The 57671-nt window shown below is 55.9% G+C and carries 58 protein-coding genes and 3 pseudogenes (1 of these 61 running past the window's edge); 47 read left to right on the top strand and 14 right to left on the bottom strand.

Features of this window, described 5'->3' with window-relative positions:
* The 37 genes and pseudogenes from QQZ17_RS13940 to excA all read left to right on the top strand — a co-directional run.
* Window positions 1-418: the 3' portion of a GspE/PulE family protein gene (locus QQZ17_RS13940; RefSeq protein ID WP_152400139.1), read on the top strand. Its footprint begins 1148 nt before the window's first position; only the last 418 of its 1566 coding nucleotides appear in the window; its start codon lies off the left edge, out of view; it ends in the stop codon at window positions 416-418.
* 30 nt (window positions 419-448) lie between these two features.
* Window positions 449-1546 carry a type II secretion system F family protein gene (locus QQZ17_RS13935; RefSeq protein ID WP_152400137.1) on the top strand — a complete coding sequence of 366 codons (1098 nt, stop codon included), beginning with the start codon at window positions 449-451 and terminating at the stop codon, window positions 1544-1546.
* 21 nt (window positions 1547-1567) lie between these two features.
* On the top strand, window positions 1568-2170 hold the full coding sequence (locus QQZ17_RS13930) for a type 4 pilus major pilin (protein WP_152400135.1): 603 nt from the start codon (window positions 1568-1570) through the stop codon (window positions 2168-2170).
* A 9-nt stretch (window positions 2171-2179) separates the two neighbouring features.
* Complete coding sequence (locus QQZ17_RS13925; RefSeq protein WP_110820829.1) at window positions 2180-2710, top strand: lytic transglycosylase domain-containing protein; 531 nt, start codon at window positions 2180-2182, stop codon at window positions 2708-2710.
* A 3-nt stretch (window positions 2711-2713) separates the two neighbouring features.
* Entirely contained in the window at window positions 2714-3379 is a 666-nt protein-coding gene (locus tag QQZ17_RS13920; RefSeq protein ID WP_152400133.1) for a prepilin peptidase, read from the top strand.
* Window positions 3376-4749, top strand: a complete 1374-nt coding sequence (gene pilV / locus QQZ17_RS13915; protein ID WP_182115634.1) for a shufflon system plasmid conjugative transfer pilus tip adhesin PilV — start codon at window positions 3376-3378, stop codon at window positions 4747-4749. Before QQZ17_RS13920 ends, pilV begins: the two co-directional genes overlap by 4 nt.
* 1173 nt (window positions 4750-5922) lie before the next feature.
* The gene (locus QQZ17_RS13910; RefSeq protein WP_152400131.1) at window positions 5923-7083 is read left to right on the top strand and encodes a tyrosine-type recombinase/integrase; all 1161 of its coding nucleotides are present in this window, start codon (window positions 5923-5925) and stop codon (window positions 7081-7083) included.
* Between the two features lie 25 nt (window positions 7084-7108).
* A complete protein-coding gene (locus QQZ17_RS13905) occupies window positions 7109-7657 on the top strand; it encodes a hypothetical protein (RefSeq protein ID WP_152400129.1) in 549 nt (182 codons plus the stop codon).
* 80 nt (window positions 7658-7737) lie between these two features.
* Window positions 7738-8586, top strand: a complete 849-nt coding sequence (locus tag QQZ17_RS13900; protein ID WP_152400127.1) for a hypothetical protein — start codon at window positions 7738-7740, stop codon at window positions 8584-8586.
* 98 nt (window positions 8587-8684) lie between these two features.
* A complete protein-coding gene (locus tag QQZ17_RS13895; RefSeq protein ID WP_152400125.1) occupies window positions 8685-9875 on the top strand; it encodes a conjugal transfer protein TraF in 1191 nt (396 codons plus the stop codon).
* Window positions 9876-9929: 54 nt separating this feature from the next.
* Window positions 9930-10577: a hypothetical protein gene (locus QQZ17_RS13890; protein ID WP_152400123.1), complete on the top strand. Its 648-nt coding sequence runs from the start codon at window positions 9930-9932 to the stop codon at window positions 10575-10577.
* Window positions 10574-10831, top strand: coding sequence for a hypothetical protein (locus tag QQZ17_RS13885; RefSeq protein ID WP_152400120.1), 258 nt, complete (start codon window positions 10574-10576; stop codon window positions 10829-10831). Before QQZ17_RS13890 ends, QQZ17_RS13885 begins: the two co-directional genes overlap by 4 nt.
* Window positions 10832-11035: 204 nt before the next feature.
* Complete coding sequence (locus QQZ17_RS13880; RefSeq protein WP_152400118.1) at window positions 11036-11503, top strand: DotD/TraH family lipoprotein; 468 nt, start codon at window positions 11036-11038, stop codon at window positions 11501-11503.
* The gene (locus QQZ17_RS13875; protein WP_152400116.1) at window positions 11500-12345 is read left to right on the top strand and encodes a type IV secretory system conjugative DNA transfer family protein; all 846 of its coding nucleotides are present in this window, start codon (window positions 11500-11502) and stop codon (window positions 12343-12345) included. Before QQZ17_RS13880 ends, QQZ17_RS13875 begins: the two co-directional genes overlap by 4 nt.
* Window positions 12329-13480: a plasmid transfer ATPase TraJ gene (traJ, locus tag QQZ17_RS13870; RefSeq protein WP_152400182.1), complete on the top strand. Its 1152-nt coding sequence runs from the start codon at window positions 12329-12331 to the stop codon at window positions 13478-13480. The genes QQZ17_RS13875 and traJ overlap by 17 nt, the downstream gene beginning before the upstream one ends.
* Window positions 13477-13764, top strand: coding sequence for an IcmT/TraK family protein (gene icmT / locus QQZ17_RS13865; RefSeq protein ID WP_048242190.1), 288 nt, complete (start codon window positions 13477-13479; stop codon window positions 13762-13764). Before traJ ends, icmT begins: the two co-directional genes overlap by 4 nt.
* 34 nt (window positions 13765-13798) lie before the next feature.
* On the top strand, window positions 13799-14245 hold the full coding sequence (locus QQZ17_RS13860) for a hypothetical protein (protein WP_048242192.1): 447 nt from the start codon (window positions 13799-13801) through the stop codon (window positions 14243-14245).
* Window positions 14246-14248: 3 nt separating this feature from the next.
* Window positions 14249-14774 (top strand): annotated as a pseudogene (locus tag QQZ17_RS13855) (macro domain-containing protein).
* A gap of 190 nt (window positions 14775-14964) precedes the next feature.
* Window positions 14965-18243: pseudogene (locus tag QQZ17_RS26325) on the top strand (LPD7 domain-containing protein); the annotation flags it as partial.
* Window positions 18244-19541: 1298 nt separating this feature from the next.
* A complete protein-coding gene (locus QQZ17_RS13840; protein WP_048242199.1) occupies window positions 19542-19895 on the top strand; it encodes a hypothetical protein in 354 nt (117 codons plus the stop codon).
* A gap of 131 nt (window positions 19896-20026) precedes the next feature.
* A complete protein-coding gene (locus tag QQZ17_RS13835) occupies window positions 20027-20599 on the top strand; it encodes a DotI/IcmL family type IV secretion protein (RefSeq protein WP_371306222.1) in 573 nt (190 codons plus the stop codon).
* A gap of 10 nt (window positions 20600-20609) precedes the next feature.
* Window positions 20610-21611 (top strand): DotH/IcmK family type IV secretion protein, encoded by a 1002-nt coding sequence (locus QQZ17_RS13830; RefSeq protein ID WP_048242202.1) that lies wholly within the window; start codon window positions 20610-20612, stop codon window positions 21609-21611.
* A 2-nt stretch (window positions 21612-21613) separates the two neighbouring features.
* Window positions 21614-22921 (top strand): conjugal transfer protein TraO, encoded by a 1308-nt coding sequence (traO, locus tag QQZ17_RS13825; RefSeq protein WP_048242204.1) that lies wholly within the window; start codon window positions 21614-21616, stop codon window positions 22919-22921.
* Entirely contained in the window at window positions 22918-23682 is a 765-nt protein-coding gene (gene traP / locus QQZ17_RS13820) for a conjugal transfer protein TraP (RefSeq protein WP_048242206.1), read from the top strand. The genes traO and traP overlap by 4 nt, the downstream gene beginning before the upstream one ends.
* On the top strand, window positions 23682-24209 hold the full coding sequence (traQ, locus tag QQZ17_RS13815; protein ID WP_048242208.1) for a conjugal transfer protein TraQ: 528 nt from the start codon (window positions 23682-23684) through the stop codon (window positions 24207-24209). The genes traP and traQ overlap by 1 nt, the downstream gene beginning before the upstream one ends.
* A 33-nt stretch (window positions 24210-24242) precedes the next feature.
* Entirely contained in the window at window positions 24243-24647 is a 405-nt protein-coding gene (locus QQZ17_RS13810; RefSeq protein WP_048242210.1) for a DUF6750 family protein, read from the top strand.
* Window positions 24648-24695: 48 nt separating this feature from the next.
* Entirely contained in the window at window positions 24696-24890 is a 195-nt protein-coding gene (locus QQZ17_RS13805; RefSeq protein ID WP_048242212.1) for a hypothetical protein, read from the top strand.
* Window positions 24877-25695: a hypothetical protein gene (locus QQZ17_RS13800; RefSeq protein WP_048242213.1), complete on the top strand. Its 819-nt coding sequence runs from the start codon at window positions 24877-24879 to the stop codon at window positions 25693-25695. Before QQZ17_RS13805 ends, QQZ17_RS13800 begins: the two co-directional genes overlap by 14 nt.
* Window positions 25696-25863: 168 nt before the next feature.
* Complete coding sequence (locus QQZ17_RS13795) at window positions 25864-28917, top strand: conjugal transfer protein (RefSeq protein WP_048242215.1); 3054 nt, start codon at window positions 25864-25866, stop codon at window positions 28915-28917.
* Window positions 28914-29486: a hypothetical protein gene (locus tag QQZ17_RS13790; protein WP_053071110.1), complete on the top strand. Its 573-nt coding sequence runs from the start codon at window positions 28914-28916 to the stop codon at window positions 29484-29486. Before QQZ17_RS13795 ends, QQZ17_RS13790 begins: the two co-directional genes overlap by 4 nt.
* Window positions 29487-29500: 14 nt before the next feature.
* Entirely contained in the window at window positions 29501-30703 is a 1203-nt protein-coding gene (traW, locus tag QQZ17_RS13785) for a conjugal transfer protein TraW (protein WP_048242217.1), read from the top strand.
* Window positions 30700-31239, top strand: coding sequence for a conjugal transfer protein TraX (gene traX / locus QQZ17_RS13780; RefSeq protein ID WP_048242219.1), 540 nt, complete (start codon window positions 30700-30702; stop codon window positions 31237-31239). Before traW ends, traX begins: the two co-directional genes overlap by 4 nt.
* An 83-nt stretch (window positions 31240-31322) precedes the next feature.
* A complete protein-coding gene (locus tag QQZ17_RS13775) occupies window positions 31323-31802 on the top strand; it encodes an ATP-binding protein (protein WP_048242221.1) in 480 nt (159 codons plus the stop codon).
* A 67-nt stretch (window positions 31803-31869) separates the two neighbouring features.
* Window positions 31870-32760 (top strand): Rpn family recombination-promoting nuclease/putative transposase, encoded by an 891-nt coding sequence (locus QQZ17_RS13770; RefSeq protein ID WP_048242223.1) that lies wholly within the window; start codon window positions 31870-31872, stop codon window positions 32758-32760.
* A 54-nt stretch (window positions 32761-32814) separates the two neighbouring features.
* A pseudogene (locus tag QQZ17_RS13765) lies at window positions 32815-32937 on the top strand (Rpn family recombination-promoting nuclease/putative transposase); the annotation flags it as partial.
* A 107-nt stretch (window positions 32938-33044) separates the two neighbouring features.
* On the top strand, window positions 33045-35201 hold the full coding sequence (locus tag QQZ17_RS13760; RefSeq protein WP_048242225.1) for a DotA/TraY family protein: 2157 nt from the start codon (window positions 33045-33047) through the stop codon (window positions 35199-35201).
* A 59-nt stretch (window positions 35202-35260) separates the two neighbouring features.
* On the top strand, window positions 35261-35878 hold the full coding sequence (gene excA / locus QQZ17_RS13755) for a plasmid IncI1-type surface exclusion protein ExcA (protein ID WP_152400179.1): 618 nt from the start codon (window positions 35261-35263) through the stop codon (window positions 35876-35878).
* A gap of 298 nt (window positions 35879-36176) precedes the next feature.
* Here excA and QQZ17_RS26430 read toward each other — a convergent pair whose 3' ends face one another.
* Window positions 36177-36302 carry a DUF5431 family protein gene (locus QQZ17_RS26430; RefSeq protein ID WP_182115629.1) on the bottom strand — a complete coding sequence of 42 codons (126 nt, stop codon included), beginning with the start codon at window positions 36300-36302 and terminating at the stop codon, window positions 36177-36179.
* Between the two features lie 256 nt (window positions 36303-36558).
* Here QQZ17_RS26430 and QQZ17_RS13750 point away from each other — a divergent pair, with 256 nt between their 5' ends.
* The 5 genes from QQZ17_RS13750 to QQZ17_RS13730 all read left to right on the top strand — a co-directional run bounded on the left by QQZ17_RS13750 (window position 36559) and on the right by QQZ17_RS13730 (window position 42331).
* The gene (locus QQZ17_RS13750; protein WP_048242230.1) at window positions 36559-37773 is read left to right on the top strand and encodes a secretion/conjugation apparatus DotM-related subunit; all 1215 of its coding nucleotides are present in this window, start codon (window positions 36559-36561) and stop codon (window positions 37771-37773) included.
* Window positions 37774-37911: 138 nt separating this feature from the next.
* Window positions 37912-39060: a hypothetical protein gene (locus tag QQZ17_RS13745; protein WP_053071111.1), complete on the top strand. Its 1149-nt coding sequence runs from the start codon at window positions 37912-37914 to the stop codon at window positions 39058-39060.
* Window positions 39061-39063: 3 nt separating this feature from the next.
* Window positions 39064-41352 (top strand): F-type conjugative transfer protein TrbC, encoded by a 2289-nt coding sequence (gene trbC, locus QQZ17_RS13740; protein WP_048242233.1) that lies wholly within the window; start codon window positions 39064-39066, stop codon window positions 41350-41352.
* On the top strand, window positions 41349-41972 hold the full coding sequence (locus QQZ17_RS13735) for a hypothetical protein (RefSeq protein ID WP_048242235.1): 624 nt from the start codon (window positions 41349-41351) through the stop codon (window positions 41970-41972). The genes trbC and QQZ17_RS13735 overlap by 4 nt, the downstream gene beginning before the upstream one ends.
* 71 nt (window positions 41973-42043) lie before the next feature.
* Complete coding sequence (locus QQZ17_RS13730; protein WP_048242237.1) at window positions 42044-42331, top strand: hypothetical protein; 288 nt, start codon at window positions 42044-42046, stop codon at window positions 42329-42331.
* A 137-nt stretch (window positions 42332-42468) separates the two neighbouring features.
* Here the strand turns inward: QQZ17_RS13730 and QQZ17_RS13725 are convergent, their stop codons facing one another.
* Window positions 42469-42759: a hypothetical protein gene (locus tag QQZ17_RS13725; protein ID WP_048242238.1), complete on the bottom strand. Its 291-nt coding sequence runs from the start codon at window positions 42757-42759 to the stop codon at window positions 42469-42471.
* A gap of 193 nt (window positions 42760-42952) precedes the next feature.
* Between QQZ17_RS13725 and QQZ17_RS13720 the strand changes: the two genes are divergently transcribed.
* The 4 genes from QQZ17_RS13720 to QQZ17_RS13705 all read left to right on the top strand — a co-directional run bounded on the left by QQZ17_RS13720 (window position 42953) and on the right by QQZ17_RS13705 (window position 45296).
* Window positions 42953-43927, top strand: coding sequence for a hypothetical protein (locus tag QQZ17_RS13720; protein ID WP_152400177.1), 975 nt, complete (start codon window positions 42953-42955; stop codon window positions 43925-43927).
* A gap of 51 nt (window positions 43928-43978) precedes the next feature.
* Window positions 43979-44314 (top strand): hypothetical protein, encoded by a 336-nt coding sequence (locus tag QQZ17_RS13715; protein ID WP_048242242.1) that lies wholly within the window; start codon window positions 43979-43981, stop codon window positions 44312-44314.
* Window positions 44315-44464: 150 nt separating this feature from the next.
* Window positions 44465-44767 (top strand): hypothetical protein, encoded by a 303-nt coding sequence (locus tag QQZ17_RS13710; protein ID WP_048242243.1) that lies wholly within the window; start codon window positions 44465-44467, stop codon window positions 44765-44767.
* Window positions 44768-44804: 37 nt separating this feature from the next.
* A complete protein-coding gene (locus QQZ17_RS13705; protein ID WP_152400174.1) occupies window positions 44805-45296 on the top strand; it encodes an nSTAND3 domain-containing NTPase in 492 nt (163 codons plus the stop codon).
* Between the two features lie 211 nt (window positions 45297-45507).
* Here QQZ17_RS13705 and QQZ17_RS13700 read toward each other — a convergent pair whose 3' ends face one another.
* From QQZ17_RS13700 to mobA, 4 genes are all read right to left on the bottom strand, one after another.
* Complete coding sequence (locus QQZ17_RS13700) at window positions 45508-46038, bottom strand: type II toxin-antitoxin system YafO family toxin (RefSeq protein ID WP_048242244.1); 531 nt, start codon at window positions 46036-46038, stop codon at window positions 45508-45510.
* A gap of 6 nt (window positions 46039-46044) precedes the next feature.
* A complete protein-coding gene (locus tag QQZ17_RS13695; RefSeq protein ID WP_172740680.1) occupies window positions 46045-46185 on the bottom strand; it encodes a hypothetical protein in 141 nt (46 codons plus the stop codon).
* Window positions 46186-46354: 169 nt separating this feature from the next.
* The gene (locus QQZ17_RS13690; protein WP_048242245.1) at window positions 46355-49054 is read right to left on the bottom strand and encodes a relaxase/mobilization nuclease domain-containing protein; all 2700 of its coding nucleotides are present in this window, start codon (window positions 49052-49054) and stop codon (window positions 46355-46357) included.
* Between the two features lie 21 nt (window positions 49055-49075).
* The gene (gene mobA, locus QQZ17_RS13685) at window positions 49076-49411 is read right to left on the bottom strand and encodes a plasmid mobilization protein MobA (RefSeq protein ID WP_048242246.1); all 336 of its coding nucleotides are present in this window, start codon (window positions 49409-49411) and stop codon (window positions 49076-49078) included.
* A 230-nt stretch (window positions 49412-49641) separates the two neighbouring features.
* Between mobA and QQZ17_RS13680 the strand changes: the two genes are divergently transcribed.
* On the top strand, window positions 49642-49950 hold the full coding sequence (locus QQZ17_RS13680; RefSeq protein WP_048242247.1) for a hypothetical protein: 309 nt from the start codon (window positions 49642-49644) through the stop codon (window positions 49948-49950).
* Between the two features lie 91 nt (window positions 49951-50041).
* Here the strand turns inward: QQZ17_RS13680 and QQZ17_RS13675 are convergent, their stop codons facing one another.
* From QQZ17_RS13675 to QQZ17_RS13635, 8 genes are all read right to left on the bottom strand, one after another.
* A complete protein-coding gene (locus QQZ17_RS13675; protein WP_053071112.1) occupies window positions 50042-50608 on the bottom strand; it encodes a DUF5983 family protein in 567 nt (188 codons plus the stop codon).
* A gap of 81 nt (window positions 50609-50689) precedes the next feature.
* Window positions 50690-50932, bottom strand: coding sequence for a hypothetical protein (locus QQZ17_RS13670; protein ID WP_048242248.1), 243 nt, complete (start codon window positions 50930-50932; stop codon window positions 50690-50692).
* A 1484-nt stretch (window positions 50933-52416) separates the two neighbouring features.
* Window positions 52417-52743 carry a theronine dehydrogenase gene (locus tag QQZ17_RS13660; RefSeq protein WP_048242250.1) on the bottom strand — a complete coding sequence of 109 codons (327 nt, stop codon included), beginning with the start codon at window positions 52741-52743 and terminating at the stop codon, window positions 52417-52419.
* Window positions 52740-53468 carry a plasmid SOS inhibition protein A gene (locus QQZ17_RS13655; RefSeq protein ID WP_048242252.1) on the bottom strand — a complete coding sequence of 243 codons (729 nt, stop codon included), beginning with the start codon at window positions 53466-53468 and terminating at the stop codon, window positions 52740-52742. The genes QQZ17_RS13660 and QQZ17_RS13655 overlap by 4 nt, the downstream gene beginning before the upstream one ends.
* Window positions 53465-53899, bottom strand: coding sequence for a conjugation system SOS inhibitor PsiB (gene psiB / locus QQZ17_RS13650; protein ID WP_152400188.1), 435 nt, complete (start codon window positions 53897-53899; stop codon window positions 53465-53467). The genes QQZ17_RS13655 and psiB overlap by 4 nt, the downstream gene beginning before the upstream one ends.
* Window positions 53900-53939: 40 nt before the next feature.
* A complete protein-coding gene (locus QQZ17_RS13645) occupies window positions 53940-55988 on the bottom strand; it encodes a ParB/RepB/Spo0J family partition protein (RefSeq protein ID WP_048242256.1) in 2049 nt (682 codons plus the stop codon).
* A 74-nt stretch (window positions 55989-56062) separates the two neighbouring features.
* Window positions 56063-56305, bottom strand: a complete 243-nt coding sequence (locus QQZ17_RS13640; RefSeq protein WP_048242258.1) for a DUF905 domain-containing protein — start codon at window positions 56303-56305, stop codon at window positions 56063-56065.
* A gap of 54 nt (window positions 56306-56359) precedes the next feature.
* Window positions 56360-56902, bottom strand: a complete 543-nt coding sequence (locus QQZ17_RS13635) for a single-stranded DNA-binding protein (protein WP_048242259.1) — start codon at window positions 56900-56902, stop codon at window positions 56360-56362.
* Window positions 56903-57671 lie beyond the last annotated feature (769 nt).

Here is a 57671-nt window from a genome sequence, read left to right as displayed (position 1 = left end):
GGTTCCCTGGGAGAAGAAGATGGCCAGCCTGACCGTCGAAGAGCGTGACATGCTGGAAAGGTACTGCAACGTGGAGGGGGTATGCCGTACCGAAAACCTCTTCTTCCACAATCCGGACGGGTGTGAAGCATGCCGACATGATGTGGTGATCAACGGACAGGTTCGCGCCGTGGTGGGACACGGGCTTAAGGGACGAACCGTCATCGGTGAGGTGATTGAGACGGATAACCGTCTTCTGCTCCGTCTGAAAAAAGAGGGGAAAACCGCTGCCCGCCAGTACTGGCTGGAAAAGATGAACGGGATCAGCCGCGTCCGACATCTGCTGCACAAGCTGAACGAAGGGCTTGTGGATCCACTGATAGCAGACCGCATTGTCCCCCTCGACGAAGACGAAAGGTTGAAAGCGGATGATGAGTAATGCCTCTCATGCTTAAAAGGAAGGCACGCCATGCGTGAAATGAACCTGTTCTGCCGGATACGGCATTTTATCGTGAGGAAAACCTTCGCCGGCCCCTACCGGGTGCAGTTCTATGAGGCCCTGGGTTTTCTGATTGAAAACCGCCAGCAGTTAAAAGCCGCTCTGCAGCAGATGCGCGATGCGTGGACGGACTTCGGCCGGCGCTGGCATCCGTTCGCAGAGCTTACCGATGACTGTATTGAAGCCCTGCGTGAAAATGCCGGCGAGAAGACGCTGGAGAAAACCCTTGCCCGCTGGTTACCGGAAACAGAAGCGGCCGTCATCATCGCCGGGATCCACAGCGACAAACTCCCCCAGGCCCTGAAATACGCCACCACCCTGACCGATGCGGGCAAACGCATCATGGAGTCCGTCTGGCAGATGTCCATCTACCCGCTGGCTCTGGTTGTCATGCTGGCCGGGACGGTCTGGGTGCTGAATGAGGAACTGGTGCCGTCGCTGTCGGAAATCATCCCGCCGGAGCAGTGGACCGGGGCGCTGGGGTTTTTATACAACTTTTCCGTCGCGGTGAATGAGTACGGTCTGATCGGCGGCATCATTCTGGCGATTGTGGGGTGCTGGGTGGCCTGGTCGCTGGCTCACTGGCACCGGCCGGATGCGCTGCGGCGTGTCATGGACGGATTTATGCCCTGGTCTGTTTACCAGGATATTCAGGGGGCTGCCTTTTTACTCAATATTGCCGCGCTGATAAGGGCCGGCGTACAGACAAAAAGCGCGCTGCAGATGCTCCGTAACCAGGCCTCGCCGTGGTTGGCTGTCCGGATCGACGCCATTATCGCCAGCGTCCGGGAAGGGGGAAACCTCGGGCATGCGCTGCGCGAGTGCGGCTACAACTTCCCGTCCCGCGAAGCCGCCAACTTTCTGTCCGTGCTACAGGGGGACGGCGCAGATGAGCTCATCAGTAACTATGGCCTGCGTTGGCTGGAGCAGACACTTGTCCGTATCCGACGACGGGCCGTTGTTGTACGCCTGATCATGCTGACCGTGCTTGTCATGACGCTCATGCTGCTGGTTTTCGCGGCCATGGACATTAATTCAGTCAGTGACCCGGGTATGGGCACGTTTTAACTATCTCAACGAGGAAACACTATGTCATTCCACACAGCAGACAATAATCCGGCATACTGTCGCCATCAGGATCGCGGGTGGGGGCTGCTCGAACAGGGCTGGATCGCCCTTGCCGTTATTTTTGTCATCGCCGCCGTACTCGGCACCGCGTATATGATCAAAAGCCGTACCAGTGTCGGGCTGGAGTCATCCAATATTCAGTCGCTGATCACCGGGGCTCAGAACCTGATGAAGGCCTCGGACGGGTACTCCTTTACCAGCTCGGCCAAAATGACTGGTGCCATGATCCAGATGAAGGCGGTGCCGAAAGGCATGACCGTCCGTGGTACCGCCTCTTCCGGTACCGCCACGCTTTACAACTCCTGGGGTGGGGCCGTTACCTTTGCGCCGCTAACCATTTCCGGTTTTAACAATGGCTTCACGCTGACGTACGAGCGCGTACCGCAGGATGCATGCATCCAGCTGACCACCCAGCTGAGCCGTTCCGGCGTATCCGATGGCATCACCATTAACAGCACCGCGCACGATGATGGCAAGGTGACAACGGAGCAGGCCAGCACACAATGCACGGCCGACAGCGGCAATACCGGTACCAACAAGCTGATCTTCACCGTAACCAGTTAAGGAGATACCATGCAGGGGAACCGATTCTCCCTCTGCGCACTGATCCTGACCGCCCTGCTCTGCTTCCTGACCTCATCGCCGTCACGGGCCTCGTCCCCGCTCACCATCACCACCTTTAACGACTGCTTCGTCCGGGCCGGTATCCGCTACCAGATTGAGCCGTTGCTGCTCAGGGCCATTGCCATAGGCGAGTCGTCGATGGATCCGGTGATAACCAACACAAACAGGGACAAAAAGGGGCGGCCGGTCAGTACGGATTACGGTCTGATGCAGATTAACTCCACCCATATTCCGAAACTGGTCCGGATGGAGGTTATCAGGGGGGCCGACGACCTGCTGACCCGTCCCTGTCTGAACATTCAGATAGGGGCGTGGATCCTGGCCCGTCACTTTCAGGTCTGTGGCGTAACGTGGAACTGCCTGGGCTCATATAATGCCGGGTTCCGCAAGGATCGGCATGAGACGCGCGAACATTACGCAAACCGTATCTGGCGGATTTACAGCAGGCTGAAAGGCCTGCCCGCCGTGCAGGGGAGGTGACGAATGCGCACAGTCATTGCTACGGCTGTGGCACCGGAACATGCCCTGCCGCTGATCCTTGTGCTAATACCTGCCGGTGTGCTGCTCCTCCGGCGGGTGTCGGTGTTTCTTCATGAGGTCTCTGTGCCGTTTCGCCCCGGCCATCCGGCGGTAATCTCCGGCATCTGGCTGTTCAGCCTGGCTGGCACGCTGGTACTGATGGCCCCTGTCCCCCTGGCCGCACGGTTCAACACCATGCTGATGCTGGGTTTTCTGCTGCAGATGGCGGTGACAGATGCCGTCAGCGGTTACCTGCCCCGGACGTTCACGCTCCGTTTTCTGGCTGCGGGGCTGCTTGTTGCCTGCCTTCCTTCATCCGGAAGCCTGCGCCTGGTGGAAACAGCGGCAACGGGCGTGCTGGTATGTCTGTTTCATGTACTGGTCAACCGTCATGGCGACAGGATCGGCCGGGGCGACCTCTGGCTGCTGACAGGACTGACGGCATGGACGGGCTTTGACGCCACCGTGCAGACAGCAGTCTGGGGGACTGGCGGCTTTATTCTATGGCACTGCACAGGACGCCTCACCGGTAAAAAAGAGGGACCTCTGGGTCCCTGGTTTTGTTTCAGCTGCGCCGTGTTGCAGCTGAACGCGTTCTATCAACCTGTTTGGGTGTGGGTATTTCAATGAAAAAACATGACCGCGGCTGGGCCATGGCCGAGTTTGCTTTTGTACTGCTTGTTTTTATGGTGATAGCGGGTTATGCGTCAGGATACTGGCAGGACTATATCCAGGCCAAAAACTGGCGAACAGAAGCCGCCCGTACCGGGACCTATGCGGCAGCGGCCCGGAGCTATATTGGCCGGAATTACGCAACGCTACTTGGCGCAAGCTCCACGACGGCACCGACCGTCATCACCACAACGATGCTGAAAAATACCGGATTTCTGCCGTCCGGCTTCACGGAGACCAACACCCGCGGCCAGAAGATGCAGACAAACGTCATCAGGAATGCACAAAATCCTGAACTTCTCCAGGCCATGGTCATCTCAAGTGGCGGCACGCCTTATGAGCTGAAGGCACTGGTGACGATGGCAAAAGAGATCAGGCCCGGATTTGGCGGCTACATTGATGACGGAAAGACGGCCACCGGCGCACTGCGGGCATGGAAAATACCGCTGAGTGCCTATGGTGCTTCGTCCGGTAACGGGCATATTGCTGTACTGCTTTCCACGGATGAACTCACTGGTGCAATGGAAGACAGCGATCGCCTGTATCGTTTCCAGGTAAATGGCCGTCCGGATTTAAACAAAATGCACACGTCGATCGACATGGGTGCCAATAACATCAATAACGCCGGAAATGTAAATGGCACAAACGGTATTTTTACCAGTGAAGTACGCGGGGCGAACGGTAATTTCAGCGTTAACGTAACGGCTGCTGGTCAGGTAAAAGGAAATACAGTACGGGCAGACAGTGATATATCGGCTGGACGGAATATTGCCGCGAGCGGAAATATTTCAGCCAGCGGGAATATTACTGCCAGCGGACAGGTAACAGGCGGTACAGTCCGGTCGAACAAAAACCTCTCTGTAGGTGGCATTATTACCCTTGATGAAATCCACACAGCGAACACCGCCTGTCCGGTAAACGGGGCGGTAAGCCGCGATGCGTCAGGTGCCATACTTTCCTGTCAATCCGGTCTGTGGGTTCTCGTCGGATCACCTGAAGGAAGCTACGCTACTGTTGGTTCTTTCAAAGGTACTTATTCAGGTATCAATACAACAGGAAAGCAATATAGATTGTATGTATGGGGTGGTAACCCTCCTAACAGGAAAATCAACTATGGTGATTCGGATAACTGCGTCAATACATATTCATTGATAGCTACTGTAGGCGGATTTACAGTAGCAAGGGATTATAACGGCAATTCAACGTGGCAAAAAACAGGCAATATAAATTTCGATGTCCCGAATGGCTCAACCTTTTCCATTGTTTCAAATGGTATGATGTCATACGGCTGTGACTACGGCAGCTTCACAGTTTTACGTTTCCAATAAACCTGTCAATCCGGTCTGTGGGTTGGAGGGGTAAAAGTCAATGAGTCTGCATGTAAATGGGTGGTGTCTCCTGATGCTTGGGTAGATCCAGGGCAGCGTCAATTTTATAAAACAGCATTATGTCCGACAGGTTATGTGCAGACAGGTAGTCGCTTTATGCTCTGGCCTAAGGGTCTTGATGACGAACATGTCGACGTTTATTGCTGCCCTTTAAGCTAACCATCCAATAGACGCTCACCAGTCAAGGCACATGGCTGTTTCACTGCCGTCTTTGACATTGATTCTCCATGATCCATCTGACAGCCGTTCAACGCCACGCCAGCTGTCATCACGGTCATTTTCGTTACCGTATTGTGATGTGCAAAAATCGTGGGTACCGATCGCATAGTAGTTATGCGTGCTGTTGTAGTTGGTATAGCTGTACTGAGTCAGCCTTGGTTTTCCTCCTGGTGACTGCCAGCGACCGGATTGACAGGATTATTATTGATAACGAACAACCACAAAACTACCGTAATCACATCCATAATTACGCATATTGTCGGACGTTATACTGAATGAGGCATTAACGGGAACATCAAACACAATGGTTCCCGATTTGCTCCAGTTCGAGTTCGCGTTGACAGACTTGGCAACATTTATTCCGTCCACTGATGCGGCAAGAGCAAAGGTGTTGGCGCAATCATCTGCGTTACCATCATTAATTTTTCGCCCTGGAGGTTTACCACCTATGGCATAAAGTTTAAAAGGACTCCCGGTTGAATTAATTCCTGCGTATTGCCCTTTAAATGTACCAACCGAAGAGTATTCCCCATTGCCCGATCCAGCCGATTTCCAGCGACCGGATTGACAGTCAAATTCCAGCCCCTGGTAGATTTAAACAAGTCACCGTGATATTCGACCCAGACTCGTAATCACCCCATCGAGTATTGGTTACATACCAGCGGTTAGAACTATCAGCATAGACTTTTTGAAAACCACCAAGTGGTGAGCCGTTGAGGTTAGTCCATGTGCAATATGCATGAACTCCAATATCCTTATCAGCGGTATTTTTTCCTATGTTAAAGGACTGGATCGAAAACTTTGTTTGTATCGAAACCCAGCGACCGGATTGACAGATATGTTGAGGACTGCTGATTAATTCTGTACGTTTACCAGCTTTTAGGGATTGTTGGTATGTCGTCAGTTGTTCGTATTCGAAAATTAACGTTGAGTCGTGCACTTGATAAATATTACGAAACCGTTTCGGTTCATAAAAAAGGCCATCAGCAGGAGTTCTACCGGACACAGGTGATAAAGCGGCATCCACTTGCTGATAAATTTATGGATGAGATCACTACTGTTGATATTGCGGCATATCGCGACCACCGGTTGACGCAGGCCACCACCCGATCGGGTAAACCTGTTTCGGGGAATACTGTCCGTCTTGAAATGGCCCTGCTCTCCTCCCTGTTCAATATCGCCCGCGTTGAATGGGGAACATGCCGGACTAACCCGGTCACGCTTGTACGTAAACCAAAGGTCTCCTCCGGGCGCGATCGCCGACTGACGTCATCAGAAGAGCGCCGTCTTTCCCGATACTTCCGGGAACGAAATCCGGAGGTTTACATCATTTTTCACCTGGCGCTGGAAACGGCCATGCGACAGGGTGAGATTCTGGGGCTCTGCCGTGAGCATCTCGATTTACAGCACGGTATTGCACACCTGCCCGAAACCAAAAATGGTTCATCACGTGATGTCCCTCTTTCCCGTCGCGCACGTAATCTACTGCAGTCACTGCCTGCGCAGCTCAACGGCAGAATATTCAGCTATACGTCATCCGGGTTTAAAAGCGCATGGCGGACTGCCATTAAGGAACTGAAAATTGTTGATCTACATTTTCACGACCTGCGTCACGAAGCCATCAGCCGCTTCTTTGAACTCGGCACACTGAACGTCATGGAAGTGGCGGCCATTTCCGGTCACCGTTCCATGAATATGCTGAAACGCTATACCCACCTGCGCGCCTGGCAACTGGTCAGCAAGCTCGATGCCCGGCGTCGTCAGACGCAAAAAATCGCCCCTTATTTCGTCCCCTATCCCGCAAGGATAGAAGAGCAACAGGGACAGGAAGATGGTATCTGCGTGCACCTCTGTGATTTTGAAGGGCTGACCGCGTCCGGTCCGACCCGCGAAACCGCCTTAAGCCGCGCCAGCGAACTTCTTCTGCGTACGCTGGCCATCGCAGCACAGAAAGGCGACAGGGTACCGGCACCGGGCGAACTGCCGGCAGAAACCCGGGACAGGATCATGATTTGCCCGCTTAACCCCACGATGGCACTGGGCCTCACCCGTTAACACACCACATAACTGGAAATATCTGATGACCGGACTACTAATTTTCACAGCAGCATTTTCGCTGTTGTTAGCGCTGTTGCGCCCGGGAACTTTAATCCTGTCGAGGTTTTCCCGCCGTACTGGTCGGGGATTTTACACCGTCGAAACAACACACAAAGGAAAGCACTGGCGAACCATGCACCTGACCTCTTATGACCCGGTGGGCAGGCTCAGCCGTATTCAGGCGGTACGCTTCCATCAGTGTTATCTGGCCGCACTGGAGAACGCTCTGCGCGGTTTCCGCGAGCCTCTTTATTTCCGTTCACACCTCATGCGCCCGGTTCACCTGCGCAGCATGGAAAAATGTCTGGCTGCTTTTCCGGAACGCCGCTGGCGTAAAAAGCGTGTTCGTATCTCACGGACAGAGCACTGGGGTATACGCCTGCAGACACTGTTTAACGAATGGCGCTGGATTACCCCGCAGGACCGGGGTTACCTGATTGTCATTGGCCCGCCGGGAACTGGAGGAAGAAGCAAACCCAAAAGCGATTCGGAGCGAATACACGAACGTATTCGATCTGACAGATCGAAATAACTCATTATACATACGCGCAGGAAGTCCTTATGCTCTAAATCACGGAGCAAAAAGAGAAAAAGCGCGACAAGGGAGGACTGATGACAAACAGCCTTACGGGCATCTTCGCCTCATTACTGGCGCTTCCGGGTTTTGAGAAAGAGAAAATTGCCGCGCTGCTGAGTGAGAATAGCAGTAAAAAACTTTTATCGCCGACAACGTTAAGATTCCGGCCCGGTACCAAAGCTCTGGTTGACCTGATTTCGGAAAAACTCGGAATTTCGGCGTCAGAGGTGATAAACCTGATTCTTGAGAGCACGCTGAGGGAGATTTACTTCCCCTTCAGCCATACGGCAGAAAGTATTGCTGACCGTTTTGAATACCTGCTGAAGTCCCACGGCCTGAGCCCGCCAGATGTCGCGCAGTTGCTCTCCCCGTGGAACCTGCGCCTGAGTATTCTGCGGGACCGGGAGCGGACGATGGACTACCTGACGCCTCCTCTGCTTGAGACACTGGCCAGATGGTTTTATGTCTCGCAGGACTGGCTTTTCGGGCGAAGCGATTGCCCTGTTGATACCAGCCTGCCGATCCACAGGTGGCCTCAGAGCGAGGAGGAATTCAGGAAACGAATAATTCCATCCGACGAGAATAACAATATTAAAATCATATTCTGGACTAACGTAAATTCGCCCGATAATGAATATGAAAAAAGAACAGGTATTTTAATTAAGAAAAAAGAAACGTCCGGCAATGTTATTTATCACCCGGTATTGTCCATCACACCACAGTGTTTAAATAGCGACCAAAGAGACTGGGTAACCAGCCTTAAGACTTCCCTGAAGGACACAGCGAGTATAAGGTTTATCACGCTCGGTGAGCGTGCAGCCACTGCACTTGAACAGGGAACGACGTTACCTGCATTTATTTTAAATAAGTCAGTGAATACCTGAATTCACGAAACACACATGGCAGAAAAATTTATCTGATGCATACGCACCGGGTATTGCTTTGCCTGAATGATACAAACTGGAAAACAGGAAATAACCAGATGAATAAAAAGATGACAGCAAAAAGCCTTATTGCCACTGCCGTACTGATGGCATTTAACGCGACCGCAGCAACCAGTTATTTTGAAGCCCGTAACGATGCGATGGGCGGTACCGGGGTAGCCTCATCCCATTACAGCGCCGCCGCGCTGGCGAACCCGGCCCTGCTGACTAAAGCAAAGGCAAATGATGACTTCGCCCTTATCCTGCCGTCCGTCGGTGCCCAGGTCTCTGACCCGGATCATCTGGAAGACGGTGCGGATGACGTTAAGGATGCATGGGACCGTTTCGACGACAGCCTGAACACCGGTGACTCCTCAGCACAGGCCGCTGAGCTGAAACGCCAGCTGAGCAAGTTCAAAGATACTCATGCGAATGCGCAGGCCGGTGTCTCTGCCGTGGCCACGCTGCCGAACGACACCCTGCCGGCCGCCCTGTTCGTGAAAGCATGGGGAACGGCGACCGTAGACGGCAAAGTCTCTCAGCACGACCTTGATTACCTCGACCAGGTCGCTGCCGGCGCAACGGCCGACAAGGACAACCTCACCTCAAAAGCCTACGGCCGTGCCGCGGTCATCACCGACGTCGGTATCGCCCTGGCGCGTGAGTTTGAATCCTTAGGCCACACCTGGTCCGTTGGCTTCACGCCGAAGTACCAGCGCGTTGACCTCTTCAACTACAACGTTGCCGTGAAGGACTACGACAGCAGCGACTTTGACGGTGATCAGTACCGCAACACCAAAAACGGCTTCAACGCCGACCTCGGTCTGGCCGCTGACCTGACCGAGAACTGGAACGTGGGCCTGGTCGCGCAGAACCTGATCCCGCGCAGCATCGACAGTAAGGAAGTGAATGGAGAAAAAGCCACTTTCAAAGTACGTCCGCAGGTCACTGCCGGTACGTCATGGACCAACGGCTTCTTCACTGGCGCGGTTGACGTGGATCTGACCGAGGCCAGCGGCTTCACTGACGACAAAAAACGCCAGTTCGCCAGCATCGGGGGTGAAATCAATGCCTGGAGCTGGGCACAGCTGCGCGCAGGTTACCGCCAGAACATGGCCTCCTCTGACGGCAGCGCCTTCACGGCCGGTATCGGCATCTCCCCGTTCGACGTGGTTCATCTCGATCTGACCGGCATTGCCGGTACCGATCGTACTTACGGTGCCGTGGCACAACTGTCCTTCACTTTCTGAGGCATCCGGGGCATGAGTGACATGCCCCGTTATTTCCTGACGTAAGGAGTCGCCATGCACCAGGTTGATGATATCTTCCGGCGTATCGCCGAAATGCAAAAGGTGATCACCCGCCGTAAACGTTCCGTACAGCGTGCAGAGCGTAATCTCGAGGAAGCAGAAGACCTGCTGGCAGCGCTGGAAAATGAACGTGATGAACACCTCATTGCCAGCTGGGGCGACGCCCCCAACTGGCATGCTATTTTCAGTGCTTACGAGCCCACACATGCACTGCAGACATACCGGGACAAATGGGTAAGCACCGTACCCGGGCTTCGTACAACCGGCTACCACAATCTTGAGACCCGCCAGGCCGTGTTCGCGATTTGTTTTGAAACCAGCACGCAGGCAGAACTCATGCAGACTGTCCGCATGGTGGAATTTGTCATGCCGTACCTGCATGCAGACAGCCGTGGTGAGAAAACCATGATGATCTACAACGTGCCGGCACAAGACTGTTCACGCAGTTTCGTGTTCAACACCCATACCGGCCAGTACGGCATTGGCACGGACCGCTATATGCACCGTGCCGAAACACAGTCGTTCCCGTCACTGGAGGCCGCCCTGCGTCACCTGCAGAGCATTTCGGACACGGATAACGTGCCAGAACATCAGCATGAGTTAATCGATTACACGGACAGGAACTCTGGAGAGGCGGAATGAAAAATCCACCCAAACGCCTGTGCGACTGGAACGGCGCGACCGTGAAGTTGATACACGAAACCAGAAATAGCCTGGCAACATTACCTGCCGGGACCACAGGGAAAATTCGTGTGGGATACAAAAGTCGTAATGGTCTTACCTTCATCAGCAATCCGTGTGAATGCTGCGGCGTTCAGGTACACATAACCTGTATGCGTCCGGAGCATTTCGAATTACTTGAGCTTGTACAGGGTAATGCAGGAGAAGAGCAATGAAAGCCATTTCTGTTCGCCAGCCATAGACCTGGCTCATCGTCACCGCCCCCAGTGATGACAACCGTTACCCTGACCCACAACGCACAACGCGCAGAAAAACAGTGATGTGACAGGCGGATACCGCCATGTCACCTGAACAGACCAGCCTGATACAGTTCCCCGTCAACGTTCTGCCGGCTCCCCGCCCCGGCAAGGTAATTCCCGATGAAACAGTTTATTCCTGCAGTCATGCTGGCCGGCGTTCTGCTCGCCGGCTGCCAGTCCTTTTCTCGTCCGGCTCCTGCATCCGCCGCCCCTGACCGCTACGGTGCCGCATCCGATGTTGCCGTCACCCGGCATGCGCAGTACCGGATGTGGGATAAAGGTATTTATTCATCCACCACCCTGCAGCCCTCCGCCACACAACTCATCCGCGCGAACAGCGATGCGCTGTCCTTCGACTGGGAAGGCGATGCGATCGAACTGCTGGCTGAGCTGGCCCGCGTACGCGGACTGACGTTTAACTACAGCGGCGTCCGGCTCCCGCTGCCCGTCACGCTGCATGTGCGCGGCATGACGTTCACTAATGTCCTGCGCCTGATTGAGTCCCAGACCGCCTGGCGCGCCACGCTTCATCAGTACCCTGGCCTGCTGCAGGTCAGTTTTATGCAACCGGAGTCCGGAAGAAAATGAAGATCCTCCTCGCTGTCATTCTCCCTGCCGTCCTGCTGACCGGATGCGCCGGAACACCTCCGCCCGCACAGCCCGACTTATCCGCGGCCCCGCCGGATCTTAATACCTGGCTGCATCCACAGGAGAAGCATCACGGCGGGATTTCCGACACACGCTGGCAGATGCTGACGGAAGCCGGCAAAACACTGGGCTTCCGGGGTGGTAAGGCACAACGCTCATGGGAGCTGACTCAGGCGCTGATGGCGCGCGACTCCACCCTCACCGCCCTGTTTGACTTTCGCCCGCTAATTAGCCCGGAAGGCTGGCTGCCACCGGTGGTCGATGAGGCGCAGGATGTGGCGCATATCACGCCAGACCAGATACGCACCTCTTCCCGGGTCTGGAGCATCATTCGTCCTGAGCGCTTTGTCAGTAACCCACCGGGCTGGCGGGACTGGCTGCTGAAAGGGCTGGCCACCACGGCCACACCCGGAACCGAAGGCCGGGTGGTGCCTGAGGACAGCGCCCAGCGCGACGTCTGGGAAACGGCCCTCCGCCAGGGCTGGAAGGAGGGGCGGGAAAATGCGGACATGACGCTGGAAGCCAACATGAACCGCCTTACCCGCGATTACCGGGGCATGATGCTGTATGCCCTGCTCTGGCGCCAGGGCATGATCACCCGTCCTGAAGTCGCGGAGCAGATGCAGACCGTCACCGGCACCGGTCAGAAGATGATCACCGGCGACCGCGTCCGCCGTCTCAAAACCCATGCCGCGTTTGAACTGCAGAAGTCACGGTGGCGTCCTTCCGTCACAACACAACCCAAAGGAGCCCACGATGAGTCAACTGGCCTTACCCGATGAGTTCGGGCTTTTCCCGTTCAGCGGCGCGTTCAGCGCTGACGAGTTCAGGACCTTCTTCGCCTGGTGCGCAAAACACAGCGTCAGCGATGTGGATCTGGTAGGCGGATCGCCGGTCTCGGTCAGCCGCTACGGCCGCCGCGTACGCTGTTCTCAAAGCGTGCTACCTAATACCCTGCTCGGCAATATGCTGGACGATCTGCTGGGCCGGGAAATCCGTCCCCGGGTTCAGGGCGGCATACCGGCTGACCGCGCCATTCAGATTGACGGTGACATGCACGGTCGCTACGGTCTGGGTCGCGGAGAGCGGGTACGCCTGCGCACCCATTCAATCCAGGGCACCTCCGCCCGCGAGGACCGGGCCTTGTCCGTTTCACTGCGGGTGATCCCCCACGCCATCCCCGATTTCCTCAGCATGGGAATTGAGCCGGATCTGGCCGCCGCCATGCTGCCGGACAGCGGACTCGGGTTCATCTGTGGCCAGACCGGCTCCGGTAAATCCACCCTGCAGGCCGCACTGTACCGTTACTGCCAGAACACGCAGCCGGATCGCAAAATCGTGACCTACGAAGATCCGGTTGAATACATCCTTGGCCGGACGGATGACCTGCTGCCACCCCATCAGGCGCAGATAGGCCGCGATGTGGCCAGCTTTGCCGAAGGACTGCGTTCTGCCGTTCGCCGTAATCCGGAGCTGATTGGGATCGGGGAAATCAGGGATACCGAAACCGCAGAAGCCGCCGTACAGGCAGGTGAAACCGGGCACCTCTGTATCGGTACCATGCATACCCGCTCGCCCGGTGAATCGATCCCCCGCCTGCTGGGGCTGTTTCACCCGCAGATCCGCGATGCGATGGCCTGGGCGGTACTGGGTATCATGCGGTTTATTGTGAATCAGGTACTGGTCCGCACCACCGACGGAAAACGGCGCGCCCTGCGTGAGTACATTGTGTTTGACGATGCCCTGCGCAGCAAACTGCATGACCTGTCCCACGAACAGTGGGCAAGCCACCTCGATGGCGTTTTGCTCATGGAAAAACGCCGCATCGTCGACCAGGTTCGCGCGCTGTATTACTGTGGTGATGTGGCTCGTGACGAAGCGGCGCGTTACCTGCCTGCCGGAGAACTGACCGCATGAAAAAAGACGGATTCTGGCGCTACGCCACCCCGCCTGTCAGCGTGGCTGGCATTCCACTGCCCTTTCTGCTGATTTACCTCGCCTGGTTCCGCTGGCCCGAATGGGTCACGTTTTACATCTGCAGCGGGATCCTGGTGTTTTTTATGGGGCTGAATTTTTTCGGCTGGGGTGTCCGAACCATCCTCCGGCGCATTGTCAGCACCTTCCGCGGTAAAACCGCCTCGGGCCGCCCCTGGTGGTACCGGCATTTCACTGAAACCCCACGGGACTGGACAGGGCTGTAATTCCCCATCCGTTCGGACTGATAAAGGAAGCATTATGCAACCCCTCAAGCGCCGACTGTCTTGCAGTCTGGTATTGATTTCTGGTTTCGCTCTCGGTTTTCTGGTCTGCATGGCCTCACCGCTGGTTGATAAATACAACTTTATTCTCCCATGGAACAGCGAGTACACGGCCCATGACAGGATGATACGGGCGGCCATGTTTTCTGCGAAAGATGCGTGCGCCTACCTTACGTCTCGTACCTCCTTGCAGGAAAAAGTCCCCGACACGGCGCCCTGGTTTGCCTGCATAGCCGCACAGTATGAGGCATATTCAGATCAGTTTTATAAATTTGCGGTGGCGAATAAATATGTAGCCTGCAATGCGGAGCTAACTCGCAACAAATCCTGCCGTTTTATTGTCCGGGATGCGTTTACGGAAGATGGTCGCCCCGCCAGGAAACTTCCGCCACTCCCCCAGGCGTCCCCCGATACGAAGGAATAAACGATGCTTACCGTCACTCAGGGTGACATCACCCGCTTCAACGTTGATGCGATTGTTAATGCCGCCAGCACACATCTTCATCGTGGAGGGGGCGTAGGGGGGGGCGATACACAGGGCCGCTGGCCCTGTGTTATTGACAGCCTGCCGGACATATATCAGGCAACACGGTCGTATCCGAACGGGGGATGCCGTTCTTACCCCTGCGGGCCATCTCCCCTGCCGTTATGTGATTCATACAGTCGGCCCCCACTGGCTGTTCGGGCTGAGGGCCCGTCATCAGGATAAGTTGCTTGCAAAGGCCTACTACCAGGCCCTGATGCTTGCCCATAAAAATGCACTACAACGTATCGCCTTTCCCTGCATCAGTACCGGGCATTACTTTTATCCGCACGAGCGCGCGGCCAGGATTGCTGTCAACACGATCATCGACTTTCTGGCAGAAACCGGCACTGACATGGACGTGTTGTGCGTCTGCTACAACAAACGTGATTTTCGTATTTACCAGCGCCTCCTGGCGCCAGGCACATAAACCGAGGTTAGTCATGAGCCCCCCAGAGATACGCAGACCAATGGACATGTAACAGTACGTACTACCTCCCACAATCCCTGATCAGGCCCCGCCCCAGAGACCCAGAGTATCTCCCTGACTCTTCCGCCGGACAGACTCTCTCTGTCGTCGCTGGCCTGTCTTTCCCTGCCCATTTTTACGGAGTGTGACCATGATTAACCATCACAGAACATGGCTTGCCGTACCTGTTGAAGAAAAGGACGCCGCAGTACAGGCCCATCCCAGACTCGAAAACGGACAACAGGCCATCGTCTGGGATAAAGAACATAAACTGTGGTATGCCCGTCCCGGCGTGGAACTCGATCGACTGGAACGCTGGCTGCCCCGCCCACATACGTTGTCCATGAACGCAGACGATCCAGTGACAGAATTCGCACAGAAACTGGAAGAAGCAGGTCTCGTACTGAAAGGTCCTCCCGTCATGGACGGTACCCGTCAACGCGTCCCGACCCGTGATGACAAAAAGGGCGCTAAAAGCGGAGTTTACAAGGCCTTCCTTGACGGTCGTCCGGCAGGCTGGTACCGAAATTACCGCACATCTGATGAGAAGCCTACACAGTGGGTATATTCGGGCGGAAATGAAATGGATCCCCTGGCCCGACTTCATCTGCGCGCACAAGCGCAGCAGACCCGCGAGGACAATACCCGTGAGCTGGAACAGCAATATAACCGTCAGGCCGCCTATGCCGAACGCTATGTCTCCCGTCTCCCGCAGGCCACCGCGAGTCCCTACCTTACCCGCAAGGGAGTCCAGGCCGCAGAAGGGGTGCGCATCACCCCCAGAGGTGAACTGGTTGTCCCGTTCAGCAATGCGCAGGGGCAAATCAGATCCTACCAGCGAATCCCTGAAACCGGCGGCAAGGATGCCCGCATCCTGAAGGACAGTGAGAAAACCGGTAACTGGTTTGCCTTCGGCACACCGGTTAATGGCCAGCCACTGCTGTTTGCCGAAGGGTATTCCACAGCGGCCTCCGTGCATGAAGCCACCGGCCTGCCGGTGCTGATGACCATTGATGCCGGCAACATGATTGCCGTCGCCCGGAATGCCCGTGCCGTCTGGCCTGACAGTCGTTTCATCTTCTGCGCGGATAACGATCATCACCTCCGGAACCCGCAGACAGGTGAGCCGGAAAACAAGGGCATTCTCAGTGCCACGAAGGCTGCGGAACTGACGAATGGCCAGATCCTCGTGCCGGTTTTTACGCTTGCCGAACTCGACCAGAAGCTCACTGATTTTAACGATCTCGATGTCAGCCGGGGCAGAGAGGCGTTCCATCAGGAGATCAACGTTCACCTTATCGCAATGGGCGTGACCACGCCTTTCAGTGACTCTCCCGGGATACGTGAGGCGCTTATCCGCGCCGGTGTCGGACTCCCCTCTGTTCAGGAAACCACCATGGAAAAAGAAGAAAATACAGGCCTCGCGCCGACACCAGCAAATGACGCCCTGCCACAACCCGCCATACCGGACGTGGCGCCGCCCTCCGTCACAGGGCTGGAACAACAGGCTACACAGGATTATGCCCTCTTAAAGAAAAGTGAACTGGATCCTGCCACGCTCGTACGCAAGGCTGAAGCAGACCCCGCCTACAAAGCTGGACTCCTGTCAGCCATGTCACAGGATGCCGGAGATATGCAGTTCAACGGCCAGAGAGTTGACGCCACCGCCTTTGCTGAAGAAAGTTTCCGCGCCCTGACGGTATTTGCGCAGACTGTTTCGGATCTCACTACTCGCCATCAGGCGGAGAGCGATTTTACCCGCTACAGCAATCAGGAGCTTGATGCCGCCACCCTGGTACAGAACGCCGGTGCCGACCCGGCCTACCGGGAGGGGCTTCTGTCGGCGCTGGCGCAGGATGCCGGTGACCTGCAGCTTAACGGCCAGCGTGTTGACGCCGCCGCCTTTGCCGAAAACGCCCTGCGCGCCATGGCGACGGAAGTGCAGGCGAACGCGGAGAACACCACGCGCCGTCAGGCAGAGGGCGATTTTGCCCGTTACAGCGCCGGTGAACTGGATGCAGCCACTCTGGTGCAGAACGCCGGTTCCGACCCGGCCTACCGGGAGGGGCTTCTGTCAGCCCTGGCACAGGATGCCGGTGACCTGCAGTTTAGCAACGGCCAGCGTGTTGACGCCACGGCCTTTGCTGAAACCGCCCTGCGCGCCCTTACATCGGAAGCGCAGGCAGATGCTGAGCACGCCACACAACTGCCGACCACGCTTCAGCAGGAACCGGCGCCCGCGCAGACGGCTGTACAGGGGCCACTTGCCTCAGAGGCGCAGCCGCAGGTACCACAGCCCACAGCTGAGATTCAGGCAGGTACCGGACAAACGGAAGAGACCGCAGAACGCTCACTGCCCCCGGACTCCGCGCAGCCATCTGCAGTGTCGGATAACAATGCACAGCCGGCAGCAGTCGCGACTGCAGGTGAAACCGATACGGCCAGTCCGGCTCTTCTGACGGAACAGGGACAACAGGCCGCCGACGATCTTGCCCGTTTCATCCGTTCAGATCTCGACGCAACCACCCTGGTACAGAACGCGGAAACCGACCCAGCATACCGTGCTGGTCTGCTGGCCATGTTTGAACAGACCGGGCGTGACCTGCAGGCTCAGGGCCACGATATCGATATCGCCACATACGCTGAAAAAACCCTGCGTGACCTTACAGGGGAGATCCGGATGGATGAATCTGTTGCGGCATCCTCCCCTGCTGCGTCTGAGCCCGTGATGCCTGGTCAGGAGAGCAGCACCGAACAGGCTGTCGTATCCGGGCTCTCCCGGGAAGATCCCGGTGACACCCCACCGGCATCGTTGCGGGCACCGTCGGTGTCTGATGCAGCGGACGAACAGGAGGTGGAGGTGCCGCAGGTGATGGATGACGCCGTTCCGGTCATCGATCTCAGTGCGCTGTCCATGACCGCCGGGGACACCAGGGAGCCGGAGCCCCCCTTTATTGACATGAGTACATTCGGGAAGGAAAAACCGGAGCCGACCCGCCCAGCAGCCGGGGAGGCACAGGAACAGGCGGGCACTCCGGCTGCTGAACGGACAGAGGCCACAGCCGAAACGGCGGCCCATGCAGAAGAGGCTGACGGCATTGTCTGGGGGCCCCGCCGTCCTGATGTACCGCAGAAAGAAGATCTTGAGAAGATAATCAAGGCCCTGACGTGGGAAGAACTGCGTGACAACAGCCGGCTGTACCGGCTTGATGGCGAGGATGCGTTCCGCGACCTCGGTAACCGCCTGGAGATGTGCAACGGAGCAGGTCAGGACGACCGTAAGGTGCTGGCCGCCCTGGCCGTCGCTGCAAAATTTTACGGCGGCGTGATTGAACTGACCGGCAGCCCAGAGTTTAAGGAAAAAGCCATGCGGCTCATCATCGAGCATGACCTCGATATCCGCATGAAAATTCCGGCCCAGCGCGAACAGCTCGAAGAGATGCGTAAACAGTTGTGCACCACGCAGGACGCCGTGGTCACGCATCAACCCACCCCGGATCTGAACCGCCATACCCCGGAATCTCCCCCGCAGACGACGGCAGACCAGGCCACACAGGAGAAGACCTCCGGCGGGCCGCAACCCCAGGTACCGTTACCACCGAAGCCGACTGCGCCGGGCAATACCTCACCGGCAGCAACAGAACAGGCCGCCCCGGTACCGCCAGCCCCCGGCGAGGGTCCGGCTCCTTCAACTGACGCAAACAGCATTAAGGTACCGGATATGCCCGAAGAGCCTGCGCCGGCGGCATTGTCGCCCGGAGAGAGCGTCACGGCCGTACTGATGAATTTCGGTGAAGCCATGTATGAGAACAAGGAGCAGCGTGGCAACAGCTTCTTTATCGAACTGCAGAACCGGGGGGGCAGCCACACATACTGGGGACAGGATCTGCGTAAGCTCGTTAAGGACCATAAGGCGGGCGATGTGGTGACGCTGACCCTGAACTCCCGGGACACCTGGGTTGTCGACGGGGAGGAGCGTGAGCGGGTGAAAAACAACTGGTCCCTGACGGCTGCGTCCACCGGCATCGCCGTGGCCCATGACCGTCCGGAGCAGGGACAGCAGCTGCAGTCGTTCCCGGTTGATACCTTCGGCAAACTCACGCAGCACATCCGCCAGGCCTGGCCGGAGTACATGGCCGACCTGAAACTGCCTGCCCGTCTGGAAGAACGCCAGTTCTTCCTTGGCGAAGATCGTCATCCGGTGGCCGCACCGCAGGGGGCGGCAGGCATCACGCCGGCAGGCCAGGATGTGCCGGATAAACTGACGCCGGTCATGGCCTCCATGGACAGCCAGTCAAAACAGATGGATTTGCTGCTCGTCCAGTCTGTCGGTGAACACCTGCAGGGTGTTGTTCGCCTCAACGGCACACTCTATCCGGCACTCGCCTCCCCCACGGCGGATAACCGCCAGCTGGTTATCAACGCCATCACCGACCAGGGTCCCCGCTTTGCGGGCTACGGCCAGGCGGTGAATTTCGAACCGGACGGCGTTACCCCTGCCGCCCCTCAGCTGATGACGTTTCACCTGAAAGGCCGTGAAGAGGATGCCCCGCTTCCCGCCCGTCTCTACACACCGGAAAAACAGGATGATGCCCTTTTTCAGCGCCTGGGTTTCGAACAGACGTGGAAACAGTGGGACGACGCCCGAAAGCCGGAGGGCAGACAGGAAAAAGCGCTTCATCAGGAACACTCCCACAGCCCCGGCCACTGAGCCGTTAAGGAGCGAGAATGCGATATCTCATGCTGAAAGCCGGACTTCTGTCCGGCTTCATGCTTTTTTCTGCCGCGGCCACAGCAGCAGTCACCTGTCGGGCGGGTAGCGCCGCCCAGGCAGGAAGTCAGGCCGGTTATGAACGGGCCAGGACAGCCGCGACCGCCTGGTCGCAGCGGGAAAATAATGTCTCATCCTCCCTGCAGTCCTGTCTGTCCCGTATCAAAAAAATCACGGTCACCGTGCCGGAGTTTCCCAGCCTCGACGATGTGCTGTCGAAGCTGGAAAACGAAATTTGTGATGCTGCTGTGGACAAAGTAAACGAGCAAATTCCCGGCAATATCGACCCCTGGAAAAACTATTCTTCCTGACGCCTATGACAAACCTCACGCAAAAAGCCCCCCCGGCTAAGGGGCGGGCACCTGCCCCTGCGCCCGATCCGCTTAAAGCCGCTGTCAACATGATGCAGACGGCAGAAAAACGGCAGCAACTGGTGCCGGACATGATGCAGTCCAACCTCCGGCTGGGACTCGCCCTGCTGATCAGCCTCACCCTCAACGCCGTGCTGGTCTGGGGGATCTTCCAGAAAGAACGGGACTACTTTGCCACGGACAATGGACGGCTGGTCCGGCTTGCCCCAACAACTGAGCCGGCATGGAGCCAGGAGGACGCCACTGCGTTCGGCAGCAAGGCCCTGATGCAGGCCTTCAACCTGGATTTCGTCCATTACCGTGAGCAGGTCTCTTCGGTGGCCCCGCTGTTTTCAGAAGAGGGGCACGCCAGCTATATCCAGGCGCTGACAGCCTCCAACATTCTGGAAGCCCTGAAGGCCCGCATGAACCTGACGGCCACTGTTGGTGCCGGTGTGGTCGTGCGCCGTGGACGCCTGGCTGACGGTACCTGGTTCTGGACCATGCAGTACCCGCTACGCCTGCGTCTGGTCGGGCAGACAACCAGCCGGCCGGAGCAGGCCTTTACGTTTGAAATCACCATCCAGCGGGTGGATCCACGACAGAAACCGGTCGGTATGGAAATACGCCAGATGATCTCCCGCAACGCCCCCCGCAACTACTGAGGATCACGCCATGACATTCCGTTATCTCCTGGTCACGCTTCTGCTGTGTGGCCCGGCCGTTGCGGCAACCGCGGACGACAGCGGCTGGCAGAAGGCCCGGACGCCGGTGGCCGCCTCAACGAGCACAGCAGCAGCCGGTGCGCAGGCCGCACAGCCGGCGGGACATCAGGGTACCGGTGTGCCGGCCAGCCAGATGAGTGGCGAACTGCCGGCTCCCGGGCAGGCGTCTCCCCTGGTGGAGGAAGCCGCCAGTCTGGACTCCCCGCTGTCGCCAGATGAGATCCGCGAACTGCGCCTGCGCCTGACGGACAACGAACGTTCCGTCAGCGCGCCGGTCATCAGCGTCGTGCCGCGTATCAGTTCCCTCACCCTGAACCTGTCACCGGGTGCCAGCCTGCCGCTGGTCCGCACCGCGATGAACAACCAGAGTGTGGTAACGCTGACGGATATTCGCGGTGCGCCCTGGCCCCAGTCAGACGCGCCGCTTAACGCCAGTCCGGAGAACTTTGACGTGCAGTACAACAAGGGCAGCAATATGCTGGCCATCACTCCCCTGCGTCCGTGGGCATCAGGCAATATCTCGGTCTGGCTGAAAGGGCTTGATGTCCCCGTCATGCTCAACGTCACCAGTGGCGAGACCGACACACGGACCGCCAGCCAGGAGATTGACAGCCGCCTGGATTTACGGGTGCCGCGCACGGGGCCCGGCTCCGCGCTTCCCGGCACGCCGGTGGACAAAATTGCCCTGCACGATGCCACGCTGCAGGCATATCTCGATGGCATACCACCGAAAGACGCCCGCCGTCTGAAATTTCAGGGCAATGTGCCGGACACCGCGATCTGGCAGAGCGGCGATGACCTGATGGTCCGCTCCCGCGCCATGCTGCGCGACGAGTTTGAGCAGACGCTCTCGTCCGCCGACGGCACACACCTGTGGAAACTGCCGGTCACCCCGCTGCTGACCTTCTCTGTGAACGGCCAGTCCGTACACGTCACCCCGGAGCTGGAATAATCATGAGCGCAGAACAGGATGCCGCGAATAACGGTAAAAAAACCCTTTCCATTATCATGCTGGGCCTGCTTATCGCGCTGGCCGGGGGGTACTGGCTGATCTCCTGGTGGCACCATGACGACGGCACGGACTCGGCCGTAAACCTGAACGGCACGGCAACAAGCGCGGGCTCTCAGACCACCGAAACTCCGCGTTACCGCGAGCTGCTGAAAGCGTCCAACGACCGCGGAGCGGCAGAGGCCGCACGCAACAACACGACGTTTATTGCAAGTCTGCCGGTCGGTCTTGACAGCCGGGAACCGCCTCAGACGCGTCCCCCTGAGCCCGACAGGCCCCCACCGGTACAGCCGGAGCCGCCACCCGCGCCCCGGTCACAGGCTTCCGCGGCCGCGGAGCAGCAGGCGAATGAAAAACGCCAGGAACGGCTGCAGAAACTGCTGACCCGCATCAGTCTCGCGCAGGGCAAGGGCACGCGCCCGGAGCGGGCCCGGTTACTTCATGAGGGTGACACTGTCACGTCATCAGCCTTGTCCCTGGCCACCGCCAGCCTGTCGACGGACGTGGGGCAGACGCCGACGCCACAGACGCTTATCCCTGCCCTTACCCGCGTGGGGGCCACCATGGAAACCGCTGTCGACTCCGATAACCCCGGTTCTCAGGTGGTGGCAGAGATACCCGCAGGCTTTCTTGCAGGTGCCCGTCTTCATAGTGCATCGGTGAAACTTGCCGGCAACGGCGTGGAAATCCATTTCTCCCGCATGAGCTGGCAGGGGAAGACGTTCAGTGTCAACGCATATGCCCAGAGTGAACGCACCCTGATGTCATCTGTCGCCAGTGACGTCAGCCACCGATGGGGGACGCACATTGTCCTGCCCGCCATCCTGGGGGGACTGGGCAATGTGGGTAGTCTGTACAAAGAGTCCAACACGCAGATCCTTCAGACCAACATGAGCACCGTCACCGGCCGGGCAGGTAAACCTGATGCAGGCACCGTAGCAGGCGTTATCGCCGGCGGAACGGCCCAGAAAGGTGCGGAAGTCATCAGCCAGGAGGTGGCCCGGGAGCCCTTCCGTCAGGTCACCGTCAACCAGGATGAGGTGATCTCCATTCTCTTTGTCGATGCCGTCACCCCTGACGACGTTGTCGGACAAAAAAACTCCGCGTCACCCGCAGCCAGCACGTCTGCACCATCCGGTATGGCCACCGCGGAACAACTATCTGAAACCCGCCTGCAGGAAGCCATTGCTCGCCGTCAGGCCGAAATCCGCCGCCAGTATGGCGGCACTGAACCCAGTAAGGAGTATGAATGAGTCAGCAAGATGAACTTATCACCGATGACGACGCAGTCGATTTCGGTGAAGCCGATACCGGGGAGAAAAAGCCCTTCTGGAAGCGCGAACTGCTGTTTGGCTACTCGCTGCCCTGGCTTCTGGGGGCTACGCTGCTTGCCGGTGCCGGGATCTGGTATCTGTATGGCCCCTCCCTGTCAGGCCTGGTGTCCCGCCCCGGAAGCGCCGAATTCAGCGAGGTGGACCACACCCTGAACAACACGGCCGGGACAGCACAACCCGCAGTGCTCCCGCAGAGCGGGACTCAGACAGGGACACAGCCTGAGGTGACCACGCCCGGGCAGACCGCCATACACGACGACACCGTGGCGATGATGACGGATATCCGTGATGAGCTGAACGCGCGTGACAGCAGGATAAACTCCACCCTTGGCACTCTGAAAGACAGCGTCAGCCAGATCTCAGAGGCCATCAAACGGGACGAGGCGTATGCGGTGGAAACCCGTAACCAGCTGATGGCGCTGACGCAGCGCCTGGCTGCGATGGAAAGCCGTCTCGCGGCGAGCACCGTGGCCACGCCCAAACCCTCGTCCGGCAAACGGCAGGCTGCCAGCCCTGTTGCCGGTATGAAGGTGGTCTCGCTGGAAAACGGAATGGCCTGGATCAAATGGCAGGGCAGTACCTGGGCCGTCCGGGAGGGCGACACGCTGGGTAAGGTCACCGTCAGCCGGATTGATCCGGCCAGCCGCTCCGTCACCACCTCCGGCGGAACGCTGCGCTGATGGCTCTCGATGCGCTGACCGCCATCGAGAACTTTGCATCGGGAATATTCAGCAGCGGGATCAACTTCCTGTTCACCTGGGGTGAAACGCTGGGATTTATCTGCCTGGCGCTTCTGTTAACCCGGGCCCGCTCGACAACAGCCGTACCGCTGTCCCCGGGGAAGTTCTTTGGCGGCCTGTTTGCCTGCGCGGCCATGGTATCACTGCCCTCCATCATCAATGCCAGCGGCGCGCAGTTCGGCTTTCATTCCACCACCTTTGATGCCATCGCCTACGTCCAGCCTTCAACCTTCGGAGAGGCGGCCGGCGCGGCAAACGCCGTGCTGTCGCTTGCCCGGCTTGCCGGTGTGGGCTTTGTTCATTCCGGCCTGAACATGTACCGCATGGCCGGTCTGGAAGGCCACACAGCGCTGAGTTCCAGCGAAAGCATCCGCTCAGCCACCGTCAAGGTCGTGGCGGGTACAGCCCTTGTTTTTTCACCGCAGCTTATCGACAAGCTGCTGGCCAGCATTGGCCTCGCTTTTTAACACCCTCAATTATCCATCCCCAAAGGAGACTCTATGTCACTGTTCCGTGCCCTGACGGCTCGTCTGTATGCCGTCGTCTTTTATATCCAACTGACCCGGATGGCTCTGCGCGAACGGGCAGTTCGTGGCCTGCTCGCGCTCACCATCGGGTTGTTGCCCGGTATTTCGCTGGCTGACGGCGACATCGCCGACATGTTTGACAGCGCCGCTGCCGGTGCGAAACGCGCCAAAACATCCGGTCTGGATATCTTTCAGATGGTCGGTCTTTTTATTTTCGGTGCCTCCCTGCTGGCGTTCAAAAAAGTGGGTAGCCACCCGCAGGTTACCCTGGGGCGATGTGTTGCCGGCCTTCTCATTGGCGCCGGGCTGTTTATTATCCCGGAACTGATCAGCCGCTCCCAGAAACAGATGGGAACAAGCTCAATCACTATCAACTGACAGACAGGCCAGTGCCGGTCTCTGCCGGCGCTGGCTGAGGAAACCTTTATGCTGATATCCCCCGCTGTTCTGCTGCCCTTACAGGGCCTCACCGTGCTGCGCGCTGACCATGCTAACGTCATCGCCCGTGACGAACGGGACAATCAGGAATTTGTACTGGCGGAGTGCAGTTCTCCGGCCATCGCCGGCTGCCGGCTGGCGTTGTTCAGACACGCCTCAGGAGGTCAGGATGAGCATCGCTAAAAAAACGCAGGAGCCCCTTTACCTGCATCCGCTTCCCCTGCCCGACGTGGTCCACACCACGGAGCCTATGTTGCCGGCACCAGAGAAAACTGACGGCGGACGCTGCGTCTGCTGCCGGGCTGACGTGAAACACCGCTTTGTGCTGCCGGAGTCCCTGCCGCTGACCCGGCTGTTACAGACGGCAGAAGACGCGCTTATTCGCCTTGACCGGGCCCGGGATGCCCTGCTGCGCCTTGAGTCCCGCCAGCCGCCGCAGGAGCCGGCAGAACGGCAGAAGTACCTGAAAAACCTGAAAGCCGCCAGAACCAGCCTGGAGCATGCCACCCTGTCCGCCCGTCGTCTCGCCCTGCGTCATATTCCCTGGCGCAGCATCACGGAAACGGGCGCGCTGTCAGCACAGGAGCGGACAGAGCTCAGCCTGCCGGCAGCGCCGTTCCATCTTTGTTATCTCTGCCATGCCTGGCATGCGCTCAACGGCTATGCGGCCGCGCAGGGTACCATGGTCTGGTTGCCTGATTTGCATCCGCGCAGCGTTGTGGCCCTGAACCGCAAGGCCCTGCGGGCTGTCTTCAGCACCAGTCCGGCGACGGTGCGTGAAGGGCGAAAGATCCTGTCAGAACTGCTCCGCCACCGCCTGCCGGTAGAAGAACGATTCGGAGGATTTCGTCCGGCAGATTTTGCCGATGCCCTGCGCCGTTTCCCCCCCTCGATGCGCGATGAACTGCGGGAGAAGATGTCGGGCGTGGCGCTCATTCTGACGCCGGATTCGGTTACGGACCGGGAATACCTGCAGGAGAACAACTAAGTGAACACGCTTGTGCATATGAGCCGGTAATCACGTCCTGGTATTTCACATACGAAAACAGTTTCCCTTACTTATATACCGCAGGCGTCACCCCGTCTTTCCATTTTTATTTTTGCGCAGCCCTGCCTGCAGGCACCTGTTTCCCGCTCATCCGGAGTCAGAACATTCATGAACATTAAACGCATGGTCTTCGCCATTGAAGATATGATGAACACGTTTTCCCGTTTTGCCGTCTCGGCAGACTTTGTTGACTACTGTGACCTGCGCACGGTTATCGGCCTGGATAAACAGGATCTGGAACTGCGCCCCTGGCTGCAGGCACCGTATATCGGCGTCACCCACCAGGGGTATTACCTCTCCGTCTTCGAGATTGCCGGCGCACTACGGGACATGGACGAAGAGGCCCCGGCAGACCATCCGGATGCATTTGAAGGCCTCATTACTCACCTCGCCACAACGCTCAGTACCAGCTACAAAAACACCGGCCACAAGATGGCGTTTATCTTTGAGCGCGATCAGGAAAAGGGGGAAAGTGAGATCAGCACGATGATCGCCCCGCAAAAACGGGCCATCCGCCACACGGCCATTCAGCTTGATGACATTCTGGAAGAGAAAATCACCACCCTCTCACCCTGGCTGGTCCGGGAACGCTGCTGGCTGGCCGTCTGGAGTTCACCGCTGCTGGTCAGCCAGCAGGAACGGGCAGACTTTAACAAAACGATTCGTGAAGTGAATGATAAAGCCCCGCTGGCCCGTTTCGGTCAGCAGCCCTGGCGCTGGATGATGTCCGGCCTCAAAATCCGCCATGACAGCTTTATCACCACGCTGGAGAAGGCGCTCGTCCGGGGCGGTGAAGGCCTGCTGGTACGCCTGATGGACATCCCGGAAGTGTGCAATGAAATCCGTCGGGAAATGGCTCGCAACAGCACGTCATCACAGTGGCGGCCGCTCCTGCCCGGAGACACCGCAGTCGCCGGGGTGCGTCAGGACGACGATAACTCTGCCCTGCTTGCGCCGTACCTCAACCTTCAGGTGTTCGGCAACTCGCCGGAAACCGTAGGCAACCTTATTCACACCGGGGGCCTCTGGCACGGGATGGTGACCCTCACCCTTCCGCCACAGCACCCGAAAAGTTTTAATGAACTGGTCAAAGCCGTCCCCCGGGCCGTCCCCTGGCGCATCCGCATCGATGTGATGCCCGGCGGCATGAAGGCGCTGGGCGGGAAAAAATTTCTCGCCTCCTTCGGGCAGTTTATTCCGTCCATCCGCCCGCTGTATGACGCCTGCACGCAGTTGGCCCGGACGGATGAGCGCGATCCGGTGTGCGTCATGACCATCGTGGCCACCACATGGGGCCCGACGCAGGAAATCTGCACCCGCAACCAGATGCTGCTGGAATCCGCCCTGCAGGGATGGGGCGTATGCAGCACCACCACCGCATTCGGCGATCCGCGCCGGGGATGGGTGAACACCATGCTGGCCGCCTCGGCGGGCTCCGGCCCCGTACCTCTCTATCCGCCGCTGTCCCATGCCCTCTCGATGCTGCCCTTTAACCGCCCGGGGACCGTCTGGCGGGGAGAAGGCAACCTGATGCTGCATACCGAAGACGGCTGCGCCTGGGAGGTGGGGCTGGCGTCATCACGGCAGAACAAGCACACCGAGCTGGCCCCCGGGGATTCCGGTCTGGGCAAATCGGTGCTCATCAACACCCTCACGGAGATACAGGTGGCGTCGGCACAGGCGTCGCTCCCCTATGTGGCCCATATCGACAAAGGCTTCAGTGCCGTGGGAACCATTGAGCTTATCCGTGACGCCCTGCCGGAAGGGCGCAAGGATGAGGCCATCTCGATCATTCTGAGCAACGATCCGTCCCAGTCGCGCAACATCTTCGACATCCTGTACGGTGCCCGTGAGCCAGTTACCCCGGAGAAACAATTCATCCGCGCCATGCTGACGGCGTTCTGTATCGAGCCGGATAAGGGAACGCCTCCGAATCCGACGGACACCGGGCAGATTATGGATCGCCTGATTGAGCTGGCGTTCGATCTGCGCAGTAGCGAAGAACCCAACATGTACCGGGAGCAGGTTGAACCGGAAGTGGATACGGCTCTGCAGGAGTCGGGACTGTGGGAACAGCATGATGCAGACTGGTGGCAGGCCACGCCATGGTATGAAGTCAGAGATATTCTGCACGGGAAAGGATTGCTGCAGGCCGCCCAGCGCGCCCATTACCAGGCGGTACCTGAACTCGCTGACATGCCGTCCTTTCTGAAACACCAGTCCATCCGGGAGAGTTTTGGCCGGATCCAGCGTAACGGCTCTCAGGAACCTTTACTGGAATATATCGAGCGCTGCCTCATCCAGGCCCGGCAGGAATATCCGATGCTGGCCAGCCGGACGCGTTTCGCACTGAACCCGGACACGCGTATCGTGAGCGTTGATCTGAACAACGTGGCCGGGGACAAAACGCCGGCGGGTCGCCTGAAAACTGGGATCATGTACCTGTTTGCTGGTCACATCACCGCCGGGGATTTCACCCTGCCGCAGTACCGCAACGAAGTGCTGAAAGTGCTGCCGGTGGCGTACCATGCGGGCATTCTGCGCCGTATTAACCAGCTCGACAGCGAGATGAAGACCAAAATCTACGACGAGCTGCACAACGCCAAAGGCATCGACTTCATCTGGGATGCGCTCGATACCCAGGACAGGGAGCAGCGTAAGTTCGGCATCCGCACCGTGCTGAGTACCCAGTTCCTGACCGATTACCCGAAAAGTCTGCTCGATTCCGCCAACACCCTCTGGCTGCTGCGCTACCGCCAGGAAGACATTCCCCTTTTACGGGACAGTTTTAAGATCCCCGAACACAATCTTCAGGCATTCCTTCGTATGCCCGCCGGCCCGGCTGCAGACGGCAGTGGCGTACCGATGCTGTGTATGATGCGCACGACCCAGGGCACGCTGGCCCGGATTGTCCGCTTCACGCTTGGCCCGCTGGAACTCTGGTCACTCAACTCGGACAAAAAGGACGGTGCGCTGCGCCGCCACCTGAAGGAAAGCCTCGGTTCTGCCCGGGCGCGCCAGCTTCTGGCTTCGACCTTCCCCCGCGGCTCGGCAAAAAAATACATTGAGCACCGGGAACGTAACGCCGGCGCGCGCGGCGAAAAAGGTGTCATCGCTCAGATGGCGGAGGAGATGATTAACAGTCTGGGGTACAACCTTTGAGATGTCTGATCCACCTGACCCCGCGCTGCAGGCGACCGGCACGCGGTCAGGTCAGTCTGGCACGCCTGCTGCTTGACACTGGTGACGCGCAGTTCGCCCTGCCGTCCGGTCATTTCCGGACAGATAATGCTCCGGGTAACCGTGCCGTGTACGCCACAGATGCCCGCGAGGCACCGGACGCCACCGGGGTCCTGCTGAGTCTGCCTGAACACCCGGTGCAGCTTGTCACCACCGCCATCTGGCGCGTTGATGAGCCCGGCGAACCCGTCCGGGAAGCCCGGCATGTGGTGCAGTGGCTGCTGCCCGTATCGCACGCTGGCCTGCTGAGCGACGATGTCTGGCTCTGGCCGGTACAGTCTGACCATCCGCCGCTCAGCCCAGGCGACTGGCCTGTGATGGATATCACGCCGCCGTCCATTCCCCGGATTCAGCGCCGGGGGCTGACGGTCATCGATACCCGTAACACCCGCGGCCGGATCATCCGCCGTTTCCAGACCTTCCCCCTGGTGGCACTGTCTCCGGAAACTGTCTCCGTACGCCTGCCCGGCCAGACCACACAACTAACCTGAATACAGAGGTTTTTATGCAACGATGCCGACTTTCCGCACTGATGCTGCTCATGGCTGCGGGTCTGCCGCAGCTCGCCTGCGCCTATACCGTGAATGTGAACTCCAGTATCCCGGTGACCACACAAATCCTGCCCGAGATGGCAACCATCCAGGGGACGCTCGCCGAAATCTTGCGTATGCAGCAGGCCACCGGCACGGCCATCAACCAGAACGCGGACAAGCTGGCCACCATCATCAGCCAGGACGGGCAGGCCACCCGTCAGCAGATGATATTCGGCAACGAGACGCAGCGGCTGGAAGAGGCCCGACGGAGTTTCTCCGTGCCGGACTCCATCTGCAGTGATTCCGCGTCAGGGGTGGCAGCCACCACCCGCAGCGCTGCGGGCAGCACCGCCTCACGGCTCTCGTCCGGTGGCGGCGTCAGCAGCACCCCGGTCCGTCAGCGCATCGCCGCAGTCGCGGAATCCCAGGCCCGCGATGCCTATGACGGCGCGAACGTGCATGCGGCCTACTGTACCGCCGCTGAATATGCACGTTACGGCGGCACGGATGTCTGTCCCGCCGTCAGCGACCTGCCCGGTGGTGACAGCCAGGTACGCTCGGTCTATGACGGTGCCGGGCCGGAAGGCCAGGCACCGGCCGGCACCTGGACACAGGAGCAGATCGACGCGGCCATGGCCTACATGAAAAACACTGCCCGTCCCTCTGCCGGGCGCACTCCCGGCAAGGGGGAAGTGAAAACCCTGACCGGGCGCACGTATGTCGGCTTGCTGAACGAATACAACGGCATCATTGATGCCGCCTCGGAGCCCCAGCTGTCGCTGATTGCGGACAGCAAACCCAGTGAGGCTACCCGGGATGCGCTCCAGGAAGCTCTCCAGTCCCCGTCTGCCGCCCAGTATTTTGATGAGGTCGCCTCTCCGGAGGCAAAAGCGAAGGGATACATGAGCCAGCGGGAATTTGAGTTATTTGAGGCCGGGCGACGCTACGCCAACACGGCATATATTTCCGACCTGCAGCAGATGGACGGGGATAACCTGATACGTGAGCTTATTCGCACCACTTCGCAGATGAACTGGCAGCTGAACGACATCAAGGAGCAGTTGCGCAAGGGGAATGTAATTAACGGACAACTGCTGGCCACCACTGCCCGCCTGGCGTATACCCCGAGGCTGCAGCAGCTGGAATCCGCCATGAACCAGGGGACCGCTCGATGATAACCGATGACAAACCGAAGAAACCCCGCCGCCTGTGGCGTATCACCCGCGGGCTGCTGAGCCTTTTCCTGCCGGTGCAGGAGACACAGTGGTACCTGCGCAGTTCCCGGGACGTCACCGCCCGCAACCTGGCACGTATCCGGAAGGCCTTTCCGGAACTGGATGTGACGGAAGAACCCCCGGAGTCTCCGGACTGGGAGGCGGCCGTGGCCGCCTCCGGGCAAACACCGGAAGCGCTGGAAAGCAACTACCTTACGCAGCGCCGGCGCTGGCGGCTCATGTTCTGGCTGCTGGCCATTCCGGTGCCGCTGTTCACCCTGGGGCCGGTATACGCCGGCAACGGCCTGACCTTTCATCAGTTCAGCACCGGCCTGGTGCTGTTCTCCGGTGCGGGGGTGGCCTGGTCAAAAGCACTGATTGTGACCTTCCGGCTGTGGCAGTTGCGTAACCGCCGGGTGAGCGAGGCCGAACGCGGAACCTTCCGGCACTTTATCGCGGAAACCCGCGCTGTGCGCGATGCCATTCGTGGCGACTGACACCAGGCCCGAAACGACAACGAAAACCTGATGATTCGGGCGCTTTCGCCGATAACAACACGCATCAGAACAGAATCAACGGCATGCACATGAAACTGGTCAACGGCAAACCCATTAAACACATTGCAAAGCTCTTTATCGACAGGGCGTCAGAATGCCGGGGGAACATCCTTCTTACCGGGGCTTCCGGCACGGGGAAGACGCTGATACTCGCGCATTATCTGGCAGACAACCCGGCTGACTGGCATGATTTCAATGAGGTGATGCCCGTACCGTCCATGCTGACGCCGGAGACGCTCTTCCCAGCGCACAGCGTCGCCATCATTGACGTGCCGTATCTCGATACGGCATGCCAGGAAGTCCTGCTGAATGTACTGAGAACGGCCCGCCGCGATGGGCGGCGGCTTATTCTCTCCTGCCAGACAGCCCCCTACTGGCTGATGCTTCCGCAGTTTGAGATGCTGTTCCGCCTGAAACGCCTTCGTGACGGTCACGGCATCAGCATTGAGTGTCACAATATGAACTTACTCTCATGCCGTAACGCTGAAAGCCTTCACGACTGACCTGCCTTCGCAGTGCACCTGTGTTACAGTCTGTCGTCATCCCCTGAACACATATCGCTACGGGAAAATGAAAGATAACACGACCCCAACACCCCATGATGCAGCCTTTAAGGCAATCATGTCGCGGCCGGAAGCCGTCAGGGATTTTATGGATATCCATCTTCCGGCGGAACTGCGCGCGCTCTGTGATTTCAGTACACTAAAACTGGAAAACACCTCTTTTGTTGAAGATGAATTACGGGGCTATTACAGCGATCTGATCTGGTCCCTGCGCACCACGAAAGGCGGTGATGGTTACATCCATCTGCTCGTGGAACACCAGTCATCGCCGGATCGGCACATGGGCTTTCGCCTCATGCGCTACGCTGTTGCGGCGATGCAGAAGCACCTTGAAGCAGGCCATAAAAAGCTGCCGCTCGTTATACCGATGCTGTATTACGCAGGAAAACGCAGCCCCTATCCCTACCCGGTTAACTGGCTGAAAGAGTTTGATGATCCGGAACTGGCCGCTCAGCTTTACAGCAACGATTTTCCGCTGGTTGACGTCACTGTCATTCCGGATGAGGAAATTATGAAACACCGCCATATCGCGGCACTTACGTGGCTACAGAAACATGTCCGCGCCAGGGACAAGCCAGACGATGTGGAGCGCCTTGCAATATTGTTCCAGTCAGAGTATACAGACGGACAAACTCTGACCATTCTGGTAAACTATCTGATACAGGCGATTGACAAACCTGAGCCAGAGAAATTCCTTCAGGCACTGGCCCAACGTCTGCCACGATACGAGGAGGATCTCATGACTATTGCTGAACGTCTTGAACAAAAAGGTCGGCAGAATGAAGCCGAAAAAATTGCGAGAATGATGCTTAAAGATGGCTATGATGAGTCAGTCATCAAAAAATTCACTGGCTTTACTGTCAAAGAACTGAAAGAGACGAAAGAACATAAGCACTGATTCTTTCAGTGTTTTCAGGAGAGTCTTATGACTATTGCTGAACGTCTTGAACAAAAAGGCCGACAGGAAGAAGCCAAAAAAATTGCCATGCAACTGCTTAAGATGGGTATGCCACCTGAAACGGTGAAACAAGCCACCGGCCTTTCTGACGAAGCGCTGAAAAAATTGCGCCATTGATACTCATCTTCCGGCCATTATGGCCACATTCCTGACTTCCTGAAAACCGGGCACCCAGCCCGGTTTTTCTTTGCCTCCCCGGCAACCGACATTCTCCCGGAGTTATCGTGAAAAAACACCTTCTTGCGCTCTGCGCAGGCTTTCTTGCGCCTGTCGTAACTGCACGGGCTGCCGTCACCTATGAAGATATCGTGTCGGCGGCCACCAATGCCCAGGATTTATCGCGCCAGGCTCTGGTGACCATATTTGGTGACGTAGTCACCAACCCGCTTGCCGGGGGTAACACCACGATGGTCGGTAATCTGTTTGCCCTGTTTAACGGCATCATCGCTATTCTTGCCGTCGTCTGGTTTATCTTCATCGGCCTGCGCCATATCAATAAAACCGGCCATCAGGGCAAGGTGTTCAGCGCCGATCGTGACATCGTCGGCACCATGAGCACGGTTGCCGGTTTCCTGATGATTATCCCCACGGCAAACGGATGGAGTCTGGCCCAGCTCATTATGCTCTGGGGCTCCTCCATTATGGGCGTCGGCTCTGCCAATCTGATGGTACAGAAGGCCGCAGATGACATAGCCAGCGGTTATTCTCTCACCGTCCAGCCCACGCAGTCCTCCACCCGCACGGCCGCCCGCGGCATTTTTGAGATGCAGCTGTGCAAATACGCCATTAACAATACGCTGGATGATTTCAACAGCACGATGCCCTCTTCCACACCGAAGATGACAGAATCGTCCGGCACCAGCGGCGGTACTTATACCTTCCGGATAAGTAACGGCAGCGGCGTGTGTGGGACGGCCAGCATTCCGGAACAGCAGGGCAGCGACGTTTCGTCTTCCGGTGGCTTTTTTAATCCGTTCAGTTCCGCAGACACCCGAGAAGTTGTGGATGCGCAGCACACAGCCATGGATACGATGATTAAAGACATGGATGGTGTGGCCAGCGAGTTTGTGAAAGCGTTTATGGACAAGCGGGCAAATGATGCCGGCACGCTGCCGGACATTGAAAGCCGTATCCAGCAGGCAGCAAACACTTACGAACAGACGGTGCAGAAAGCCCTTCCGGCGCAAAATGAGCAGAGCGGAATACAGGACAACCTGCGTAACTATCTCGATACGTATGGATGGGCATCACTTGGGGCCTGGTACCAGACGTTTGCGACTGCAAACCAGCGTCTGACGGAAGTGGCCAGTCGCTCACCATCGACCAGCGGCATGTCCACCCTAGGGGAAGTGGGTAACGCAGAGTTGTTCACGGCAATGATAACTGCCTACCGCACCCAGTTGCAGAACTCTACCTACGCACCTCCACTTGGTATAACAGTATCAGAAGACGAACAAAAGGCTGTAGATGGCAATGATCCAAACAGTGTTTTAATGAATACGATAGCGGGACCAATGCAGCGATTCACCAATAAAATAGCAACAATAGCTAGTGGGACAGGGACAGAGAGCAGTCAAGTCAACCCATTGATAAAAATGAAAAACATAGGAGATTATACACTAGTAGCAGCAGAAGGGACGCTTACTGCATTTACTGCTACAAGAGTGCTAGCAGCAATGGGGGAAGGTTCTCTTATTGGTAAAGCGCTCAACCTTACTACCGGTACTGTGAGTGGAGTAAATAAAGGCTTAGACGCCATATCCCCCGCCGTGTATTTCCTGCTCTTATTGTTGTTTACAGCAGGTTTCACGTTGTCCATTTATCTACCTTTTATCCCTTTCATCTACTGGATGACCGGGATTGGTAACTGGATTGTCAGCGTTCTGGTTGGATGTACCGCAGGACCGCTATGGGGGGCGACGCACCTCGGAACATCACAGGATCGCGGTAGCAGGGCTGCCTACGGGTATATCTACCTTATCGATACAATGATCCGTCCACCACTGATGGTGTTCGGATTTTTCTTTGCATCGGTGGCGATCATTGCTGTCGGGACGATTTTGCATGCTCTGTTTGGTGCAGCACTTGTGAATGTTCAGGCCACCTCGTTGACGGGACTGTTCAGCCTGATTGGTTTTTTGATGATCTACGCCCGTCTCTGTACTGCACTGGTTTCCAGTATGTTTGCCCTGCAGGCTTATCTTCCTGACTACGTCATTTCGTTCCTGGGTGGACGCGATGCAGCCAATACTCTGGGTAATATGGCGAGTTCTGTTAGAGATATATTTGCGGCCGGGGGACAAAATATGCGTAGAACACCAGGTGTTGATGTAAAAGCTCTGAATAACAAACCATCAGATAAAGATGGTATTAATGGATAAATGATGGACTTGGAATCGATGAAATTATAATATAAGGAAAATACGTGGAGGAGTTTAAAATGGTCGATCGCTATCCTAAATGGTGGTTTTTCTATCTTGTTGCAAAGTCATTATTCTATGTCGCTGGAATACTAAGCCTTATCTTTTATGGAATTGTATATATCACCGTAGCCAATAGTTATGATGAATACATAATTGGTTTTGGCTGCTGGGTCCTGCTTGTTGCGCCGTTTGCTGTAAATTATTTTATAGCGAAAAAACGCAAACAGAAGATCCAGTCAGCTTTAGTTGAAATCAAGGCTACTGGCCATTTCAACCCAACGAAAGAGTCTGAAGCATGGTTCTTCTGGAAAAACACCTATCTTGGCTTTGACTACCACAAGGGCACAATCGTGTACATCCGGATCTACCCGGGCAATGTCATGGATGTTATAGGCTTTGATGCTTACAGCCTCACCCGCACAGAGGTTGAGGGTTCTAAGCTACGCCTGTACACGAAGTTAGCGTCACTGCCAATGATCCCCATTGATACTTATGCAGCTTCAAACCTGGCTAACCACATCCATGCGATGAACAATAAAGGCTACTCATACAACTTCAACTTCCCGGAGATTGTGAAGCAAAAACGTCAGAAACTCGAATCTCTTGCCGGAATGCCTGTACCAGATTTAGTGTAACCACTAACTCTTTATCCTCCAACGTAATTTGCGTTAGCCGGGTCCTCATCCCGGCTTCTTTTTACCTGTTGTGATATTCCACTATAAATAATGTTCATTATTCTTTTTTTAGATCGAAATTCTGAACATTACATTTAAGGTGGATTTAAATAACGCAGGAGATGAAAATAAAAACAACCAATCAAAAGGCGATCCATATCAGATCAACCCAATACATTCTCAAAGCCGATCAATTATTAGCTCGGGGGAAATTTCACTGCCGTAATATGTGTGTTGATTCTAAAACTTGTGGGATTAATTAAGAAACAGTAGTGTGAGACACACTATCAGCAGGCACCAGATGGCGGGACTTCGTGGTAGTTTCATAGCATACTTCTCCTTGCCTTTCGGCAGGTAAGCGGCTAATCTGATGTTGTCTATGCATCGGATCGCCTCGGGTTAATTGAAAAATTACTCGGGGCTTTCTTCTTTCTGCCTCACAACAAACAGCATCTCTGCCACTGGCATGAGGCAAAAAGCCTCAAGCGCCGCGCATGTTATACCATTAATCCACTTCCCCTGACCACGGTTGCTCTCAGTAATTAACTGAAATCACGGCAGTTCATTGCCTGTTTCAGCACCTGCTGCATCTCTTTCCCCTGTGTTCGCATCAACAAAACAACCTTTCAGAGGTGAGTCCTATGTATTCTTCCCGTACCGGTACGTCTGTGGATCCCATGGACTACTGGGGTGTTCTTGCCGTGCTGGGCCTGATGATGCTCCTGGTTGCCTGGCTCTTTCTCCCGGAGTTTGTCTACTGGTCCTGCTTCCTTCTTCATACGCTGTGGGGCATGGTTGACTTCGGGCCGTTCCATACCTGGGCCGCTCCCCGTTATAACCTGCTGGCCACCACAGGTAACAATGCTGAACACGTCACCCTCGACCAGTGGATAAGCGTCATGGAGCAAACCACCGGCATCCTGATGATTTTTCTCATTCCGTTATCTGCAGCTTCCCTGTGGGGATGGATACGCCACCCGGCCAGAAACTGGTACACACGCCGCCCTCTGGATATTCACTCACTGCCGTTCGCGATGGAAAACATCTCACCGGCTATCGCACCGGTGCTGCAGGAAGGCGATCCGAAACGCCTGTTGCTCGTAAAACGCCGCCCGCAAAGACGTCCGGCCATAAGGCCGGAAGAGTTCGCCGACGAACATAAGCTAATCAGTAATATGCAGCTCGATGTCGCCCGCTGCCGTGAGGTTTTCATGGCGCAGCTCGGCAAACCACTTTCCTCCTGGAAAAGCCTTGCGCCCCATGAAAAAGCCCTGTTCGCCATCTTCGGCCTGCAGTTCTTTCTCGATGACCGCCCGGCCGCGAAAGCGCTGATGGACACCCTGAACCGCTCCTGCCGTATCAAAAGCCGTCGGGACAGTGGCCGGTTCTCCGTGCCGGTATACGCGCTGGCAAAACCGGCTTTTATCCGGGTGATCAATAGTGAAGGCGCAAAACGCTGGCTGAAAGAGCACAGGTATGTCAGAAGTGGCCTGGTCTGGCTGTATGCGCACGACCTGCGGCTGACGCCGCCCAACTGGCTCTGGCTTAAAGGCGTCGACCGCACACTGTTCTATGGCCTTCACCGGGCAAATACCACAAAGGGATTTATCGAGGGAGCCGGCATCGTGGCCGTGGCTCGCACGGAGAACGAAGCCATCCGTCTGGGTCTCCCCTGCCCGAAACCCTGTGTGGAGGAAGCCATCGACGGTTTTCGCGCCGATATGGTCGCTCTGGGTCTTATCTGGGATGAGCCGCAACCCGATCGCGACCGTAAACGACGCATCCGCAATAACTGGTCACTGACTGACGACGTGCTGGCGCGGCCAGGGCAGGAGGATGACGAACAGCCTTTCTGATCTCACTTCGCCCCGGTTCGGGCCTGCCGCCCTGCCATATGGACTGCCATGGTGGGCACCGGTAAAGAAAACCTCTGACCTCTCCCGCTCCAACAGCTTTTTATCCGTATTTACTGCACATTCTGAACGGAGGCAATCATGCCCTCAGCAAACACTTATTCCGCTTTTCACTGTAACGACAGCATCGTGGTCCTGCATCAACATGGACAGGATACACCGCAGACCCTGACCATTTTCCGCGAACCACAGCGGCTGGCCACGCATGAAGGTAAACTGATTGCCTTTTACACCTTCTCAAATGAGGCCGTCACGCTGCTCGACGATCCGCAGCACGATGCCGGAGCGGTCCTCAATGCCATTGCATTGCCGCTGAAAAAACGCAGTAACGCCGCCCTGTCCCGTTACCTGAAATACCTGGCCTGTGCCGCTGGCGGCGCCCTTCTGGCGTCTGCCATGTGGTACCAGCCCTCCCCGGAAGAGTTCGTTCCCGTGGCGTTCAACCCGGCCACCGAATCAGTTGCCCCCCGGGCTGCCGACAGTGACCCTATTGCCCGCGCAGCCGCTGCCGAATTGCAGAACATGCAAAGCACGATGCAGGATAACCGCAATGCGTTACCGGCATCGCCATCAGCAGCGCTGCAGCCTGCACCGTCGGAGGTCCGTCCCGTCAGTTCTTCCGTGGGGCCCGCCGCGCATACCGCACCTGAGGTGGCACCGGAAACCGCCGCTCGCCTTCAGATGGCAGAAGTGCTTAAACGCAACGCTGACCGTGGCATGTTCACCATTACGCTGTCCGCCGGTCACGAACGTACCCTCTACGCCTTCCTCGATCCGACGTGCAGCGTCTGCCGGGCAATGGAGCCTGCCATTGAACGTCTGACGCAGGAGTACAACGTGATTGTCTTCCCGGTTTCGGTGGTAAATGACGGCGGCAATGCCGTGGAGAAAATCGTGCCCCTGCTCTGCCAGAAAGACGCGACAAAACGCGCCGCTGGCTGGCAGGCACTGTTCCGTGCCGACGCCGGAATGCCCGTTCCGGGGAGCAGCAGCGCACCCGTCGATCCGGAATGCGGAAAAGCCGCAGAAGCGGCCGTCGCCGTGAACGACCTCGGTTTCCGCCAGTTCGGTTTTGAAGGTACCCCATGGGTACTGACCGACACAGGTTTCCGTCTGTCAACGGGGTTACTGGCCGAACCAGCCAAAATCGACCTGTTCCTGAAAACCACCGACCAGATGCAACCTGAACAGGCCGATCGCTTCCTGAAAACCGTCAACACTCAGGAGTAATCAATGCAGAACACTCCCGTTAACCAGGCGATGATAAACCGGAACGCCTGGGGCTCCCCGCTGATTGAGCTACTGCGTGATCATCTGTTGTATGCCGTCATCATGGCGGGCAGCATGGTGGCCGGTTTCATCTGGCCGCTGTCCATTCCGCTGTGCCTGCTGCTGGCCATCGTTGCCAGCATCAGCTTCAGCACCCACCGCTGGCGCATGCCGATGCGTATACCCCTGTACCTTCACCGGGTGGATCCGTCGGAAGACAGGAAGGTGCGCCGCAGCCTGTTTAAAGCCTTCCCTTCCCTGTTTCAGTATGAAACCCTGCAGGAAAGCACCGGTCGTGGAATATTTTATCTCGGGTACCAACGGCTTCGTGACACCGGGCGTGAGCTCTGGCTCTCTCTCGATGACCTGACCCGGCACGTCATGTTCTTCGCCGGGACAGGCGGCGGGAAAACCGAGACAATCTACGCCTGGATGCTGAATTCATTCTGCTGGGGCCGGGGATTCACCTTTGTCGATGGCAAGGCGCAGAACGACACGGCAAGGACGGTCTGGTATCTGGCTCTCCGCTTTGGCCGCGAAGACGATGTGGAATTCATTAACTTCATGACTGGCGGGATGTCACGCAGTGAGATAATCCACAAGGGAGATAAAAGCCGGCCGCAGTCCAATACCTTTAACCCGTTCGGCCTCAGCACCGAGGCCTTTATTGCCGAAACCATGCAGTCCATGTTGCCCACCAATGTTCAGGGGGGCGAGTGGCAGTCCCGGGCCATCGCCATGAACAAGGCGCTGGTTTTCGGCACCAAATACTGGTGCGTGCGGGAAAACAAAACCATGTCACTGCAGCTGCTGCGCGAGTTCATGCCGCTGGAGAAACTGGCCGAACTCTACTGCCGTGCCGTGGATGACCAGTGGCCGGAAGAAGCTGTCTCTCCACTGCATAATTACCTGGTGGATGTGCCGGGATTTGATATGGCGCTGGTCCGCACACCATCGGCCTGGACGGAAGAACCACGCAAACAGCACTCCTATCTGACCGGTCAGTTTCTTGAGACATTCAGCACCTTCACGGAAACTTTTGGCGATATCTTTGCGGAAGATGCGGGGGATATCGATATCCGCGACTCCATTCACAGCGACCGTATCCTGCTGACGCTGATCCCGGCCATGAACACTTCCCAGCACACCACCTCCGCACTGGGGCGTATGTTTGTCACCCAGCAGAGCATGATCCTGGCCCGCGACCTCGGGTACCGGTTGGAAGGGCTGGACACCGAAGCGCTCGAGATAACAAAGTACAAAGGCCAATTCCCCTACATGAATTACCTGGACGAAGTCGGTGCTTTCTACACGGAACGTATTGCCGTTCAGGCCACTCAGGTACGTTCACTGGAATTCGCGCTGGTCATGATGGCACAGGACCAGGAGCGTATTGAAACTCAGACGTCTGCAGCCAATGTCGCCACGCTGATGCAGAACGCCGGCACAAAGATCGCAGGGAAGATCGTCAGTGAGGACAAAACTGCGCAGACCATCAGTAACGCTGCAGGCAAGGAGGCCAGGGCCAGCATGCTCAACCTGCAGCGGCGTGATGGCGTTATCGGGACGTCATGGATTGATGGCGACCACATCAATATCCAGATGGAGAACAAAATCAACGTTCAGGATCTGATGAAGCTGCAGCCCGGTGAACACTACACGGTGTTTCAGGGTGACCCGGTCCCGGGAGCCTCGTTCTATATCAGTCCGGAGGAGAAGAGCTGCAACATTCCGCTGGTCATCAACCGCTATATCACTGTGAATCCACCAAAGCTGGAACGACTGCGCAGACTGGTTCCCCGGACGGCACAGCGTCGTCTGCCAACACCGGAGAATGTCAGCCGGATCATCGGTGTGCTCACTGAGAAAACCTCCCGTCGGCGTAAAAAGACAGACACAATGCCCTGGAAAGTGATCGACACCTTCCAGCAGCGGCTGGCCAACCGTCAGGAGGCGCATAACCTGCTGACAGACTTTGACATGGATTTCGCGGGGCGTGAAAAAAATCTGTGGGAAGAGGCGCTGGATACCATCCGTACCACCACCATGGCCGAACGCACCATTCGCTATGTCATGCTCAACCGGCCCGAATCTTCCGCGCCTTCCCGGGAAGATGACGCGCCAGCCCCCAACGCTCTTCTTAAAAATCTGACGCTGCCTCCGGTCACCCATGTTCCCGTTGTCAGGAAAAGGAATGATGAGCCCCCGGTACAAGCTCCCCCGCCCCTGAACCAAATGGAGTGGCCTGAATGACAGTACCGACCATAAAAACAGGAACGTCGGATTATGAGCAACTTTGCGTCCTTATCGCATTCGAAAGCCAGATGCTCTGTCTCCTGGCGGAACATCGATGGGGGATACTGACCGCTTCAGATGCAGAACTGGTCGCCTGGGAACTGGGATGGGAACACGCCAGCGATATATCTGACTTATCACTCTCCTGCGCTGACGTCCTCTCGTCCATCAACGTAATGGGAGAAGAACTGCTTCCGGGTGGATGGGTTGATGCAGTGCAGACCGGCAGTGATGACCGCATCAGGTATGAACGACATTTCAGGAAAGCTGAGGAAAAATACCCTGCCGGTGACAAGAACATTGAACGCCATAACATGACGTTCAGGCGATTGTATGGCTCGCCGGATGACTCTGCAGGCTATGTCTTTATACAGACGGCTTTGCCGCGTAATGCAAACTACTGCGTCAGTCAGACAGACAATGATGAAAAGGTCATCGCTGTTCTGGACTCCCTTAATGATGCGATAGCAGTAGCACGCTATGCCGCATCTCATGATGGTGGTTATGGTGATGTCTGTATCGCAACATCAGACCACCCCACCACACATTCGGACTTTGAAAGCTGGTTTACAGACTGACGTCGGTCCGGATATTTCCGCGCGTTCTCCCTCGTTCACAATCCTCTTAACGGGTTAAACAGGATCATTCCATGAAAAAATTACTTTTAGCTCCCCTGCTTTGCGTCCCTACACTGGCAATGGCCATTCAGCCGGTCTCTGACACGGAAGCGACAAATCAGCTCCGGCTGATGAACAGCCAGCTTGAGTTGATTGCCAGTACGCTGGCCAGCAATCAGCAAAAAATATTCACCTGCACTGATGGAGAGAAGATCTATACGGTCGGACTGGATATTACACGCGGTGCTTCACAGTACAGGTGCATACTGAAAGGCAATCATGCTGAATGGGAGCGACAACCCCGGCTCTCGTTGAAGTAATAAAAGACCACATTGTGCACTGTTGTGTTACCCAAAAGACCGGATAACGGCTGGATGCCGCCAGCCGTTCCGGCAGATGTTCGCTTCAGAATGGTGGTAACACCGGAGAAACTGAAGAAATCAGGCGCACGGCGCAGTTAACCAGACACCTGCTGCGCACCGTCACTTTCCACGTTTTCCGTTATACCGAAAAATTCTTTCAGAGTGACATCATGCAGGGATGGCAGATGCGCCACGCAAACGCCAAGCATATCGGTACCAGGATTAGATCGTGACGGGTTAAGGCGGTTAGCAAAACGCTGCAGTTCCGATCTTCCTGGCTCAGTACCATGAATGGCCACATACAGTTCCCGGAGCGAACCTGCATTTTTGATGGCATCCGTTGCGGCTCTGATGTACTGCTCACCGGCCTCTGTCTTTTTGGGCATGTCCCCTCCTGTCGCATTCCGAAGCAGGATACTCCCCTCTCTTTTTTATATCAAAAATGATTTGCATCCGCTGGAGAGTGCGGAATAATAACGCACATCAAAGATGATATGCACCTTTAACAACCATCACTCTGTGTCATTTTTCACACACTACCGGCGGCACGAAACACCACGGTATTACTGCGAGGTACAGATGCATTTTTTTAACACTATAGTCGACATTCCACCTGCAGAAGACCGACGGTCTGGTTTTGAGCAACACATATTACAATGGGGATTCTCTGTCTTACGCGATGAGTGCGGACAGTATGCCTCTGAAATCACCCGGGCGGCCTGGCTAGGTTTTTCACTTTATGCCACATCACTTACCGATGACGCACTGTCGCTGACGCCGGATGAGCCGGTTATCCCGGAGACAGACAGCCCGCTGGCTGATTTGTCGGTTCTGTCACCGGAACAGTTTTTTAAAGGACACCGAACAGAAGCCACGGCAAACGTCACCACCACGCAAACGCACACCGTGGATCTGACAGAAGAGGAACAGCGGGACATAATTGAAAGCCGCCTCCTGCAGCGCGCATTCAGTGACAAAAACGGTCATGCCTCGAAAAAAGAAGCCATGAAGCAGGCCCGGCTCATCACGGATGAATACCTCAAACCGTCCTGGGTATATAAAAATAACGATCAGTATTATGTTTCCACCCACGGTTTTGACCTCTCCCGACGCCCTGACGTTACCATCACCCAGTCTCAGGTTGACGCCCTGCAGAAAGTAAAGGGAATGCCGGAAACCGGCCAGTCCCGCGATCTGGAACCCGGCGTGGTGGCCCGTTTCGGTTATAACGGCCGTATTTTCCAGCAATGTGGCCGCTACCTCGACGCAGTTGATGTCGTGGAATGGATAGCGGTACAACAGCGTCCCGCCATTTTTATCAGCATTCCGTCTGACTACAGCAGTGAGCGGAAGATGCACATTGACAGGATCAGACGTGAGCTTCTTGATTACCACGACATCATCACCGCATATCGCTGGGTGACAACAGACACGGTCGTTATGGCCATCAGCCACCATGCCGCAGGTATACACGCCCGGGATCAGGTACAGAATCCCTGGTGGCTCCTCCGGGCTTTCAACCGTCCCAACTCCCTGGTTTTTGGCAGGGGCTGAACAACAAATACAGACAGTAACTTCCATACCCTGAGAGTGAGGAAGGATGCAATGAAATCTAACAGACGTGAAGGTTGCTCAGAGGAACTCCGGTGGCTGATCCATCTGGAAAGTGAGCTGGTGATGACCGCCGCATATCTTCGGGTATTCGGTTCACTTCCGGAAAGTCAGAACAGTACCATCATTGCGTACTGGGCTGGCTATGAATTCACTGTCCATGGGCTGGAGCACCGTGAGTGGCATTCAGCAAATTATGCGGATGTGGCCGTATCAGTACGCGCTATGGCTGCCAGCATTAATGAGCAGGAGTGGACAGACGGATGTCAGCAGGCTGAGTATGAACTAAGTCAGCTTACGTCCTCACGGTACGCTTTTCTCAAAAGGTGAAACAACGCTACGACCTACCATTTTGGCTGTGGCCCTTTTTAGCAACTTTCTGGCGCACTGCAACTCACCAGACCTTTCGTCACTGAATATCCGTAACCCTTGCCTGGCGGGGCAGAACGCCTGCGCCATCTTAATAATTAAGGAGAAACCATGACCCGTTATATCCAGTCAGTCCCCTGCAATAAAAAACTGTTCCACGGTATCCAGGTAATTACCGGTTTTATGCTGGCTGTTGTTTTCAGGAGCATTACGCATCTGCCAGCGGCGCTGCTGGCCACCATATCGGTAATCATACTGCTGACCGGTAATGAGCGTCTGTTATCCGTACCCGCTGAATTATCATCAGCCTCCCCGGACGCCATCATTATCATGCTGAAGAACATGCTGTTATCAGCATGGTCACTTGCCATTCTGTTAACGTTGGTGGAGCGCCTGTACGGTTTGCATAACTGATGACCGATATCATCCATTTATTAACAAGGAAATAAAAATGCCCAACAAAATGCATAACTCAGGTGTAGCTACAATTTCTGCTCCTGAATTTGTTCTCAGAAATTTAAAAAAGAAAAATAAAATAAACAGAATTCTTCGCTCAGGAAAGATAGCCGTTATTATAGGTGAGCCAGGGACTGGAAAAACATTATTAGCCGAAAACTGTCTAAGGAATCACACATTCATTAAACCAACAGAGCGTGATCATCAAAATCGCTATATTTTATCAACCGAGGTAGCACACGATAAAAAAAGTGCGTTAATAATTGATGATGCTTTTCTATTTAATAAGGAAAGTCTCAAAAAGTTTGCAGAGTATACCTGGGGAAAAAGGATAAAACTCATTATTACCGCCAGCTCTCCGGAAGATATACCGGGGATAGAACCCATTGCTGACTATATCAGACTCGAAATCCCTCCGGTAAACGTGCGTTCTCCAGACAACAACAAAGACAACACCTTCCAGCTCGACCTTCCACCCAACTTTTAATTAGCAAAGAATAATTTGTTGCGCTGGCAGGATAAATAAACCGTTGGCAGTACGTATTTCGGGGCGACGTGAATACCAGCACCGGATGAAAGAACGCGACACCCCGAGTATCAGTAAAGTAATAAAAAGGCCGCATGATGCGGCCTTTTTTGTTTCTGAGTCCGGACACAATTCACCTAAAAGAGATCGGATAGAGGTAGTTAATCGCCTTTTATATCTGTCCTGAGAGTATGCCTGCTCGGTAAGCGCTGGCTCGTTCGACCAGATTTTTCATGTTTCCGTCTTCGTTCTGGAAATCATGGCCATCGGGATCTAACACAAACTGGAGGATGAAAAAGTGATGAATTCCCTGAAACTCAAAGTAAGAGTAAAACAACAATGTGTCGCAAACCCTGCGTGACTGCGCCTTGCTAACCCAGGCATCCAATTCCTGATCCGTTTTCCCATCAAAAACGTGCACATGATGCAGTTTTTCTTTTTTTGCGCCAGGTTTGGGGAAATGGTTAGGTTTATCTTTACCAAAAAGATCAACTACAGACGCATACTCCATCTGTATGTGATTTTCCGGAGCAGGAATGTTGCCGAGGTCAGCACTTTCAGTCTTGTAATCAATGAATGCTGAATAAGCCTTCTGAAATCCGGGCAAGGTATCTGGTGATAATGCGAGCAAGGCATCAACATCAAAGACAAGTTGATGCCCCTCTTCTGAAGTGGACTGCCGATGGAAAACGCTCCCTGTCATTATGAATCAAACCTGAGACGCTTTACGCTCTTTAGCCGGAATTTCAGAAACGGGAACACGCAACGCCCGCACAGCCGCAGCCATAAGAAACATGTCTTCACGACTGGTGCTTCTGGCCTTAGGATTTTGTTTAACAGCTTTTTTCATAGTACCTCCTGATGGACGGAGTCCAAATCAAGGTGTATGCATGCCCATTCTTTGACTGACAGGGCAACTTTTAAGCAATAATAGCACACCTCATGGCTCAGATACCATCCCCCGGCGTCTGACGGTACGTGGACCAGCGTTATTAACTAGATACCATTTCACCGCCATGCTAGAGAGGCGATGGTGGCTTCCAGGTCTGCTTCGGTTCATCCCGATCATACCGGGAATCATTACCCTGGCCCGACATACCCATAAACTGTTGTTCGCTTTCAACACGCAACCTGTCGATATCGGCTCTCGATATCCGGTATTCATCACCATCCTGTCGGTTAACATTGTGCCAGGCCACCATTTTCGCAAACGCCTGGTTAAACTGCTCATTGTCGCCCTGTGGTGACATTGCCACGTCCGGAGAACGGCTGAACAAAATCGGGGACACCTTAACCATATTCCGTTTCAGCGTGTCGTAATCACGACTGTTCCCGAATATCACCCGATCGCCATAGTCCGTGCAGATATGTTCCCCGGTTTCTTCATCGCGGAACTGCACGCGGCCATTTTTCTGCAACGCGGCCTTAAGCCCCGGAACACCGGCATAAACTGGCGTACCACCAGGCTCACAGATCACCACGCAACGTTTATCTGTGGTCACTTTCACTGCGTCGCCCCGGCGATCGCGGTAATCCCATCCCCTCAGCTGCGATATCGCAGCCTTGTCCCCTTTCAGGGCTTCCACCTCCACCCACTGCCGGTACGACGGCGGATACCATTTCCCTTCACCGATCAGCTGTAAACGCTCATCCTTCATCGTCTCTTTCAGTTTAATCAGCGCTTGCATGCGCTGCACTTCCGCAATATGGTAATGCAGCTTACGGATCAACGGATCACGGTACTGCGCCCGGATATACGCCTTACGCCGGCGGCACATCTCATGAATATCCTGGTAGCGTTCACGACCGCGCAGATCCGGCTTACGCCAGTTTGCACGCCACGCCGCATAACGCGCTTTCAGATCTTCACGCGCAGCTGCGCGCGCTTCGCGCCGCTGGCGACGCAGTTCAGGGTCGCGTTTCATGCCCGGTATATCCCTGTCGCTGACGGCCAGCTCCGGGTTATACCGGCTTTCTGGTGGAACCCGTTTGAAGATATCTGCAGGAACAGGCCTGAATGCGCCGGCATGAGGCTCTGCCCGCGCAAGCGTCAGATCCGGATGCACATGGCTCGCCTTCACCGGCGTCTGCTCATGATTGTACGCATCCATCACAACCAGTCCCTGATGCTCCCGCATCAGCAACAGCCCCTGTCGTGCAAACTGTTCATGACAACGTTCCCAGGTGAACTGACCTGTTCCGATAAGCGTCTCAATTTCCTGACGGCAGTGTGAGATTGCGTATCCCCACAGGCTTTCCTTATCCGAGAAAATCTCACGTTTCAGCGCCCCCTGCGGACCTGAACCTGTGCGCAATTTACGCCATTCCCGATCGGAAACCGGAGTAGCTTCCAGACCGCCGCCGGTGAATTGTTCTGTGGGTGTCACCTGCCGGAAAATGTCTTTCGGTACCGGCTGCCAGCCACCTTTATACGAGTCAAGGATCGCTTTCGTTAGCGCAGGCCACACACGTTCTGCCCTGACTGGTGTTCGGGTTGGATCATATCCATCACAGATAACCAGTCGGTCATGTTGTTCTTTCAGATACAGACCAGACTGTGCCAGAAGCGTATGTACAGACTGTATAGTTCGCTGCGACGGGTCCTGATCAAGTGCAATCAACGGCGCGCGTAAACGGGCGATCGCATAGTCGGATAAGGATTCTTTCTCTGTCATACGTTCAGGACGCGACGGCACAATAACCTTGTCTGGTTCGTAACGACCAACAGCCGGAACTTGCGCGAAAATATCCTGTGCAGGTGGAATAAACTCACCCATTTTACGAATAAGTTTATCGGTATCGAAGGCGTGACCAAATGTAGAAAGCGTAACGCCAGGCCGTTCACTGTTCCAGCCATCCTTTACTTTAAGCTCACCGTTATCCGCTGACAGGAACAAACCTTCTTTCGCAAAGCGCTGATGGAGAGAGGACCAGTCGGTCACAGGGGATTCGCGTAAACCGGCAATTGTCGTGTCGGCAATGTACTCTTTCAGACTCTGGTTACGCCCCCGAGTCCAGGCACTTTGACGATCGCGTTCAACAGAAGTACGGCGAATGATACGATTATCAGGCGCGATCACATAGCAACCATTATCAGGCGAGAAACCATGCTTCAGCTCCAGTTCTCGGCAGGCCTTATGGAGTTTTTCCTGGCTGTAGGAAAGCCAGTTAAGATAGCCGGTTTCAGGATGAACACGGTTCACTGCAACGTGGACATGAAGATTATCTGTGTCCGTATGTATCGCAGCAACGAACTGGTGGTCGCTCATACCCAGTCTTTTCAGTGAATGTCTGACTGAGTCATAAACTTGTTCAGGACGCGGACTTTCGTGTGATTGCCATGAAAGAAGATAATGGAAAACCGGATCGCTGTTGTCATGCGCATACCTGGCTTTCTGCGCAATAAACTCCATCTCTTCTGCGGCGGTTTCGATGGACGTGCAGTTATGAAAGCATGTCACCCCATAGAAATTTACCCACTCACCGCCGTCCGGCATTACATCAACCAGGGAGACAAAGGACTCATCCCGCAGTTTTGTGGCGTAATCCACAAGACGGGAAAAACGGCTGCGGTGCGGCATTTCCGGTTTCATTCCGGATGCTTTCACCGCTTCCATTAGATCATCATCCCGTTCTTCATCACGCACGGAAACATAGGAGACCAGGTCCACAAATGAGGACTTGCCATCTTTACGTTTCGGTGGAATGACGGCGATCATGATGCTCTTCTTCTCTCCGCGTTAATCGTTGCTCATCAGCTTTTTTCTGAGCGTGGTGGACAGTTCTGTTATTGCTACAAGGACCGTGGAGTATTCTTTATCCCCCACTCGCTTCCCTTCAACAAAAAGATGCTTTTGCAGTCTCCCCAGCCTCAGTAACTCCGTCATAAAGCTGTCATCGATGACCGGAGTAACCTTTCTGTTCATTGCGGCGTTTCGGATATAAGCCGATACGCTTTGCCCAACCGCTTCTGCTTTCTGTTCAATCTCTTCGATTTCATCTGGCGTGAATCTCAGGGTCTTGATAACGGTTTTCTGCCGTTTATCACTTCCCCTTCGTGATGCTTTGTCGCTCATGCGTGCTCCTTACTCGGGTGTCGGGGCGGAGCCCTGACCAGGTGGTGTTTGTAATATCGTGCGTGCGCGGTATTACAAACACACATCCTGTCCCGTCTTTAAAATCATTATACGCTTCGCTGATAGTTTCGCCTAGTGGCGATTTGACGGCATCGGCAGTGCGGGGCACTGCCACTTTCATGCAGGCAATGTTATGATTTGGATGACAATATTCTCAAAGAGGAATGAAGATGAGTAAGAAGGCATTTTATTCAGATGAAGATATCGAACAGGCAAAATCTGCGCTGGCAGGATTGCCGGATCTGACACCACAGCGTAAATCACAAAAGGAGTTTCTCGATGCAATCCGTGATGATCTTTTAGCTCTGGTTAAAACGAAAGGTTACACGGTCTCTGATATCAGGGAGACTTTAAAAACAACGGGATATGAAATCAGTGAAAGGGCGCTTCGTGAAATCGTCCGTGATGCCGAAAAGAACAAATCAGCACGTAAAAAGCGCAAATCAGCCATAAGTTCTGCATCCACAGAAGCGAAGTAATATTTGCACGCTGAATACATGATGCACTTATGTAATTTTTATCTGGCTGAAATCAATTTTCAGCCAGGCTTTCAGCATGATGAAATATTATTTACCAGTTAAACGTCGGCACGTCTGCCAGCATTTCTCCCCATGATGTAAAATGAACCATACTGATATCAGCCTTTATCATAGCTGTGTAAATCAGCATTCTTGCCGCTTTTGAAATACCATGTCGCTTCAGTACCAGAAGCGGATAGCTGATGGCATCAACACGGATGATGTAACCCAGATCGGATTCATGGATCCATTCGCTTTCGTACTCTGTGTGGCATAGTTCGCTCAGAATATCGCTGTCCCGTCGCGTAATATGACTAAGACTACATTCCAGTACAGAACGTATCACTCTGTTACTCAACTCAATGCGTTCACCCCATCCCAGCGAAGTGATAACGTTTTCCCACGTCCATTCAGGGACATCAGGAACCTTAGCATTGATCTGTTGAAATGGCAGATTAAGTACCGCCGAAAGATTAACTCCTGATGCAATAATACGCGGGTGAGGTTCACTGGCGTAGCAGGTGGAAATCAGTTCTCCGTTCACATAGAGAGCTTCATCACCGTTATCCAGTCGGATACAGGTGACGCCATGAGGCGCGCGGGGGATGTAGTGAGGCATGTTACGTTCCTTGCAGAAGTGTGCCGGAACATATTCCGGCAGTGTGTTATTGAATGCCGCCCCGCTGCTGGGCGGTGGTTATCAGGCATACACGCGGAAAAGTTCCAGCATACTCTGGACGAGCTCCCGTTCAGCCACGTTAAGAGCGGATATATGGACGGGCTTCTGAACACGTCTACAACGAACCAGCGATGCACCCGGCTTTTTCAGATGCGGCATAATAGCGTCAGGCTTCAGTGTTTCGGGGATTTTCAGTGGGTGACAGGTTTTAGCTCGTTCCTTTACAAAATATTCGCAACAGGTGACGATTAACGGGTCTTTCATAGTGTCTCCTCAGAGTCATTGTGATAACGAACTGTTACAGCAGCCTGTGTAAACAGATATGGCACTCACGCTGCTTTTTTATTGCCTGTATTCCGGCATCTTCTGCCGTCGCACTTTTCCGTTTTCAGGCAATGAGTGAAATTCCCTCATTACGCCAGTGCCCTGACAGGGCGGCGATGGAAAACAAGGGTGGAGGACAGATTATTTGGAGCCTGCGAGAAAAAATCTGACCGGAAAGCGCGAGCGGCCCTTGCTGAACGGAGGCGCTCTGTCAGAGTGCATAAGTAATGAGAGGCTTTCACGGCAGAAACGGACTGGACGGCAGAAGATGCCGGTTAATCCGGCGTTCTCTGGCGACCGCCGTGGCGGTCAGTGGAAGCGGCGCTGACGGAACGGCAGCTGCAAGCGGGTGGGGTACAGGCATCGCTTGCTATCCGAATGGACGGAGACGCATGCGGCTCCGCATAGCGCGGTGACCATGCGGCCACCACGCGAAGTGCAGGCGACGACACGGCAGCGACGGGGAGCCGAAGGTGCCCGGATGTTCGTCAGGAGGACAGACATTTCGTCGTCATTTATCATCAAAAATCGACTAAAACAAGAATATAAAAAAGTGCAGAATCTGCACTTTTCTTATGTGTGCATTTTGGAAATAATAAATCTAAAATAAGTGCAAATTCTGCACTTATTCAGGTATGAAAAATGACTGGTTACGAACTGCGCTTATGGCGAAAAGGAATGAACTGGAGCAGTGACAGGGCGGCCGAAGAGCTGGGGGTCAGCCTGCGTACATGGAAAGTTTATGAAAAGTCAGAAAAGGTTACACGGGTCGTAGAGCTGGCGACCATAACGCTGTCTCTCGCAGCAGCACTCCCCTACTTTGAACACCGGAAAACCTCTAAAGAGAGGATTGTAAACAGGATCCAGACGCTGACCGGGTCGGCAGGACTCAGAGGGAGACAATGAGCGCCTCGCAGCTCTTTATCAGGCGGCGTTCATAAACCCGCGCTGAAGGGATAGCGAATTCAGGGAAAGGTAACAATATTCGGGATCAGCGCTGTGGCTTCCCGCCAAAACACCCAGGTCGGTCAGAAGACGTTGCCGCCCAGCTCCGCAGGGGACTTTTCATCCTGGTTATTCATGAATGCGGTTGCACCAGAAGAGGAAAAAGGGACTGCCAGCGAACCGGCAATCCCTTCATAAAGGCGCTTTGGGCATGTCAGACATCATCAGCCCCTGAATGGCGGGGGTTAGCTACTTAGCGTACTTCGTGGCAGTTTCATGGCCTTCTTTGCCTTGCGGCATCTAAGAGGCTATCCTGATGTTGTCTAGGCATAAGGTGGCCTCATGGGTTAATGAAAATTAACTACGGGGCTTTCTGCCACACAACACGGCAACAAACCACCTTTACGTCATGAGGCTAAAAGCCTCAAGAGCCATCGCCATTATACCGCCCACGATACTGACTGACCAGGTATGCAGCATTACCACGCTGATTTTCCGCGAAAATAATCCGGGCGGTTCTCCAGTTCACGCTCGATGAGTTCATCAGCAAACAACGGCGCGATACGGTTTACACGGCGTTCCAGATTTCGCCTGCGGACGGCAGCTTTCCGTTCATCGCTCCAGCGTCTGACCTGTCTCTCATCCAGAAAATCCACGCATACCGCATATCCCGCGCCAGCCACCCATCGCGACATCACGGACTCGGGCGCCTGCTGACCAGCCTCCACGACTTCAGATACCAGTTCATGCGGACCCGGACACGGCGTGCGCGGTAACTTCCATCTGAGTGAATAGCGCCACTTCATCCCCGGCTCCGGTCCGTCAGCTTGTTCGGAACCAGCCAGCGTTCAGCCTGCCGCACATGTTCCGGGGTATCCCTGACGATAAACCGGATTTCATGAATGACGCCGTACAGCGGCTCTCCGCTGTCGCGCAGCCAGTCCAGCGATTTCAGCGAGGAAAACCGCGTCCGCCATTGCCAGAACCCACGCTCCAGCTCCCGCGCGTCAAACTCGTCAGCCCAGCGCCGATACCAGGTGTGGACAGTTTCCGGTGACTGAAAATTAAGTTCTGTCATGGCCTGTCCCAGCAGGTTCTGGCGCAGCAGCCAGGTATGTTCCAGCGCCCTTTCCTCCCGGCGCATTTTACGGGTGAAAGCAATTTTCTCGCGCTGCATCCGGCGGTCCGTGCGCGTGTGCATCACCTCCGGGAACAGTTCGGCCAGAACATCCGTGGATAACGGCAGCGGGCAATGTTCCCCCTTGCTGGCAATCAGGCGATCGAGTGCTTCTTCCACCTGTTTGAGGCTGGTCATTCGGTTCTTTGGCTCCCAGTTCAGACCAGGAATGCGCTGCGCCACCGCTGTGTTAATCCGGCTGCTGCCTGTCAGCATGCGCAAAAAGGTGCGCACATGTGGCAGGGCTGGCAGACGAGCCCCACGGTTGCGGGACTCTTCTACCGTCATAATGGCCTGTAATGCCGCCTGACGGGCTGGCTTCAGCGTGACAAGGGCGTGTGATGAGTGGATCATGCAGCCCCCTCCATTACCAGGATACTAAGAATGCTGGCCTGACTGTAACCATCGGCATCGAGGCTGGCTACCAGACTGAGTGTATGAGTGATGGCCTCCGGCGACCAGGCGGGTAGCGTGCTGATAATGGAGAACGGGCGACCGCTGACCGGAATAAAGACCACCATCCAGGACGGGCTGATATCACCGGGACTGCATACCGCGATGCTGAAATTGCCGTGGGATGGCGTGAAACGGATCTGTACCGGGAAGAAACCGCCAAACTCGCTGCGGTACTCGCCGTTCATGTCCCAGTCTTCGGGACACGTCAGATCACGCATCACGGCATGAGTCAGTTCGCGGCGTAAATCTTCGCCACCGTCCCGCCAGTCTTCATATTCCTGGGGGATCATGGTCTTCAGTACTGCGGGGGTGATTATGTTACGCATTATAGTCTCCTTAACACCGCCCCCGAAGGGGCGGCCTCCGTTATCAGGCTGCATCGGGCAGGGTGTGGTGGCTGTCTGCATCAGAAGCCGTATCGGGTGCATCAGCACTGCCTTTTTCGGTATCAGACACGTTGTTTTCTGCATCAGACGGGGCTTTTTCTGCATCAGGGGCGCGCATCCAGACAGGCACCCAGCGGGTGTCCCGCATTTTGTCCTCTGCCAGTTCAGCCGCATCGTCTTTCTTCATCTTCTCTGCGTCCCGCGCCGCACCTGTCAGGTTGGCCTCGTTCAGCGCGGCGATGATTTGCGGCTTTTTAAGGCCCGTGAAGAAATCGGCTTTCGTCGGCTGCCACCAGTCGCGCAGGTGGAAAGCGAGGGCCGTTTCCAGCGTATCGAGCGGACTGCGGGTGGTGCCTCCGGTGCCGCGCGTCTGCATACCGTCAAGACTGCATGCCGTGCAGAAACTGAGCAGGGCGCTAAGGTCTGTGGTGCTGAGGGTAAAAAAGGTGGTGAAGTCCTGTTTCCAGCCCTGCGGCGGCAGCAGCGCTTCCAGCCGTTGCCCTTCCTGCATCAGAGCCAGAAACGCCACGCCCTCTTTACCGGACGGGGCAACATTCGTCAGGGAATAATGCTTACAGTCCAGAGAGATCTGCGCGGGTCGGTTATACGCGCCGCTGCCGAACACGTTCAGGCAGAGTGTCCATGCCAGCAGGGCGACGGATTTTTCCGGCTGCTGCATCAGTGCCGCCTGGACTGCCAGCGTCCGTTCCGCACACATTTTTGTCAGCAGGGGAACACTGATTTCGTCCACTGGTTCAGGCTGACGTTCATATGTCTTAACCTGAACATGTTCTTCTTCCGTTTCTGACGTTTCACGCAACATCACGCCGCGCTGGACACAGATTTCACCGTGACTCCATGACACCACCACGCCGGACTGTGCGCGCATTTCCGGCGTCCACGCCCGAAGCTGTGCCGCGCATTCAATGGCCTCCATCTCTGACTCCATCGCGTCGGTTTCATCGCTGGCGGTCTGGTTCTCGTCATACTGATCCTGCAATTCATCCATGCGCTGCTGTTCCTGCTCCGTGTAAACCGCGTCAGGCTCATCCTGAATACGGTACACCGCGCTGTCCTCGCCGTGATAACTGACCGCCTCCATGCGTCCGGTGGCCCATGCCCAGCCCTCGGCCTCTTTCAGGCACTCCGCCGCCACCTGGAGTTTTTCCAGCAGGGCCGCATCCAGCGCCAGTCTGTCCACAAAACCGCCCTGCTCATCGCTGAACAGGTCAGCGCGGATTTCTTCGACGGAGAATGCGCTTTCCCCGACAAATGCATATTTGCTGTTGTTGAGAGTGGGAACCTGACTTTCGGTGATCAGGTTACGGATCACACGCACTTCCGGTTTATTGTTCCAGCTCTCACGACAGGCCGCTTCATAGACCTGCACCTGACGGTCAGTGTTATCTTCCAGCGCCAGCGCCTGACAGTGTTCTGTGGTAATTTTGTCCTCAGCCAGCGCCTGAAGAATGACCGGAGCCAGCCCTGCCAGCTTCAGCATGCGCTGGACGTGCTTCACACCGTAGCCCAGCAAATCACCGATTTGCGCCGGAGTTTTCCCTTCTTCAGCCAGTGAGCGGAATCCGGCGACCTGTTCGGCAGGGTGCATTTTCTTGTGTCTGCCATTTTCAGTGAGGGAGACAGCCCTTGCCAGTTCACGCGGCACCGCTTTATAAGAAATCCAGACGTTTTCAGGATCTACCTTGCCTTCCGCGACCAGCAGCCCGATCGCTTTTGTCCGGCCGCCGCCACATACCACTTCCAGCCGACCATCGTCACATTCCACCACCACAAGGTTATGGATCTGCCCGACCGCATGAATACTGTCGGCATACCCCCTGATTTCTTCCGGCGTGTGCGGGATGATGCGGCAGTTCAGTTCCCCGATAAAAAGGCGGGACCAGGCGGTGTAACGGATGGGGGCGTTATCCAGTGCGGTAACCAGGACATCTGATTGTGCGCCCTCTTTGCGCGCAGTCGCTTTGGGACTGGCTTTTTTGGTTTTTTTTGCATTAGACTCGGTGACTGACATAGTTAATACCTCTCTGATATTGATGATTGTCCGGCCCTGCGGAGTTACCGCTCCGGCAGGGCACCTCTTACTGCTTACTGCGTGTTACGGATGCCATAATCCCGGATGTAGCGGTTGATCCAGTACTCGCCACCCGGTTCAAAATTCCATGTACGCCAGACCATTTCCCCGTTCTGACGAACCACCAGGCGAAAGTGCGTCCCCTGATCGTCTTCAATGGCGACATTCTGATACTGCGCTGCCACCGCTTCGGCCTGTTCGCGGGTGAACGTGCCATCAGGCAGGGATTTCAGGGGGGCCGCCGTGTTGTCTGTCATGCTGTTTCTCCTGTAACAGCCCCGCCATCCGGGGCTTTAATGAAAACCAACTGCTCAGAACGGTATGCTATCGTCGAAGTCATACGCCGGATCGGGTTGCGCTGGCGGCTGCTGCGCGGCAGTGGTGTTTTTGCCTTTTGCGCCCCTGCCCCGACCTTTTGCCCCGCCGGACGCTGCCGGAGGTGGGGTTTGCGCCGCCTGTTGCGGCTGTCCGCTGAACTGCTGACCACTCTGAGGCTGACTTTCACGGCGACCGCCCAGCATCTGCATGGAGCCGCCCACGTTGACCACCACTTCAGTGGTGTATCTGTCCTGACCGGACTGATCGGGCCATTTTCGGGTACGCAACTGGCCCTCGATGTAGACCTGAGCACCCTTGCGCAGGTATTCACTGGCGATTTCCGCGAGTTTTCCAAACACGACAACACGGTGCCATTCGGTGTGTTCGCGCATCTCCCCGTCCTGTTTGTCACGCCATGTTTCAGACGTCGCCAGGGTAAGATTTGCCACCGCGCCCCCGTTGGGCATGTAACGCACTTCAGGGTCCTGCCCCAGATGACCGACCAGAATGACTTTGTTAACGCCTCGTGCTGCCATGATGAATCTCCTTAATCCGTTGTTTTGCTTTTAAAACCATCACCCGTTGAGTTTCGGGAGCCGCGGTTTTGACGTTTGCGGGAACCTGCTGTTTTGTTCCCTCTGGTATGACCTTCACCCGTTTGAGAACCTTCGCCGCAAGGGGCATACCGGCCACGGCATGGCGCATCTGTCCGGGGCAGAACGCAAAAGTTTTTGTCCGCCTGCGGGCAAAAAGTTTTGTGGGCTGTTCATTTCACCCTGGACAGTTAATGCGACAGGTTGTGGCTGTATCAGCCCCCGGCGACAGGGACTTAAACGGGGGAACGGTGCCAGGTACGGCAATGAGCAGGGACCCGCCGCAACGACGGAGCGCGGCACGCGAAACGGCGTTGCGCCTTACAGCCCGGCAGCTTCACCGCCGGGGTGCCGGAAGCGCAGGCCACGGCGCGCCAGGGGCGGCGCGGCCGGAACGGCCGCTGCAAGCCCGGTGTTGACGTTGCGACAGCCTGGGATGGAAACCCGCTGCCCCGGAGGGGCCGGGCAGAGACAGCGCAGCTGGCTCGGTGCGAAGCATGACAGCCCCGGTTCCCGCCAGGGAAGTCGCCCGGCGTCAGCAAAGCCAGAGAGGAAATATGACTGACAGTGATAAGCATCATCAGCGTAAGCGTCAAGCCACTGCCGCCTGTTGCGATTACTAACGATTGACGATGATAGAGTCCTCTTATTAACGTTAATGGACTCTATCAATGTCAAACACTCTTCAGCCCCGCAGGGCGCGGGCGTCCTA

The organism is Citrobacter sp. T1.2D-1, assembly GCF_950098555.1.
Classification (GTDB): domain Bacteria; phylum Pseudomonadota; class Gammaproteobacteria; order Enterobacterales; family Enterobacteriaceae; genus Citrobacter_A; species Citrobacter_A telavivensis.
Note: the sequence above shows the minus strand (reverse complement) of the source record. Positions and strands in the feature narration are given on the sequence as shown.

Bases quoted from the DNA above. Each gene is read 5' to 3' on its own strand.
- QQZ17_RS13935 (WP_152400137.1), top strand. From the start codon at position 449: ATGCGTGAAATGAACCTGTTCTGCCGGATACGGCATTTTATCGTGAGG.
- QQZ17_RS13930 (WP_152400135.1), top strand. From the start codon at position 1,568: ATGTCATTCCACACAGCAGACAATAATCCGGCATACTGTCGCCATCAG.
- QQZ17_RS13925 (WP_110820829.1), top strand. From the start codon at position 2,180: ATGCAGGGGAACCGATTCTCCCTCTGCGCACTGATCCTGACCGCCCTG.
- QQZ17_RS13920 (WP_152400133.1), top strand. From the start codon at position 2,714: ATGCGCACAGTCATTGCTACGGCTGTGGCACCGGAACATGCCCTGCCG.
- pilV (WP_182115634.1), top strand. From the start codon at position 3,376: ATGAAAAAACATGACCGCGGCTGGGCCATGGCCGAGTTTGCTTTTGTA.
- QQZ17_RS13910 (WP_152400131.1), top strand. From the start codon at position 5,923: ATGTCGTCAGTTGTTCGTATTCGAAAATTAACGTTGAGTCGTGCACTT.
- QQZ17_RS13905 (WP_152400129.1), top strand. From the start codon at position 7,109: ATGACCGGACTACTAATTTTCACAGCAGCATTTTCGCTGTTGTTAGCG.
- QQZ17_RS13900 (WP_152400127.1), top strand. From the start codon at position 7,738: ATGACAAACAGCCTTACGGGCATCTTCGCCTCATTACTGGCGCTTCCG.
- QQZ17_RS13895 (WP_152400125.1), top strand. From the start codon at position 8,685: ATGAATAAAAAGATGACAGCAAAAAGCCTTATTGCCACTGCCGTACTG.
- QQZ17_RS13890 (WP_152400123.1), top strand. From the start codon at position 9,930: ATGCACCAGGTTGATGATATCTTCCGGCGTATCGCCGAAATGCAAAAG.
- QQZ17_RS13885 (WP_152400120.1), top strand. From the start codon at position 10,574: ATGAAAAATCCACCCAAACGCCTGTGCGACTGGAACGGCGCGACCGTG.
- QQZ17_RS13880 (WP_152400118.1), top strand. From the start codon at position 11,036: ATGAAACAGTTTATTCCTGCAGTCATGCTGGCCGGCGTTCTGCTCGCC.
- QQZ17_RS13875 (WP_152400116.1), top strand. From the start codon at position 11,500: ATGAAGATCCTCCTCGCTGTCATTCTCCCTGCCGTCCTGCTGACCGGA.
- icmT (WP_048242190.1), top strand. From the start codon at position 13,477: ATGAAAAAAGACGGATTCTGGCGCTACGCCACCCCGCCTGTCAGCGTG.
- QQZ17_RS13860 (WP_048242192.1), top strand. From the start codon at position 13,799: ATGCAACCCCTCAAGCGCCGACTGTCTTGCAGTCTGGTATTGATTTCT.
- QQZ17_RS13840 (WP_048242199.1), top strand. From the start codon at position 19,542: ATGCGATATCTCATGCTGAAAGCCGGACTTCTGTCCGGCTTCATGCTT.
- QQZ17_RS13835 (WP_371306222.1), top strand. From the start codon at position 20,027: ATGATGCAGTCCAACCTCCGGCTGGGACTCGCCCTGCTGATCAGCCTC.
- QQZ17_RS13830 (WP_048242202.1), top strand. From the start codon at position 20,610: ATGACATTCCGTTATCTCCTGGTCACGCTTCTGCTGTGTGGCCCGGCC.
- traO (WP_048242204.1), top strand. From the start codon at position 21,614: ATGAGCGCAGAACAGGATGCCGCGAATAACGGTAAAAAAACCCTTTCC.
- traP (WP_048242206.1), top strand. From the start codon at position 22,918: ATGAGTCAGCAAGATGAACTTATCACCGATGACGACGCAGTCGATTTC.
- traQ (WP_048242208.1), top strand. From the start codon at position 23,682: ATGGCTCTCGATGCGCTGACCGCCATCGAGAACTTTGCATCGGGAATA.
- QQZ17_RS13810 (WP_048242210.1), top strand. From the start codon at position 24,243: ATGTCACTGTTCCGTGCCCTGACGGCTCGTCTGTATGCCGTCGTCTTT.
- QQZ17_RS13805 (WP_048242212.1), top strand. From the start codon at position 24,696: ATGCTGATATCCCCCGCTGTTCTGCTGCCCTTACAGGGCCTCACCGTG.
- QQZ17_RS13800 (WP_048242213.1), top strand. From the start codon at position 24,877: ATGAGCATCGCTAAAAAAACGCAGGAGCCCCTTTACCTGCATCCGCTT.
- QQZ17_RS13795 (WP_048242215.1), top strand. From the start codon at position 25,864: ATGAACATTAAACGCATGGTCTTCGCCATTGAAGATATGATGAACACG.
- traW (WP_048242217.1), top strand. From the start codon at position 29,501: ATGCAACGATGCCGACTTTCCGCACTGATGCTGCTCATGGCTGCGGGT.
- traX (WP_048242219.1), top strand. From the start codon at position 30,700: ATGATAACCGATGACAAACCGAAGAAACCCCGCCGCCTGTGGCGTATC.
- QQZ17_RS13775 (WP_048242221.1), top strand. From the start codon at position 31,323: ATGCACATGAAACTGGTCAACGGCAAACCCATTAAACACATTGCAAAG.
- QQZ17_RS13770 (WP_048242223.1), top strand. From the start codon at position 31,870: ATGAAAGATAACACGACCCCAACACCCCATGATGCAGCCTTTAAGGCA.
- excA (WP_152400179.1), top strand. From the start codon at position 35,261: ATGGTCGATCGCTATCCTAAATGGTGGTTTTTCTATCTTGTTGCAAAG.
- QQZ17_RS26430 (WP_182115629.1), bottom strand. From the start codon at position 36,302: ATGCATAGACAACATCAGATTAGCCGCTTACCTGCCGAAAGGCAAGGA.
- QQZ17_RS13750 (WP_048242230.1), top strand. From the start codon at position 36,559: ATGTATTCTTCCCGTACCGGTACGTCTGTGGATCCCATGGACTACTGG.
- QQZ17_RS13745 (WP_053071111.1), top strand. From the start codon at position 37,912: ATGCCCTCAGCAAACACTTATTCCGCTTTTCACTGTAACGACAGCATC.
- trbC (WP_048242233.1), top strand. From the start codon at position 39,064: ATGCAGAACACTCCCGTTAACCAGGCGATGATAAACCGGAACGCCTGG.
- QQZ17_RS13735 (WP_048242235.1), top strand. From the start codon at position 41,349: ATGACAGTACCGACCATAAAAACAGGAACGTCGGATTATGAGCAACTT.
- QQZ17_RS13730 (WP_048242237.1), top strand. From the start codon at position 42,044: ATGAAAAAATTACTTTTAGCTCCCCTGCTTTGCGTCCCTACACTGGCA.
- QQZ17_RS13725 (WP_048242238.1), bottom strand. From the start codon at position 42,759: ATGCCCAAAAAGACAGAGGCCGGTGAGCAGTACATCAGAGCCGCAACG.
- QQZ17_RS13720 (WP_152400177.1), top strand. From the start codon at position 42,953: ATGCATTTTTTTAACACTATAGTCGACATTCCACCTGCAGAAGACCGA.
- QQZ17_RS13715 (WP_048242242.1), top strand. From the start codon at position 43,979: ATGAAATCTAACAGACGTGAAGGTTGCTCAGAGGAACTCCGGTGGCTG.
- QQZ17_RS13710 (WP_048242243.1), top strand. From the start codon at position 44,465: ATGACCCGTTATATCCAGTCAGTCCCCTGCAATAAAAAACTGTTCCAC.
- QQZ17_RS13705 (WP_152400174.1), top strand. From the start codon at position 44,805: ATGCCCAACAAAATGCATAACTCAGGTGTAGCTACAATTTCTGCTCCT.
- QQZ17_RS13700 (WP_048242244.1), bottom strand. From the start codon at position 46,038: ATGACAGGGAGCGTTTTCCATCGGCAGTCCACTTCAGAAGAGGGGCAT.
- QQZ17_RS13695 (WP_172740680.1), bottom strand. From the start codon at position 46,185: ATGAAAAAAGCTGTTAAACAAAATCCTAAGGCCAGAAGCACCAGTCGT.
- QQZ17_RS13690 (WP_048242245.1), bottom strand. From the start codon at position 49,054: ATGATCGCCGTCATTCCACCGAAACGTAAAGATGGCAAGTCCTCATTT.
- mobA (WP_048242246.1), bottom strand. From the start codon at position 49,411: ATGAGCGACAAAGCATCACGAAGGGGAAGTGATAAACGGCAGAAAACC.
- QQZ17_RS13680 (WP_048242247.1), top strand. From the start codon at position 49,642: ATGAGTAAGAAGGCATTTTATTCAGATGAAGATATCGAACAGGCAAAA.
- QQZ17_RS13675 (WP_053071112.1), bottom strand. From the start codon at position 50,608: ATGCCTCACTACATCCCCCGCGCGCCTCATGGCGTCACCTGTATCCGA.
- QQZ17_RS13670 (WP_048242248.1), bottom strand. From the start codon at position 50,932: ATGAAAGACCCGTTAATCGTCACCTGTTGCGAATATTTTGTAAAGGAA.
- QQZ17_RS13660 (WP_048242250.1), bottom strand. From the start codon at position 52,743: ATGAAGTGGCGCTATTCACTCAGATGGAAGTTACCGCGCACGCCGTGT.
- QQZ17_RS13655 (WP_048242252.1), bottom strand. From the start codon at position 53,468: ATGATCCACTCATCACACGCCCTTGTCACGCTGAAGCCAGCCCGTCAG.
- QQZ17_RS13645 (WP_048242256.1), bottom strand. From the start codon at position 55,988: ATGTCAGTCACCGAGTCTAATGCAAAAAAAACCAAAAAAGCCAGTCCC.
- QQZ17_RS13640 (WP_048242258.1), bottom strand. From the start codon at position 56,305: ATGACAGACAACACGGCGGCCCCCCTGAAATCCCTGCCTGATGGCACG.
- QQZ17_RS13635 (WP_048242259.1), bottom strand. From the start codon at position 56,902: ATGGCAGCACGAGGCGTTAACAAAGTCATTCTGGTCGGTCATCTGGGG.